Source organism: Burkholderia anthina, assembly GCF_001547525.1.
Classification (GTDB): domain Bacteria; phylum Pseudomonadota; class Gammaproteobacteria; order Burkholderiales; family Burkholderiaceae; genus Burkholderia; species Burkholderia semiarida.
On the sequence record NZ_CM003768.1, the window covers coordinates 733,277 to 788,354 of the forward strand.

Consider the following 55,078-nt stretch of genomic DNA (forward strand, 5'->3'; position numbering starts at 1 on the left):
TTGGCGACGCTGCCGATCGCATCGACAGGACTGCTGCGCAGATCGACGTGGCCCGTACCGTCGAAGTCGACCGCATATTCGCGGATGCTGCTCGGCAGGAACTGAGGAATCCCGATCGCGCCGGTGTACGAGCCGAGCACGGTGGTCGGGTCGAGCTGGTTGTCGCGGGTCCACACCAGGAAGTCTTCGAGGTTCTTGCGGAACGTGGCCTGGCGGCTGTCGCGATTCGGCGTGTCCGGGTAGTCGAACGTCAGTGTGGTCAGCGCGTCGAGCACGCGGAAATTGCCCATGTAGCGGCCATAGATGGTCTCGACGCCGATGATGCCGACGATCACCTCGGGCGGCACGCCGAACTGCTCGGACGCGCGCTGCAGCGTCGCCTGGTTCGCCTTCCAGAACTTCACGCCCGCGTTGATGCGGATCGGTTCGATGAAGCGCGAGCGATAGACGCGCCAGTTCTTGACCGAAGGCGTGGGCGCCGGCCGCACGAGCTTGACGGCCGTCGCCGAGTAGCTGATGCGCGAGAACAGCGCATGCAGGCTCGCCGAATCGAAGCCGTTGCGGCTCACCATCTCGTCGATGAACGCGTCGACCTTCGCGTTGTTCGCGTACCGCTGCGGAACAATTTCCTCTTCGAAAGTCTGGCCTTGCGGCGTGGTCTGCTGCGGCTGGGCCTGGGCGACGAGCGTGCCGGCGGGCTTCGCCGGCTGCGTCTGCGCGACGGCAGGCGCGGTGCCGAGGGCCGTGGCGATGGCAGCGGCGACGAGCGGAGCGCGAACGCGGAACAGCGCGGAGAGAAGGGCGGCAGGCTTGCTGGAATTCATGTCGAAGCGGGCGGACAGGGCGATGGTGTTCGGCGCAGTATACCCGACGCATCCGGCGCGCCGGGCCGAAGCAGGCCCCCGTTGTGGTAAGTTAGCGGCGAATTCGCGGCAGACGATGGACATCATTGAGGGAGACCTGCGGCGCACCCTGCGCCGCGGATGACAGCTTATGGCAACCGCTTTCTATACGCACCCCGACTGCATGCTGCACGAGATGGGGGAGTGGCATCCGGAATGCCCGGCCCGCCTGTCGGCGATCCAGGATCAACTGATTGCGAGCCGCATCGACGACCTGATCGTGCACGAAACCGCGCCGTTCGCGAGCGAGGTCGCGCTGGGCCGCGTGCATACGCAGGCGCACATCGACTACATCCGCAGCATGACGCCGGTCGACGGTTACGTCGAGATCGATCCCGATACGCTGATGAATCCCGACACATGGCGCGCGGCGCTGCGCGCGGCCGGCGCCGCGATCGCGGCGACCGACGCGGTGATCGAAGGCCGCTATGCGAATGCGTTCTGCGGCGTCCGCCCGCCCGGCCATCATGCGGAGCCTGCCCGAGCGATGGGCTTCTGCTTCTTCAACAACGTCGCGATCGCCGCGCGGCATGCACTGGACGTACACGGCATCGAACGGGTCGCGATCATCGATTTCGACGTGCACCACGGCAACGGCACCGAGGCGGCGTTCGCGAACGACGAGCGCGTGCTGATGTGCAGCTTCTTCCAGCATCCGCTGTATCCGTTCTCGGGCGTCGATCATCAGGCGCCGAACATGGTGAACCTGCCGATGCCCGCGCGCAGCAACGGGATGGCGATCCGCGAAGCCGTCGACATGTTCTGGCTGCCGCGCCTCGACGCGTTCAAGCCGCAAATGCTGTTCGTGTCGGCCGGCTTCGACGCGCATCGCGAGGACGACATCGGCAATCTCGGTCTCGTCGAGGCCGACTTCGAATGGCTGACCGCGCAGATCGTCGAGGTGGCGCGCCGGCATGCGCAGGGCCGCATCGTCAGCTGCCTCGAAGGCGGCTACAACCTGTCCGCGCTCGGGCGCAGCGTCGTCGCGCACCTGCGCGTGCTGGCCGGGATCTGAATCCCGGCCGACCGGCCAACCGGCCGGCCGCGCTCAGCGCGCCGGCACGCGCGCGTGAATCCACGCGATCAACGCGTCGATCACGCGATCGCGTTCGAGGTCGTTCATCGTTTCGTGGAAGCCGCCTTCGTACAGCGTCAGCGTACGGTCGGGCGAGCCGACGCGCGCGCCGAACGCGCGGCTGCCGTCGGGTTCGGTCAGCTTGTCGTCGGTGCCGTGATAGACGAGCACCGGCACGCGGAGCGTGCCGCGGCCGTTTTCGATGCGCGCCATCGCGTCGAGAATCTCCGCACCGGTGCGTGCGGGCACGGCGCCGTGATGCACGAGCGGGTCGGCGCGATTGGCCGCGACGATGGCCGGGTCGCGCGACAGCAGCGCCGCATCGATCCTGATCGCGGGGAAAGTGGGCCACACGCGGCTGATGACGCGGCTGACCGCGAGCATCCAGCGCGGCACGTCGCGCCCGGGGGCAAGCGCCGGACTCGACAGCACGAGGCCCGTCAGCGCGTGGCCGCGTACCGGCGCACGTTCGATCGCGTAGAGCGCCGCGATCGCGCCGCCCATGCTGTGTCCCATCAGGAACAGCGGCGCGTCGCCGCGCGCGGCTTCGGCCACCAGCGCGTCCGCATCGTCGAGGTAGTCGTCGAAACGTTCGACCCAGGCTCGCTTGCCGGGCGACTGGCCATGCCCGCGCAGATCGATCGCCAGCACGTCGATGCCGGCCGCGTTCAGCCGGCCGGCGAGCGCGGCATGGCGGCCCGCGTGTTCGGCGAGGCCGTGCACCAGCGCGATCGTCGCGCGCGGCGGCGCGGCGCCGTCGCCGGCCGGCCAGCGGTACGACGCCAGTTCGAGCCCGTCGGCGGTACGCAGCCGGCCCATCCGCGGCACGGGCGCCGATCCGGCGGTGGCGGGTGCGGCGGCCGGCCTGGTGGTCGTGCTCATCTGGCGTGTCCCCTGTTCGTTGGTCGGTGTTCCGGATCATAGTCGCGGGATTCTCGCGAGCGCCCAGCGGCGCCCCTCTAATTTCATTTGGTTATGAAAAGATCGAAATCGATTATTAAGGGGAATGAGGGGTTTGCGGTAAAATCGCGGGTTATTCCAGATGCATCGGCGGCCGACTGGCGGGCCAACTCGCCGGCCGGCCGCCGTTTTGTTTACATGATCGAATTGCGCAATCTTTCGCAGCGTTTCCCCGGCCCGGGCGGCTGGGTCGAAGCGTTGCACAACGTCAACCTGACGATCCCGCAGGGCGAGGTGTTCGGCATCATCGGCCGAAGCGGCGCCGGCAAGAGCACGCTCGTGCGCACCATCAACCTGCTCACGCGGCCGACCGAAGGCAATGTCGTCGTCGGCGGGCGCGATCTCACGCTGCTGTCGGCCGGCGCGCTGCGCGAAGCGCGCCGCGAAATCGGCATGATCTTCCAGCACTTCAACCTGCTGTCGTCGCGCACGGTGTTCGACAACGTCGCGCTGCCGCTCGAGCTGGCCGGCGCGAGCCGTGCCGACATCGAAGCCGCGGTGCTGCCGCTGCTCGACCTGGTCGGGCTGTCCGCGCAGAAGGATCGCTATCCGGCGCAGATCAGCGGCGGGCAGAAGCAGCGCGTCGGCATCGCCCGCGCGCTGGCGAGCCAGCCGAAGGTGCTGCTGTCGGACGAGGCGACGTCGGCGCTCGACCCCGAAACCACGCGTTCGATCCTCGACCTGCTGAAGCGCATCAACCGCGAGCTCGGCCTGACGATCGTGCTGATCACGCACCAGATGGAAGTGATCAAGCAGGTCTGCGATCGCGTGGCGGTGCTCGATGCGGGGCGCGTGGTCGAGGAAGGCCGCGTGATCGACGTGTTCCTGCAGCCGCATCACGAAGTGACGCGCGCGCTGATCGGCGACGTGATCGCGCAGGAGTTGCCGCCCGCGCTGAAGGCACGCGTGGCCGAGCGGCTGAAGACGGGCAGCGGGCATCTGCTGCGGCTCGCGTTCACGGGCTCGGGCGTCGACCAGCCGATCCTGTCGGAGACGATCCGCCGGTACGAACTCGATTTCAACATCCTGCATGGCCAGATCGACGAGATCCAGGGGCAGGCATTCGGTTCGCTCGCGGTGCTCGCGGGCGGCGAGCCGGGCAAGGTCGGGCAGGCGCTCGCGTTCCTGCGCGAGCAAGGTGTGGTGGTAGAGGAGCTTTCGTATGTTGAGTGAGATGTTCGATATGTTCGTGCAGTCGTTCTGGGAGACGCTGATCATGGTCGGCATTTCCGGGGCGGTCGGTGCGCTCGTCGGCCTGCCGCTCGGCGTGCTGCTCTACCTGACCGACCGCCAGGGCGTGCTGCAGAATCTCGCGGTGAACCGCGTGCTCGGCGGCATCGTGAACGCGGTCCGCTCGACGCCGTTCATCATCCTGCTGGTCGCGGTGATTCCGTTCACGCGGCTCGTTACCGGTTCGTCGATCGGCACGGCCGCGGCGGTCGTGCCTTTGACGCTCGCGGCCGCGCCGTTCATCGCGCGTCTCGTCGAAACCGCGCTGCGTGAAGTCGATCGCGGGCTGATCGAGGCCGCGCAATCGATGGGCGCGACCACGTCGCAGATCGTATTCAAGGTGCTGTTGCCCGAATCGCTGCCGGGCGTCGTCGCGGGCCTGACGATCACGTTCGTGTCGCTGGTCGGCTATTCGGCGATGGCGGGCGCGATCGGCGGCGGCGGGCTCGGCGATCTCGGGATCCGTTACGGTTACCAGCGCTATCTGCCGGAAGTGATGTGGACGGTCGTCGCGATCCTCATCGTGTTCGTGCAGATCGTGCAATCGCTCGGCGACTGGCTGGTGCGCCGGCTGAGCCACAAATAAGACCAGACCGATTCGATAGGGGAGAGACGATGCAACGACGCTTCATGCTGAAATTCGCGGCGGCGCTGGGCGCGGCCGCACTGTTCGCGGGCGCGCAAGCCCGGGCCGAAACCATCAAGGTCGGCGTGACGGGTGGCCCGCACGCGCAGATCATGGAAGTGGTGAAGAAGGTCGCGGCGAAGGAGGGGCTCGAGATCCGCATCGTCGAATTTTCCGACTACGTGCAGCCGAACGCCGCGCTCGCGTCGGGCGACCTCGACGCGAACAGCTACCAGCACGATCCGTATCTGCAGGCGCAGGTGAAGGATCGCGGCTACAAGCTGATCAAGGTCGCGGATACCGTCACGTTTCCGATGGGCATCTACTCGAAGCGCGTGAAGTCGCTGGCCGAGCTGAAGCCGGGCGCGCGCGTCGCGGTGCCGAACGATCCGACCAACGGCGGCCGCGCGCTGCTGTTGCTGCAGAAGCAGGGGCTGCTGAAGCTGCGCGCGGATGCGGGGTTGAAGGCGACGCCGCTCGATATCGTCGACAATCCGCGCAAGCTGAAGATCGTCGAGCTCGATGCGGCGCAGATTCCGCGCTCGCTCGGCGACGTCGACGCGGCGGCGATCAATACCAACTACGCGATGGAAGCGGGGTTGAAACCGAAGCAGGACGCGATCGCGATCGAGGGCCCGAGCGGCCCGTACGCGAACATCCTCGCGATTCGCGAGGCGGACCGGAACAAGCCGTGGGTCGCCAGGCTGATTGCGGCCTATCACTCGGCCGACGTGAAACAGTTCATCGAAGGCAAGTTCGGCGGCGCGGTCATTGCCGCCTGGTAACGGCCGCAGCACGGGACGCCCGGCGCGATTAGAGTCGATGATCGAAAACCCGGGCTTTGCGTCCGGGTTTTTTCTCTTTTAAAATAGAACGACCGTTCGCTATCATTGGCGCGTCGCCAAGAAGCGGTATCCTCGACAACCATCATGGTTGGGTCCGCCTGGCCGCGCAGTCATGAGGCCTCGCTTAAAATGGCCTCTGGTCGTATTCGTAACTTTGGAGCGTGTGCATGAAAATCCTGGTGCCAGTGAAAAGAGTGGTCGATTACAACGTGAAGGTCCGCGTGAAGTCGGACAACACGGGTGTCGACATCGCGAACGTGAAGATGTCGATGAACCCGTTCGACGAGATCGCCGTGGAAGAAGCCGTGCGCCTGAAGGAAGCGGGCGTCGCGACCGAAGTGATCGCGGTGTCGGTGGGTGTGACTCAAGCGCAGGAAACGCTGCGCACGGCGCTGGCGATCGGCGCGGATCGCGCGATCCTCGTCGAGTCGAACGACAGCGTCGAGCCGCTGGCCGTCGCGAAGATCCTGAAGGCACTGGTCGACAAGGAACAGCCGCAACTGGTGATCCTCGGCAAGCAGGCGATCGACGACGATTCGAACCAGACGGGCCAGATGCTGGCCGCGCTCGCAGGTCTGCCGCAGGCGACGTTCGCGTCGAAGGTGACGATCGCCGACGGCAAGGCAACCGTTGCGCGCGAAGTCGACGGCGGCGCGGAAACGCTGTCGCTGACGCTGCCGGCGGTCGTGACGACCGACCTGCGCCTGAACGAGCCGCGCTACGTGACGCTGCCGAACATCATGAAGGCGAAGAAGAAGCCGCTGGAAACCTTGAAGCCGGAAGACCTGGGCGTGGACGTCGCGCCGCGTCTGAAGACGCTGAAGGTGGCCGAGCCGCCGAAGCGCGCGGCCGGCGTGAAGGTGCCGGACGTGAAGACGCTGGTCGAGAAGCTGAAGACCGAAGCCAAGGTGCTGTAAGAGGGAGCGCAAGGAAATGACGATTCTGGTGATTGCAGAACACGACAACGCGTCGATCAAGGCCGCGACGTTGAACACGGTGGCGGCGGCAGCGAAGATCGGTGGCGACATCCACGTGCTGGTCGCGGGCCACAACGCGCAAGCGGCGGCCGACGCGGCAGCGAAGATCGCGGGCGTGTCGAAGGTGCTGCTGGCCGACGCGCCGCAACTGGCCGAAGGCCTGGCGGAAAACGTCGAGGCGACCGCGCTGAACATCGCGAAGGACTACTCGCACATCCTCGCGCCGGCGACGGCCTACGGCAAGAACGTCGCGCCGCGCATCGCCGCGAAGCTGGACGTCGCGCAGATCTCGGACATCACGGCGGTCGATTCGGCCGATACGTTCGAGCGTCCGATCTACGCGGGCAACGCGATCGCGACCGTGCAGTCGAGCGATCCGATCAAGGTCATCACGGTGCGTGCGACGGGTTTCGATCCAGTGGCGGCGGAAGGCGGCAGCGCAGCGGTCGAGAAGATCGAAGCGGCGGCCGACGCCGGCAAGTCGCAGTTCGTGAGCCGTGAAGTGACGAAGCTGGACCGTCCGGAGCTGACGTCGGCGAGCATCATCGTGTCGGGCGGCCGCGGTCTGGGCAGCGGCGAAAACTACACGAAGGTGCTGGAGCCGCTGGCCGACAAGCTGTCGGCAGCGCTCGGCGCATCGCGCGCGGCAGTCGATGCCGGCTACGTGCCGAACGACTACCAGGTCGGCCAGACCGGCAAGATCGTCGCGCCGCAGTTGTACATCGCGGTCGGCATCTCGGGCGCGATCCAGCATCTGGCCGGCATGAAGGATTCGAAGGTGATCGTCGCGATCAACAAGGATCCCGAAGCACCGATCTTCAGCGTGGCCGACTACGGCCTCGTCGGCGATCTGTTCTCGCTCGTGCCGGAGCTCGTGAACGAGCTCGGCTGACGCGGCGTGACGCTTCAGCGGTAAGCACACGAGAAAAGGGGCGCGATAAGCGCCCCTTTTTCGCTGTGTCGTCGCTGAAGCGGCGCGAGCGTCGGTCGCCTGGAAGATCCGCGATCGTACTGTGCCGTGCCGAACATATCGTCGCGTACACCCGACGGGCAGCGTCGGTTCGCTCGCCGTCCGACGAGAGCATGCGCACGTTGACTGAAGCGTCGCGCCGAGTCGGCACTCGCACTCGCAGTCACGGAAACGAGAAAAGCGCCCAAGGGCGCCTGTCTCGTCGATGCAACGGGCCCGCCTCGCCGCGGGCCGTTCCGATTTACGCGTAGGCCGGGCGCGCTTGGCCGGGCGCGTCCTTCAGGTAACGATGCACCGACAGGTCGTCGGCCTGGATCGCGGGCATCTTGCCCGAGATCAGGTCCGCGAGCAGTTGGCCCGAGCCGCACGACATCGTCCAGCCGAGCGTGCCATGGCCGGTGTTCAGGAACAGGTTCGACACCGGCGTGCGGCCGACGATCGGCGTGCCGTCCGGCGTCATCGGGCGCAGGCCCGTCCAGAACGTGGCCTTCGACGTGTCGCCGCCGCCCGGGAACAGGTCGTTCACGCACATCTCGAGCGTTTCGCGGCGCGCCGCGCGCAGCGTCTTGTCGAAGCCGACGATTTCCGCCATCCCGCCGACGCGGATGCGCTGGTCGAAGCGCGTGATCGCGATCTTGTAGGTTTCGTCGAGCACGGTCGACACCGGCGCGGCGGCTTCGTCGACGATCGGCGCGGTGATCGAATAGCCCTTGAGCGGATAGACGGGAATCTTCATCAGGTTCGAGATGAAGCGCGTCGAGTACGAGCCCAGCGCGACGACGTACGCGTCGGCACGCACCGTCTCGCTGCCGCATTGCACGCCGGCGATCTTGCCGCCCGCGATCGCGAGCGCATCGATCGGCGTGTTGTAGCGGAACTTCACGCCGAGCGATTCGGCGAGCGCGGCGAGGCGCGTCGTGAACAACTGGCAATCGCCGGTTTCGTCGCCCGGCAGGCGCAGGCCGCCCGTCAGCTTGTGCGAGACGGCGGCGAGCGCCGGCTCGGCTTTTTTCAGCTCGGCCGGCGACAGCAGTTCGAACGGCACGTTCGCTTCCTGCAGCACGGCGATGTCCTTCGCCGCGCCGTCGAGTTGCTGCTGCGTGCGGAACAGTTGCAGCGTGCCGCCCGTGCGGCCTTCGTACTGGATGCCGGTATCGGCGCGCAGCGCCTGCAGGCAATCGCGGCTGTATTCGGCGAGACGGACCATGCGGCTCTTGTTCACCGCATAGCGCTCGGCCGTGCAGTTGCGCAGCATCTGGACCATCCACTGGAGCTGGAAGCGCGTGCCGTCGAGGCGGATCGCGAGCGGCGCGTGCTTTTCGAACATCCACTTGACGGCCTTCAGCGGCACGCCGGGCGCGGCCCACGGCGCCGCATAGCCGGGCGAGATCTGGCCTGCATTCGCGAAGCTCGTCTCCAGCGCCGGGCCGGCTTCCCGGTCGATCACCGTGACTTCGTGGCCTGCGCGCGCGAGGTAATACGCGCTTGCCACGCCCACCACACCGCTGCCCAGAATGACGACTCGCATAGCTGCTCCAGATGGAAGGAATCAGGTCGAGGCCGGGCGCACCCGCGGCTCCGTGTTACCTCTAGCTGATCTAGTTTTTTGCGCTATGGTATTGTCGAATGTGCAGTTTTTGTTATTGTATTTTTCTGGTTTTCAGCATAAACAAATGAGAACGCAACGTCAGCCCGTACGCTCGCTCGACAAGCTCGACCGGCGCATCCTGAAACTGCTCCAGGACGACGGCCGGATGGCGATGAAAGACCTCGCGGAACAGGTCGGACTGACCGTCACGCCGTGCATCGAGCGCGTGCGGCGCATGGAGCGCGACGGCGTGATCACCGGCTATCACGCGCGGGTCGACCCGGGGCAATTGGGCGCCGCGCTGCTGGTGTTCGTCGAGATCACGCTCGGCCACAAGGGCGGCAACATGTTCGAGCAATTCCGCCGGGAAGTGATGAAGATCGACGAGGTGCTCGAATGCCATCTCGTCTCCGGCGATTTCGACTACCTGATCAAGGCGCGCATCGGCGAGATGGCCGACTACCGCAAGCTGCTCGGCGACATCCTGCTGCAGTTGCCGGGCGCCGTGCAGTCGAAGAGCTATGTCGTGATGGAGGAAATCAAGGAAACGCTGACGATCGCCGTCGGCGAGTGACGTGCCGCCGGCCGGCCGTCTGGCCCTTTATCCCGCCCTTGGCATGCTGCGCCCAATACTGTACAAATATACAGTATTGGGCGCAGGCGAATGGGTGGGCACATGGACGATCGGTCCGACAACGAATTTCCGGTAGCGCCGCCCGTGCCCCGCAAGGGGCGCGGTGCGGTCGGCAACCTGCAGGGGCGGTATGAAATCGCGCAGCGCGAAGCGGTCGACGACGGCTGGACGCACGAGTCCGACGATGCCGACTTCCCCGCGCCGCTGCGCACGCAGGTCTTCGAGGAGCGGGCGAAGAGCATCCTCACGCACAACCAGTCGCCCGACATTCCGTTCAGCGTGTCGCTCAATCCGTATCGCGGCTGCGAGCACGGTTGCATCTACTGCTTCGCGCGGCCGACGCACAGCTATCTCGGGCTGTCGCCGGGGCTCGATTTCGAAAGCCGCATCTACGCGAAGGTGAACGCGGCCGAACTGCTCGAGCGCGAGATTTCGCGCAAGCGCTACGTGCCGGAGCCGATCGCGCTCGGCGTCAACACCGATGCGTACCAGCCGGTCGAACGCGACCTGCGCATCACGCGCAGCGTGATCCAGGTGATGCACGATCGCGGGCTGCCGTTCGCGGCGATCACGAAATCGTCGCTGATCGAGCGCGATCTCGACCTGCTCGCGCCGATGGCCGAACGCGGGCAGGTGATGGCGGCGGTCACGATCACGACGCTCGATGCCGAGCTCGCGCGCACGCTCGAGCCGCGCGCGGCCACCCCGGCGCGGCGATTGCGCACGATCCGGGCGCTACGCGATGCGGGCGTGCCGGTCGGCGTGAGCATTGCACCGGTGATTCCGTTCGTCACCGAGCCCGACATGGAGCGCGTGCTCGAAGCCTGCGCGGAAGCCGGTGCGACGCATGCGAGCTACATCATCCTGAGATTGCCGTGGGAGGTCGCGCCGCTGTTCAAGCAGTGGCTGGCCGCGCATTTTCCCGATCGTGCGGAGCGCGTGATGAACCGCGTGCGCGACATGCGCGGCGGCAAGGATTACGATTCGGACTTCTCGAAACGGATGAAGGGCGAGGGGATCTGGGCCGACCTGTTGCGGCAACGCTTCCGTCAGGCCGTCAAGCGGCTCGGGCTGAACGAGCGCACGAACGGCATTCTGGATCTGTCGCGATTCCGCGGCGCGCCGGTCGCTGGGGTGTCGGCGCCGCCTGTCGCGGTTCGAGCAGCCGGCGCGAAGTCGCGCGACGACATGCAGTTGAGCCTGTTCTGACCGACGAGCAACGTAGTCGCCGGTGTCCCGTATCGATCGTGCTGGCCGGGCTTACTGCGAAATCTGCTTGGCCGCTTGGACCTGCGATTCGAAGTACGTCTGGAACGACAGCGCGAGTGCGGTCATCAGCAGGAACGCGCCGATCAGCAGCGAGAAAATCACGACGAAGATCACGGTCCAGCCCGACTGGCTGTGCTTGCCGGTGTCCGCATTGAATTGCGCATCCCATTTTTCATCGGGGCGCAGCCCGTAGACGAGGGCGGCGAGGAACGCCGCCAGCAGCGAGATTGCGCCGGGCACCGCGAGCCACCAGCCGAGGCCGGCGCTGCGCTGGGTTGCCGCGAGCAGCAGGAAGCCCGGGATGCCGACGATCGTCGCGAGCAGGTGGGCCCAGCCGTACACGTCGCGAACGCCGTACAGATAGAAGCGGTGCGCACCGAGCGATCCGAGCAGGAACGCGAGGGCGGCGGTGAGCGTCTTGGAGCGGAAGCGGCGGGGTGATGCGGTGCTGCTGGACATGGATGGCGGCGTATTGTCGTTGGCTTGGGCGGCCGGCAAGCCGGCGCGGGCGCACGGCCCGGCACGCATTCTACGATGCCCGGTCGGGCCCGGTCACCCCTCGGCTGCGTCAAGGTGCCGCATAAGTCACGCGATAGATCGCGCCCGCGTAATCGTCGCTGACGAGCAGCGAACCGTCCGGCAGCGGCAGTACGTCGGCCGGGCGTCCCCATACCGTGCCGTCGGGCCGCAGCCAGCCGGCGATGAACGGCGTCTGACGTGCGTGGCTGCCGTCCGCGGGGGCGACCACGCGCATCACGCGGTAGCCGACCTTCGTGCTGCGGTTCCACGAGCCGTGTTCGGCGATGAAGACATTATTGCGATACGACGCCGGAAACATCGATCCGGTGTAGAAGCGCATGCCGAGCGCCGCCACGTGTGCGCCGAGTTTCAGGACGGGTGGTACATAACGGCGGCAGACGTCGGCGCTGCCGAATTCGGGGTCGGGCGTATCGCCGCCGTGGCAGTATGGAAAGCCGAAGTCGAGGCCGGCGCGCGGCGCACGGTTCAGTTCGTCGTCGGGTACGTCGTCGCCCATCATGTCGCGCCCGTTGTCGGTGAACCACAGCTCCCCCGAATCGGGGTGCCATGCAAAGCCGACCGTATTGCGTATGCCGCGGGCGAACACTTCGCGCCCACTGCCGTCGGCGTTCATTCGCGCAATGATCGCGTAGCGGCTGCGATCGGCGAGGCAGGCATTGCACGGCGCGCCGGTCGGTACGTAGAGCTTGCCATCGGGGCCGAACGCGATGAATTTCCAGCCGTGATGGTGGTCGGTCGGCAGCGCGTCGGTCACGACGACGGGGGCGGGCGGTCTGGCGAGCCGGTCGTCGATACGGTCGACGCGCAGGATGCGCGACACGGCGGATATATAGAGAGCGCCGTCGCGATAGGCGACGCCGACTGGCATATCGAGTCCGGACGCGATCACGTAGCGCGCGGTGATCCGGCCCTCGTGCATCACGAATGCATGGACTCGGCCTTCCCGCGTGCCGACATACAGAATGCCGCGTGGCGACCACGCCATTTCGCGCGCGGCCGGCACCGCGTCCGTCAGCACTTCCACGTGGAAGCCGGGCGGCACGACGAGTTCGTTCACCGGCAACGGCGCGGCAAACGCCGGTAGGGAGACGAGGCAGGCAAGGCCGGCAAGCAGCGCCGCGAATCGGTGCTGCGCGCGGCGCGCGGGGGCGGCGCGAAAGGGCGGCATGACGGTCGGGAGCGTCGTGGATACGCCGATTGTATGCCTGCTGGACGGGCCGTCCGCGGATTTTTACGCGTAAGTGTTTGTTGTACCTCTGCTTTCCGGCTATAATCGCGTGTTTCAGTAGTTTCGAACCCGGTTTTCCCGAAGGACATCATATGGTTATCATCCGTCTGGCTCGTGGCGGCTCGAAGAAGCGCCCGTTCTACAACATCGTTGCTACCGATTCGCGCAACCGTCGTGACGGCCGCTTCATCGAGCGCGTCGGCTTCTACAACCCGGTCGCCACGAAGGGCGAATCGCTGCGTATCGCTCAGGATCGCCTGACGTACTGGCAAGGCGTTGGCGCGCAACTGTCGCCGACCGTCCAGCGTCTCGTGAAGGAAGCGCAAAAGGCGCAACCGGCTGCCTGACATGGCACGGTGTGCCGGTCGTGCCGGCTGTGAGGTGCATTGATGGCGGGTCACGATTCCGGTAATGCAAGGCGCGGGCGTGCGTCATTTGGCGCATTCGTCCGCAAGCCGGTCGAGCGCGACACGGTCGCGAACGCCGGTCAGGCTGCCGAACAAGGCAGTCCCGAAGCGACGCAAGCCTGGCCTGACGATGCCGTCGAGGTCGGGGCGGTGGTCGACGCCTACGGCCTGAAAGGCTGGATCAAGGTGGCGACGCATGCCGATGCCGGTCGCGGTGGCGACGCGCTGCTCAACGCGCGTCGCTGGTGGCTGGAACGCGGTGCGGAGCGGCTTTCCGCCCGCATCATGCAGTCGAAGACGCACAGCGACACTGTCGTTGCGCAACCCGCGGGCGTCAGCGACCGCGATGCCGCGCTGTCCATGCGCGGCTTTCGCGTGTTCGTGCGCCGGGAAGATTTCCCGGCACTGGCCGCGGACGAATTCTATTGGGTCGACCTGATCGGTCTCGACGTCGTCAACGAGCAATCGGTGGCGCTAGGGAAGGTGAGCGGGATGATCGACAACGGCGTGCATTCGATCATGCGTGTCGAGTATCCGGCGACCGGCAAAGACGGTCAGCCGACCACCGACGAGCGGTTGATTCCGTTCGTCGGCGTCTACGTCAAAACGGTGGATCAGGCGGCGCGTCGCATCGTCGTCGACTGGGAAGCCGATTACTGAAATGAACCAGGTTACCGAGCGCGCGGTGCAGTTCGACGTCGTCACGCTCTTTCCCGAGATGTTCCGCGCGCTGACCGACTGGGGAATCACCAGCCGGGCCGTGAAGCAGGGGCGCTTCGGGTTGCGCACCTGGAACCCGCGTGATTTCACGACGGACAACTACCGCACGGTCGACGATCGTCCGTACGGCGGCGGTCCGGGCATGGTGATGCTGGCCAGGCCGCTCGAAGCCGCGATCGACGCCGCGAAAGCGGCGCAGGCGGAGCAGGGCATCGCGAGCACGCGCGTCGTGATGATGTCGCCGCAAGGCGCGCCGCTCACGCATGATCGCGCGGTGCGGATGGCGCAGGAACCCGGCGTCGTCGTGCTGTGCGGCCGCTACGAAGCGATCGACCAGCGCTTGCTGGATCGTTGCGTCGACGAGGAAATCAGCCTCGGCGATTTCGTGCTGTCGGGCGGCGAACTGCCGGCGATGGCGCTGATGGATGCAGTCGTGCGGCTGCTGCCCGGCGTGCTGAACGATTCGCTGTCGGCCGTGCAGGACAGCTTCGCCGACGGCCTGCTCGATTGTCCGCACTACACGCGGCCCGAGGAATACGAGGGTGTGCGCGTGCCGGACGTGCTGCTCGGCGGGCATCATGCCGAGATCGAGAAGTGGCGGCGTCAGGAAGCATTGAGGAATACGTTGCGGAAGCGCCCGGACCTGATCGCCCGGGCGCGCCGCGAGAAGTTGTTGAGCCGGGCCGACGAGGCGTGGCTTGCGAACCTCGCACGCGAAGCGAAGGACGCCTCCTGAGGCGGCTGCGCGGGCGGGAATTGGCGGTGCCGTACATGCGTGTGCGGCGCCTGATGTGAATCCATCCTCTATCGGGGCCGAGCCTGGAAGCAGGCGGGTACGAACGCCGACACGATGGCATAAGGAGTCAGTAATGAATCTGATCGCAAAACTTGAGCAGGAAGAGATCGAGCGCGCGCTCGCCGGCAAGACGATCCCCGATTTCGCCCCGGGCGACACGGTGATCGTGAACGTGAACGTGGTTGAAGGTAACCGCAAGCGCGTTCAGGCTTACGAAGGCGTCGTCATCGCGAAGCGCAACCGTGGCCTGAACTCGAACTTCATCGTTCGCAAGATCTCGTCGGGTGAAGGCGTCGAGCGTACGTTCCAGACGTACTCGCCGCTGCTGGCAAGCATCGTCGTGAAGCGTCGCGGTGATGTGCGTCGTGCGAAGCTGTACTACCTGCGCGAGCGTTCGGGCAAGTCGGCTCGTATCAAGGAAAAGCTGGTGTCGAAGGATCGCGCCGCAGCAGCTTCCCAAGAGTAAGAGCTGTAAGGAAAAAGCACCCAACCGGGTGCTTTTTTCATTCTGGCGCGACAATATGCTCGATACGACACGAACCCGAGAGCTCCATTGAATCGCGGCCCCATCATCGATCCCGAAGTATTGCCGGTCGAAGGCACCGGCGCCGGCCTGCCTGTCATCGATTCCCGGCTGATGACGCCGTCCGGCCTGCGCGAACGTTTCGCACGCACGCTCGAATGGAGCGTCGAGCCCGGCGAGGCGAGGCTGCAGGAAGGCGTCGATCCGCGCAGCGCGGCCGTTCTCATGCCGCTCGTCGCACGCGAGACGGGCCTCACCGTACTGCTGACGCAGCGCGCCGATCACCTGAACGACCATGCCGGACAGATCAGCTTTCCGGGCGGCCGTCGCGAGCCGTTCGATCGAGACGCGACCGCCACCGCGTTGCGCGAGGCGAAAGAGGAGATCGGGCTGGCCGCCGAACGCGTCGAGATTCTCGGCGTGCTGCCCGACTACCTGACCGGCACGGGCTTCTGCGTGACACCGGTCGTCAGCCTCGTGCATCCGCCGTTCACCGTGCAGGCCGACACGTTCGAAGTCGCCGAGATTTTCGAAGTGCCGCTCGCGTTCTTGATGAATCCCGCGAACCATCAGATCCGCGTGTTTCGGTGGGAAGGCGGCGAGCGTCGTTTTTTTGCCATGCCTTACCCGAACGGCGAAGCGGGCGGGCAATACTTCATCTGGGGCGCAACTGCCGCCATGTTTCGCAATCTGTATCGCTTCTTGGCCGCCGGCTAGGCGGGCGCGCCGGCCGGCGCGCGCGAGCGGCTGCCCGGCGACCGCGCCGGCAGCCATGCGCGGCTGACGCTGTGCTATCGTTATGCAAAAAATGACATAACTCCGAAGACGGCGCCACGCATGACTTTCTTTTCGGTTCTCCTCGCCCTCATCATCGAACAGGTCCGCGCGTTGTCGCCGAGCAATCCGGTGTTCGCGCTGTTCCAGTTTCATGCGGAAACCGTCGCGCATGGCCTCGACGCCGGCAAGCAGAAGCACGGGCTCCTCGCATGGCTCGCGGTCGTGCTGCCGTGGGTGCTGATCGTCGCGCTGGTCTATTTCCTGTTGTACAAGGTGAGCTTCGTGCTCGCGTTCATATGGAACGTCGTCGTCGTGTATTTCACGCTCGGCTTCCGTCAGTTCAGCCACTACTTCACCGATATCCATCTCGCGCTCAACAACGACGACGTGCCGCGCGCGCGCGAAATCCTGCATGAGTGGACGGGTATCGACACGGTCGACATGCCGGTCGGCGAAATCGTCCGCCATACGCTGATCCATGCGGTCGTCGCGTCGCATCGGCACGTCTTCGGCGTGTTCTTCTGGTACGTGCTGCCGATCGGTCCGGCCGGCGCCGTGTTGTACCGGATTTCCGAATACCTCGCGCGCAGCTGGTCGACGCCGGGCGACGATCGCACGGCCGCGTTCTCGACGTTCGCGCAGCGCGCGTTCTTCGTGATCGACTGGATTCCGTCCCGACTGACGGCGCTCGGCTTCGCGATCGTCGGCAATTTCGAGGATGCGATCTATGCATGGCGCAACCATACGCGCCAGTGGCCCGACCCGAACGACGGCGTGCTGCTGGCGGCCGGCAGCGGGGCGCTCGGTGCGCGTCTCGCCGGGCCGCTCGCGGAACCGTCGAGCCTCGATGCGCTGGCGGTCGGCGACAGCGGTCCGTTGACGGTTGGTGACGATTGCACGCCGCGCACGCTGCAGTCGGCAGTCGGCCTCGTGTGGCGCGCGGTGATCCTGTGGATGATCCTGCTGCTGATGCTGACGCTCGCCGTCTGGGTGTCGTGACGGCGCAGCGCAGTACCCGATGAAAGACAAAGGCCGGCTGGATGCCGGCCTTTTCGCTGTGGGTCGGCGCAGTGCGTTCAGTCGTCGAGCGGGTCGCGCACGGCGCCGCATTGCCAGCACGCGGTGAATTGCGCTTCGAGCGCTTCGCCGCACTGCCGGCAGCGCCACGGTGCCGCGCCGGCCGACGGGCCGTGCGACGCGGCATCGAGGAGCCGGCGGGCGAGTGCATCGTCGCGTTCGTCGTCGAGCCACAGCTCGGGCGTGCACGCGTCGGCGGGCAGGCCGCCGAGCGCGCCGGTCGCGTAGCAGTTGTGCAGCTCGCAACCGATGCCGGCCACCTGGAGCACGTTGGCCCAATGCTGCGCGGTCGCGAGGTCGGGTGCCTTGAAACGCATCGCGGCTCCTGTCGATGAAGGCCGGCATGGCGCCGGCCGGCCGTCGTGCACGTCGCGCGATCAGCGGACGATCTGGCTCGCCTCGTGCACGAGTTGCGCGTACAGCGCGTGCCGCGACGGCGCGATACGGCCGTCGGCGACGGCTTCGAGGATCGCGCAGCCGGGCTCGTGCAGATGATGGCAATTATAGAAACGGCAGTCCGCGAGCAACGGCCGGAATTCCGGAAACGCGCGCTCGAGACGGCCTTCGGTCAGGTGGTAGAGGCCGAATTCCTGGAAGCCCGGCGAATCGATCAGCGCACCGCCGCCTTCCAGCGGGTACTGGCGCGTGAACGTCGTCGTGTGACGGCCACTGTTGAGCGCGGCCGAAATCTCGCGGGTCGCGGCTTCGGCGTCGGGCACGAGCAGGTTCACGAGCGTCGACTTGCCCATCCCGGACTGGCCGAGCAGGATCGTCGAATGCCCGGCGAGGTGCGGCATCAGCTGTGCACGTGCGTCGTCCGGCGCGCCCTTCACCGACAGCTCGAGCACGTCGTAGCCGAGCGCGCGGTACGGCGCGAGGCGCTCGCGCGCGACCGGCAGCGCGGCCTCGACGTCGATCTTGTTCAGCACGACGAGCGGCTTCAGTTCGTTCGCTTCGGCCGCGATCAGCGCGCGGCCGAGGAGATCCTCGCTGAAATAGGGCTCGGTCGCGAGCACGATCAGCAACTGGTCGAGGTTCGCCGCGAACAGCTTCGACTTGAACTGGTCGGAGCGGTACAGCAGGTTGCGCCGTTCGCCGATCTCGACGATCACGCCCTGGTCGGCCGACGCGAGTTCGTACGCGACGCGGTCGCCGACCGCGATGTCGCTCTTCTTGCCGCGCGGGAAGCATTGCAGCATCGGGCCGCCGTCGTCGGGGGCGACGATGTAGTGGCGGCCGTGCGCCGCGATCACGCGGCCTTCGGCCCGTTGCGCGCCCGACGCGCGCGCGGCCGGCTTGCGGGAGGTCGGCCGGCTCATGCGTGCTGCAGCAGGCGGTCGATCCGCTGCGACGCGGGCGGATGCGAGTAATAGAAAGCCGTGTAGACGGGGTCGGGCGTGAGCGTCGACGCGTTGTCCTCGTAGAGTTTCACGAGCGCGCTGACGAGATCCTGCGCGTCGGTCTGGCTGGCCGCGAACGCGTCGGCCTCGAATTCGTGCTTGCGCGACGTGAGGCTGCTGAACGGCGTCGCGAAGAACAGGAACACGGGAATCGCGAGGAAGAACAGGACGAGCGCGGCGCCCGCGTTGCTGGTGTCGAGCGACGGCGTGACGCCGAGCCCCGTATAGAACCACGTGCGTTGCGCGAGCCAGCCGAGCAGCGCGAGCAGCACGAGGCTCAGCACGAACGACACGAGCATCCGCTTCATCACGTGGCGGCGCTTGAAGTGGCCGAGTTCGTGCGCAAGCACGGCTTCGATCTCCTGGCCGGACAGGCGCGCGAGCAGCGTGTCGAAGAACACGATCCGCTTCGATGCGCCGAAACCCGTGAAGTACGCGTTGCCGTGCGCGGAGCGGCGGCTGCCGTCCATCACGAACAGGCCCTTCGCCGCGAAGCCGCAGCGCTTCATCAGCGACTCGATGCGCGCGCGCAGCGCATCGTCCTTCAGCGGCTCGAACTTGTTGAAGAGCGGCGCGATGAAGGTCGGGTAGATCAGCAGCACGAGCATCTGGAACGCGACCCACACGATCCAGGTCCACAGCCACCACAGGTGGCCGGCCTGATTCATCAGCCACAGCACGACGAACAGCAGCGGCAGGCCGAGCACGGCGCCGAGCAACGTGTTTTTCAGCATGTCGGTGAAGAACAGCCGCTTCGTCATCCGGTTGAAGCCGAAACGCTGCTCGATGCCGAACTGGCGGTAGTACTCGAACGGGACGTCGATCACGCCCGTGATCACGAGCACCGCGGCGACGAGGGCGACCTGCTGCCCGTAGCCGCGGCCGAGCCAGCCGGTCAGCAGCGTGTCGAGCGCGCCCACGCCGCCGAGCAGCGTGAGGCCGACCAGCACGGCCGCGCTGACGACGATCTCGAACATCGTCAGCCGGGTGCGCTCGACCGTGTAGTCGGCCGCGCGCTGGTGGGCGGTCAGCGGGATGGTGGCGCTGAACTGCGCGGGCACGCCGTTGCGGTGCGCGGCGACGAAGCGGATCTGCCGCGACGCGAGCCACAGCTTGGTGACGACCATCGCGAGCACGGCGATCGCGAACAGCAGGGTGAACGAAAAGGGTGACATCGAAGGCGCCAAAGGGTTCTATGCGAGAATTATATGTTCTTGCGGACCGGCCCCGCTCACGCGATGCCGGCCGCCCGGGCGGCGCCGCATCGGCGCGCCCGGTCCGCCATTTTCCAGGATGAATCATGACCGATACCGCCGCTTCCGCCAGCCAGCCCGCGCTCGTGCGCAACGAGTTGAACCTCGTCTGGCTCGACATGGAAATGACGGGCCTCGACCCGGATAACGACCGCATCATCGAGATCGCGGTCGTCGTGACCAATTCCACGCTCGACATCGCGGTCGAGGGCCCGGTGTTCGCGATCCACCAGAGCGACGAGACGCTCGCGAAGATGGACGACTGGAACAAGTCGACGCACGGCCGTTCGGGGCTGATCGACCGCGTGCGCGCATCGACCGTGACCGAGGCGGAAGCCGCCGCGCAACTGCAGGCGTTCCTCGCGCAGTACGTGTCGCCGGGCAAGTCGCCGATGTGCGGCAACTCGATTTGCCAGGACCGCCGCTTCATGGCGCGCTGGATGCCCGAATTCGAGCGGTTCTTCCACTACCGCAATCTCGACGTCAGTACGCTCAAGGAGCTGTGCCGCCGCTGGCAGCCGGCCATCTACAAGGGTTTTCAGAAGCGGGCGATGCACACGGCGCTTGCCGATATCCACGAGTCGATCGACGAGCTGAAGTACTACCGCGAGCATTTCCTGATTCCGGCCGCCTCGGCGCCGGCAGGCGATTCCGTGCCGGCCGCCTGAGCGGGCCGGCACGCGTGCGGCGCGCGGCAAACGCTCAGCGCCGCGCGCTTTTCGGCCGGAACGCCGCGACCACCGCGGCGTCGGTCTCGATATACGGGCCGCCAATCAGGTCGATGCAGTAGGGCACCGCGGCGAAGATGCCGGGCACGGTCGACTTGCCGTCGGCGTCGCGCAGCCCTTCCAGCGTTTCCCGGATCGACTTCGGCTGGCCGGGCAGGTTGATGATCAGCGCCGCATGGTCGGCCGTTTCGCGGATCACGGCGACCTGCCGCGACAGGATCGCGGTCGGCACGAAATTCAGGCTGATCTGCCGCATCTGTTCGCCGAATCCCGGCATTTCCTTCGTCGCCACGGCCAGCGTGGCTTCCGGCGTCACGTCGCGGCGCGCGGGGCCCGTGCCGCCCGTCGTCAGCACGAGGTCGCAGCCGGCGACGTCGACCAGTTCGGCGAGCGTGGCCGAGATCGTCGGCGCGTCGTCCTGGATCAGGCGCGTCTCGGCGCGCCACGGCGAAACCAGCGCGCCGGCGAGCCATTCCTGCAGCGCCGGAATGCCCTTGTCTTCGTAAATCCCCGTGCTTGCGCGGTCGCTGATCGACACGAGGCCGACCACGAGCTCGTCCGGATGGTTACGCTTCGTCGTCATGGTCGTCTCCGGCGTCGTCGGCCGCTTCGTCGTCGGTGTCGGATGCGCCGCCCGCGGCCTTGATCCACTGGAACAGCTCGCGGAAATAGCGCGGCGGCTTGCCTTGCTGCGCTTCCTTGCGCGCGTTGCGGATCAGCGTGCGGCCTTCCTGGATGTCGGCGTCGGGGTGCTGGCGCAGGAATTCGGTCAGCGCGTCGTCGCTCGCGAGCAGTTGCTCGCGCGTGCGCTCGATCCAGTGCAGGCGGGCGGTGGCGGCCTTGTTCACGCCGCGTTGCGCGTCGAGCGCGGTGCGCAGCGCGGCCGTTTCGTCGTCGGTCAGCGAGCGCATCACGCGGCCGACGTACTGGAGCTGGCGGCGCTTGCCTTCGTGATCGGTGATCCGGCGCGCCTCGCGCACGGCGTCCGCGAGGTCCTCGGGCATCGGCATGCGCTTGAGCGCATCCTTCGGCAGGTCGACGAGCGCCTGGCCGAGTTCCTGCAGCGCGTGCATTTCGCGCTTCAACTGGGATTTGCTGGGGCGATCGTAGCCATGGTCGTCGTCCTCGACGGCAGGTTCGATCGGCTGGATTCGGGTTTTGCGTGTCATGGGCCGCATTGTATCGCGGCGCGGACACCCCAAGCTTGTCTGTGCGCGGCCCCGGACCTTGCTATGATCGCGGGATACGCAACATTTTGACCATGCGGGCGCCCGCCCGCCACCGGATACCAAGACGATGGCAGCCAATCTCGACGTACAAGCGCGCTATTTCCCGCACACGCAGGACCAGCTCAAGGAAATCGCATCGGACATCCTTCGCCATGCGAAGGCGCTCGGCGCGACGGACGCCGCGACCGAAATCTCCGAGGGCGACGGCCTGTCGGTGTCGGTGCGCCGCGGCGAAGTCGAAACGATCGAGCACAACCGCGACAAGATGGTCGGCGTCACCGTGTTCATCGGCAAGAAGCGCGGCAACGCGAGCACGTCGGACTTCTCGCCGGCCGCGATCAAGGATACCGTCGCCGCCGCCTACAACATCGCGCGCTTCACGGCCGAGGACGAAGCGGCCGGCCTTGCCGAAGCCGAGCTGCTCGAAACCGACCCGCGCGACCTCGATCTGTACCACCCGTGGGCGCTGAGCGCCGACGAGGCCGTCGAGCTCGCGCGCCGCGCGGAAGACGCCGCGTTCGCGGTCAGCCCGCAGATTCGCAATTCGGAAGGCGCGAGCGTGTCGGCGCAGCACTCGCAGTTCGTGCTCGCGACGTCGCGCGGCTTCCTCGCCGGCTACCCGTACTCGCGCCACTACATTGCGTGCGCACCGATCGCGGGCAGCGGCCGTCACATGCAGCGCGACGACTGGTATTCGTCGAAGCGCAGCGCGATCGATCTCGCCGCGCCCGAAGCGGTGGGCCGCTACGCGGCCGAGCGCGCGCTCGCGCGGATGGGCGCGCGCCGTCTCGACACGCGCAAGGTGCCGGTGCTGTTCGAGGCGCCGCTCGCGGCCGGCCTGCTCGGCGCATTCGTGCAGGCGGTGAGCGGCGGCGCGCTGTACCGCAAGACGTCGTTCCTCGTCGACAGTCTCGGCAAGCCGGTGTTCGCGCCGCACATCCAGGTCGTCGAGGATCCGCACGTGCCGCGCGCGATGGGCAGCGCGCCGTTCGACGAGGAAGGCGTGCGCACGCGTGCGCGCAGCGTCGTGAAGGACGGCGTCGTGGAAGGCTACTTCCTGTCGACCTATTCGGCGCGCAAGCTCGGCACGCAAACGACCGGCAACGCGGGCGGCTCGCACAACCTCGCGCTGCGCAGCTCGAACACGCAGGCGGGCGACGACTTCGACGCGATGCTGAAGAAGCTCGGTACGGGCCTGCTGCTGACCGAGCTGATGGGGCAGGGCGTGAACTACGTGACCGGCGACTATTCGCGCGGCGCGGCGGGTTTCTGGGTGGAGAACGGCGTGATCCAGTATCCGGTCGAGGAAATCACCGTCGCCAGCACGCTGCAGGAGATGTTCCGCCATATCGTCGCGATCGGCGCGGATTCGATCGTGCGCGGCACGAAGGAAACCGGCTCGGTGCTGATCGAGCAGATGACGATCGCCGGGCAGTAAGCCGCACGCGGCGCAGGCCGACAGTCAACGAAAAACCCGACCGGCGTGAGCCGGTCGGGTTTTTTCATCGTGCGGAAGAAGGCGTCAGCCGCGCTTGCGTGTGTAGACGACGAACGCATAGCCGAACGAGTTCGGCGCGGCAGCCTGATGCGCGTCGCGCGAGACTTCCTGCCAGTGCGCGGCGTCGGGCGCCGGGAACGACGCGTCGCCGTCGAAGTCGGCGTCGATCTCGGTGATGACCAGCTTGTCGGCGAGCGCGAGACCTTCCGCATAGAGTTGCGCGCCGCCGATCAGGAATGCCTCGGGCGCGCCGTCGCGCGCGGCGAGCGCCAGCGCGTCGGCGAGCGACGTGACCGTGTCGCAGCCTTCGAAACGGCGCGTGGCGTCGCGCGTGACGACGATGTTGCGGCGGCCGGGCAGCGGCCGGCCGATCGACTCGTGGGTCTTGCGGCCCATCACGATCGGCGCGCCCATCGTCGTGCGCTTGAAGAACGCGAGATCCTCGGGAAGTTTCCAGGGCAACTGGTTGTCGCGGCCGATGATGCCGTTGCGGGCACGCGCGACGATCAGGGTCAACGTCGTCATGAAGGTCGGGGAAGAGGGGACATGCAATGGGCCGATTTTACCGGAACGGCGGCGCGCGCCGGATTCCGCCTGCCCACGTGGGCATCGGCGTGTGTTGCGCGGTGCGCCGCGACGCGGGATGCCCGCATCACGGCGGCCGTCCGAATAAAAAGAGTGCCCGCCGGGGGACGGAGCACCAAAACATTTTGCGTCGCGAGATCGGCGATACCGGTTCCGGTCGATGGCATTCCGTCCGACCGGATCGTCGGTTCAATACGCAATCCTGATTGAATCGACACGGAAAATGATCAGGGATGCGTATTGCTTCGCGCGTTGCCTCCCATCGCATGCTGCATGTTGCCCGGTTGCGGTGCCGGCATCGGCAACTGGGGCGGCGGTGGAATCTCGTCCCACAGCGTCACGGAGGCCTGGCGCGCCGGCAGCGGTTGCGGCGCCGACACGGTCACGATACCGAACCCGTTGCCGTGCTGCCTGACCGGCACATTTTCGACAAGCAGCATCGCGCGATCCGGCCGCATGCCTTCGTCCGCGCATGCGGGGGCAGGCGGGCCGGCGGCCGAAAGCAGGAGCGTCGTCGGCACGAAAGAAAGTAAAAGGATTTTTCGCATGGTGACTGTCTCCGGTCGTTTCCGTATTCAGCGAAATACATGCCACGATACCGGGAGCATTGCCGCCATTGCGATTCGCGCTCGAGCGTTGCGAATTGTGGCCGAAAACGCCTGAAAATGTTTCAGGCCTGAAACGAGGGGGCTCGGGAATATTGCTGATTCAACCAACCCGCTTCAAGGATGAAAATCGGCGCGTGTGTTGATGACGAAACCCTTCCTGCGCATGCGCTATGTGCAGATGATTGATCTGCATCGACCTCCTGAGCGATTGGGCCGGATCGCCATCGGCGCTGAAACGGGCTTGTCGTATTCTGCGCCTGTAACAAGCTGTTTGATCAAAATAACTGGACGCAAGATAAGCGCCATCATGCGAGGCATTGTCGTTGCCGCGCATCGGCATGGCGAATCGAGCCACCTTGGGCTGACCCGATTCGATCCTTTTGCACGCGACCTGACGTGTGCGGCAATCGTTAGACGGTTGATGAACGGGGTGAGGATATGGGAGCCGATCAGCGGCACGTGATCTACTATTCGCGCGAACCGAACGATGCGTTGCGCGGCCATTTCGACGAATGCGGCTGGCGCGTCGATCTTGCCGAGACCGTGCGCGACGTGCGGCGCGTCGTGCAGCAGGGCGTGGCAACCGCCGGCCTGCTCGATTTCTCGCCGGGCTTCAAGCCGTCGGATCTGCGCGAACTCGAATCCTGCCTGAGCATCCAGCACATCGGCTGGATCGCGGCGACGCGGCGCGGCCAGTTGCAGGACGCGATGCTACGCCATCTCATCCGCGACTATTGCTTCGACTACGTGACGATGCCGTACGAAACGGCGCGCATCGTCGAGACCGTCGGCCATGCGCACGGCATGGTCGCACTGACCGATGCCGTCGCGCCGCCCGTCGGCGCCGGGCGTACCGAAGGCGAGATGGTCGGCACCTGCGATGCGATGCTCGGGCTCTTCAGGACGATCCGCCGTGTCGCGGCGACGGACGCACCGGTGTTCATCTCCGGCGAGTCGGGCACGGGCAAGGAGCTGACGGCGGTCGCGATTCACGAGCGGTCGTCGCGCGCGCAGGCGCCGTTCATCGCGATCAATTGCGGGGCGATACCGTCGACGCTGCTGCAGGCCGAACTGTTCGGCTATGAGCGCGGCGCATTCACCGGGGCGAACCAGCGCAAGATCGGTCGCGTCGAGGCCGCCAACGGCGGCACGCTGTTTCTCGACGAGATCGGCGATCTGCCGCTCGAAAGCCAGGCGAGCCTGTTGCGTTTCCTGCAGGAGGGCAAGATCGAGCGGCTCGGCGCGCACGTGTCGGTGCCGGTCGACGTACGCGTGATCTGCGCGACGCACGTGGACATGGAAGCGGCGCTGCGCGAAGGGCGCTTCCGCGAGGACCTGTTTCATCGGCTGTGCGTGCTGAAGATCGAGGAGCCGCCGCTGCGCGCGCGCGGCAAGGACATCGAGGTGCTCGCGCGCCACATGCTCGAGCGCTTCAAGGGCGATGCGCATCGCCGCCTGCGCGGTTTTTCCCCTGACGCGGTCGCGTCGCTGTACGGCTATTCGTGGCCCGGCAACGTGCGCGAGCTGATCAATCGCGTGCGCCGCGCGATCGTGATGTCGGAAGGCCGGATGATCACCGCGACCGACCTCGAACTGAACGACTATGCGACGCTCGCGCCGGTGTCGCTGCTGGAGGCGCGCGAGGCGGCCGAACGGCAGGCGATCGAGCAGGCGCTGCTGCGCCATCGCGGCCGTTTCGCGGATGCCGCGCGGGAGCTCGGCGTGTCGCGCGTCACGCTCTACCGGCTGATGTGCGCGCACGGCATGCGCGAGCGCGGCGACACGCTGGCAGGGTTTTCGGCACCGTTGCCGGAGCTTCCGCGCCACGCTTGCTAAAATTGGCGGGTGCGGCCGCCCCTCGCGGCCGAAGGAACCCGCATGAAACAGTATCTCGATCTCGTTCGTACCATTCTCGATACCGGCACCTGGCAGGAGAACCGCACGGGAATCCGCACCATCAGCATGCCGGGCGCGATGCTGCGTTTCGACCTGCAGCAAGGCTTCCCGGCCGTGACGACCAAGAAGCTCGCGTTCAAGTCCGCGATCGGCGAGCTGGTCGGCTTCCTGCGCGCATCGCGCAGCGCGGCCGATTTCCGCGCGCTCGGCTGCAAGGTGTGGGATGCGAACGCGAACGAGAACGCGCAGTGGCTCGCGAACCCGTATCGCCAGGGCGTGGACGATCTCGGCGACGTCTACGGCGTGCAATGGCGCCAGTGGCCGGGCTACAAGGTGCTCGACGCGAGCGCCGACGCGCAGATCGCCGATGCGACGCGCCGCGGCTTCCGGATCGTCACGCGTTTCGATGAAGACGGCGCGCCGAAGGTGCTGCTGTACAAGGCGATCGACCAGTTGCGCCAGTGCCTGGACACGATCATGGAGAACCCGTCCGATCGCCGTATCCTGTTTCACGCGTGGAATCCGGCCGTGCTCGACCAGATCGCGCTGCCCGCATGCCATCTGCTGTACCAGTTCCTGCCGAACGCGACGAAGCGCGAAATCTCGCTGTGCCTGTACATCCGCAGCAACGACGTCGGCCTCGGCACGCCGTTCAACCTGACCGAAGGCGCCGCGCTGCTGTCGCTCGTCGGCCGGCTGACGGGCTACACGCCGCGCTGGTTCACGTATTTCATCGGCGACGCCCACATCTACGAGAACCAGCTCGACATGCTGCAACGGCAGCTCACGCGCGACCCGTACGAAAGCCCGCGGCTCGAGATTGCCGAGCGTGTGCCCGAGTACGCGAAGACGGGCGTCTATGCGCCGGAATGGCTGGAGCAGATCGAGCCGTCCGATTTCTCGCTCGTCGGCTATCGCCACCATGAGCCGCTGACCGCGCCGATGGCGGTCTGATCGCGCGGCGGGGCCGCGCGGTTTCATCGATCCGCACGCCGCAAAAAGGCTCGACCGGTATCAGCCGGTCGAGCCTTTTGTTTCATGTCCGCGGCACTTACTGGCGATGCCGCTCTTCGTGGCCGCCCTGCGGCGGCGGGCTGCCCGGGCGCGGCGCCTCGACGTGCGGCGCCGGCTGCGGCCGTGGTTCCATCCGGGGGGCGGGCACCGACGGGCGCGGTTCCATGCGGGGCGCCGGTTGCGGCCGCGGCTCCATGCGCGGCGCCTGCGGCTGCGGACGCGGCATGTCGTGCACCGCGGGCGCCGGCGGACGGTACTCGTTCACGCGCGGCGGCGCGACTTCGCGACGGGGCGCCGGTTGGGCGAAGTCCGGGCGCGGTTGCGGCGCGGGGGCGGCCCGCTCCGGTTGCGGCTGCGCATGCCGGGCCGGCGTCGGGAAATCGGGGCGCGGATGCGGTTGCGGAATCTGCGCGGTATGGTCGGACTGCGGTTGCGGCAGCGCGCGAGGCGCTTCGTTGCGCCCGCCGGATTGCCCACCCTGCGGAGCCGGCACGCCGTCCGGATGCGGGATTGCCGCGCTGCGCACGGGCGGCAGCGCATTCTGTCCCGCCGCGTGTAGCGCGGCAGCTGGAGCAGGGCGCTGATGCGCCATCGGCGTGTGCGGCTGCATCCACACGGGCGACGGCGCGTTCGCTGCGTGCGCATCGCCCGTCCGCGCCGGAACGTCGTTCGCGCCCGGCGGATGCGGGACGCCATTGCCGGGCGCGAACGCCTGATGCGGCATCGGATTGCCGGGCGCCTGCGGCGTGCCGCCGTTGGCGAAACGCGGTGCGTTGGGCGTTTCGCCGTTCGCCGGCCGCGCGACATTCGGCATGCCCGGCGCCGGTGCGCCCGGCTGTCCGGCCCGCACGTCGGCCGGCAGGCCTTCGCGCGGCGCGCGGGCCGGCTGCACGACCGGGCCGTGCGGATTCACGAGCTGCACGTTGTGCATCGCCCATGCGCTGCCGCCCGGCTTGCCCGGCACGCGGACCGGGCGAGCCGTATAGTCGGCCGGTACGTTCGTCTTCACGACGGGCGCACCGGCCCCCGGTACGCGCCCGCCCTGCTGCGCGAGGTGAGCGGCGGCCTGGTCGCGATACGCGGCCGGCACGGCCGGATTGCGCGTCGCCACGAACGGGTGCTGCGCGATCGCCGCCGGCGGGCGGTAGCCGGCATTGCGCAGCCCGCCAGTGAAGCTCTGGCGCACCGGCGCGATGCCGGGCGTGCCCGGCATCACGTGCGCGTTGCGCCATTGCCGCGGATCGACGGGCTGCGCGAAGTGCGCGACCGGCTGGCCGTGCACGAACGCGGCGGCCGGCACGGCCGTGATCGCGTGCGGCGCGCGCAAGTTCACGTACGTCTTGTTGATGTTGGTGATATTGGTGATGTTCGTCACGTTCACGGTCTTGTTCACGTTGACGTTGTTCACCACGATGTTGCGGTTGACGCGGTCGTAGTAGTGCGGGCTCCAGCCGCCCCAGCCCGGATGCCACGCCTCGCCCGGGCCGAGCGCGAACCATGCGCAGCCGGCCGCGGCCACGCCGCCGACCGTGAGCGCGACGCTCCAGTCGGAACCGCCGCCGCCGCCACCGCTGCCCACGAACGCGACGAGCGCCGGTGCGTAGACGGGCGGCTGGCTGACGACCATCGGGCCGGGCACCCATGCCCAACTGTCGTCGACGTACGCCCAGCGGCCGTAGTGATAGGGCGCGAAGCCCCACGGCGCGTCGTCGACCCAGGTCCAGCCCCACGGCGCCTGCCAGATCCAGTGACCGTCGTGATACGGCGCCCAGTCGGCCGGCGTGTTGTTCGGCACCCATACCGCGCCGTAATTCGGGGTTTCGCGCCACGTGCCGTTCGCGTCGAGATCCTGGTAGCCCGGAATGTCGCGGGACACGTACCGGGCCGACACCGAGCGCGCTTCGGCCGCGTCGCGGCTGGCGGCCCACTGGTCGAGCGCGTCGGGGGCCGGTGCGGCCGATTGCTGCGCGACCTGCAGGTCGGTGCCCGTGAACACGACCTGCTGGCCGGGCGACAGCGGATACTGTCCGTTGCTGCCGTAGACGGTCGCGTTGCCGCTGCGCACCGTCACCGTCGTGCTCGCGCCGTTCGGCGCGACATCGACGCGGTAGTCGCCCGGGCCCGTGATGCCGAGCGCGAGATTCGGCGTGTCGATTTCGTACGATCCGCCGGCCGGCAGACCGCGCACGTGCGTCGACACGGTGCCGAGCCCCACTTTCAGCTGCGTCGTCGTGTCGTCGAGGTTCAGCACCGACAGGCTCGTCGATTCGCCGAGCCGCACCGCGGTCGAGCCGACGTGCAGTTCCGAACGCGCGCCGGCATCGTTCCAGAGCTGGTCGCCGGTCGTCAGCGGCCGGTTGGCCGCCGCATACGACCACGTATCGGTGCCGGCCGGTTCGGTCGTCACGGCGCCCGACAGGTAATTGAGCCGCGCGACGCGGCCCGGCGGATCGCCGCCCGGTTGCCGCGCCGCGGTCATATTCGGCGGCGCGTCGACCGATTGCGCGACGGCGGGCGGCAGCGCCGCAAGCGCGACGAACGCGAGCAGCGTGCAGCGGGCGGTGCGCTTGAGCGTGAACAGGGTGGCCATGGTGAGCGTCATTGTCGTGATCGCGGCGCGTCGATTCGTGCCGTCGAGTTCACAATATCCGCTTGGCCTGTTTCAAGGCACGGTGTTTTGTAAGTCGAGTGGCACGCGATGTAACAAAACCTCTCCATCGCGCGCCGTTGTCGTGCAGTTGCAATGCCGGCGTCAAGCGGACGTAAGCCACGCGTCGAAAACCTGCTGCCCGCGCACCGTGACGCGCAGCACGCGCGGCCGGGCAGCACGCTCGATCCAGCCATGTGAACAGAAGCTATCGAGCAGCGCCGCGCCGAGTGCGCCGCCGAGGTGCGAGCGCCGCTCGCTCCAGTCGAGACAGCCGCACGCGAAGCGGCGCCGGCGCATGCGCTGCTGCGCGACGTCGATGCCCCATCGCGCGAGCGCCTGCGTGCCGAGCTCGGTGGTCTCGATCGCGTTGCCGTTTGCGAGCAGCCAGCCGCGCGCGGTGAGGCCGTCGAAGATGCGCACCGCGAGCTCGCCGGCCATGTGGTCGTAGCAGGTGCGTGCATAGCGCAGTTCGGCCGGGACCGCGCGCGACGGCGGCGGAACCGGGCGATGCGGCGCGGCCGCGCGGGCGACGTTGGCCATCGCTTCGAGCGAGGCCGCGATATCGGCCGATGCAATGCGGTAGTAACGATGCCGGCCGCGCACGTCGAGGGCCAGCAGGCCGCCTTCGGTCAGGCGCGCGAGGTGGGCGCTGGCCGCGGACGGCGACAGCCCCGCGATCATCGTCAGTTCGCCGGCCGGGCGCGCGCTGCCGTCCATCAGCACCCACAGCATCGCGGCGCGGCCGGGATCGGCGAGCAGCGCGCCGATGCGGCTGAGGCCTGGAAAATGGTGGTCGTCTTGATCGGTCATCGTCGTGTCTCGTCGAGCGGGATGAGGGGCAGTGTAGTCGGTGCCCGCATTCGATGTTTCGCTTTCGGATGAAATGTCGAACGCAGCGGCGGCGCCGCTGCGCGGACCGGCTGCGGGCGGTTGCAGGGCACGCGTAGAATGGCCGGACGCGGCGGCAGCGGGCCGCCGCATGTGACGCGATGCGACGATGAAGACGATTTTCTGTGTGTTGGCGGCCGCGCTCCTCTGCGCGGCCTGTGCGCCCGGTGGCGCGGGCGCGACCGGAGCGCGCGGCGGCAGTATCGAGATGTACGGGACGATCGACCAGGGCATCACCGTGCGCCGGTGACCGGTGCCGTTCGGCTCGGGCCAGCGCAAGCCCGTTATTGGCGTGAACAGCTCTCGTCGGCATGGCCGCCGCAGCCCCGCCACACGGGGCTCGCCGCGACGCATTGCCGCAGTGCAACGTATAATGGCCCGATTACAGCGCCCCTGCCGCCTGGAGCCAGAACAATGCCCCAACCGTCCCCCGTGCCGGCCGCCCTCGACCGCACCGAAACCGTATTCCGCTTCCTTGCCGAGCCTTCGTCCGTGAACTTCGGCGGCAAGGTGCATGGCGGCGCGCTGATGAAGTGGATCGACGAAGTCGCGTATGCGTGCGCGGCGGTCTGGTCGAGCCGCTATTGCGTGACGGTCAGCGTCGGCAACATCCGCTTCCAGCGTCCGATCCTGGTCGGCAATCTGGTCGAGCTGAAGGCGCGCGTCGTCGCGACGGGCCGTACCAGCATGCACATCCATGTGTCGGTGCACGCCGGCGATCCGAAGGGCGGCGTGTTGCGTCAGACGACCGATTGCCTCGTCGTGTTCGTCGCGGTCGACGAGAACGGCAACCCGGTGCCGGTACCGCCGTTCGTGCCGGAAACCGACGAGCAGCGGGTACTGGCGAAATATGCGGCCGACGTGCGGGCCGCGCTCGACAAGATCGTCGAGATGAAGCCGGAAGAAGTCGCGAAGGGCACCGTCTGAGTGCCGCGGGCGCCGCGCTCGTCGCGCCGCGCCCGTCGTTCCGCCGTCCCGCCGTTACCGCGTCCCGATCATCTGCTCGGGGCGTACCCACGCATCGAATTCCGCTTCCGTCAGGTAGCCGAGCGCGAGCGCGGCCGCCTTCAGCGTCGTGCCTTCCTTGTGCGCCTTCTTCGCGATCTGCGCGGACTTGTCGTAGCCGATGTGCGGATTGAGCGCCGTCACGAGCATCAGCGATTCGTTCAGCAGCAGGTCGATCCGCGAACGGTTCGGTTCGATGCCGACCGCGCAGTGATCGTTGAAGCTCTGCGCGCCGTCGGCGAGCAGCCGCACCGACTGCAGCACGTTGTGCGCGATCATCGGCCGGAACACGTTCAGCTCGAAATTGCCGCTCGCGCCGCCGACGTTGACCGCGACGTCGTTGCCGAACACCTGGCAGCACAGCATCGTCACGGCTTCCGACTGCGTCGGATTCACCTTGCCCGGCATGATCGAGCTGCCCGGCTCGTTTTCCGGAATCGACAGCTCGCCCAGCCCGCAGCGCGGCCCGCTCGCGAGCCAGCGCACGTCGTTCGCGATCTTCATCAGGCTCGCCGCGACCGTCTTCAGCGCGCCGTGCGCGAACACCAGCGCGTCGGCGGCCGCCATCACCTCGAACTTGCTCGGCGCGGTCACGAACGGCAGCTTCGTCAGACGGCCGATCTCGTCGGCCACGCGCACCGCGAACGCCGGATGCGCGTTCAGCCCCGTGCCGACCGCGGTGCCGCCGAGCGCGAGCTCGTACAGGTGCGGCAGCGCCGATTCGACGTGACGGATGCCCTGGTCGAGCTGCGCGACATAGCCGGAGAACTCCTGGCCGAGCGTGAGCGGCGTCGCGTCCTGCAGGTGCGTGCGGCCGATCTTCACGATGTCGGCGAATGCCTTCGACTTCGCGTCGAGCGTCGCGCGCAGCGTGCGCAGCGCCGGCAGCAGGTGGTTGACGATCGCATACGCGGCCGCGATGTGCATCGCGGTCGGGAACACGTCGTTCGACGACTGGCCGCGGTTCACGTCGTCGTTCGGATGAACCTTGCGCGCCTCGCCGCGCTCGCCGCCCATCAGCTCGCTCGCGCGGTTCGCGATCACCTCGTTGAGGTTCATGTTGGTCTGCGTGCCGGAGCCCGTCTGCCACACCGCGAGCGGGAATTCGCGCGGATGCTTGCCGGCGATGATCTCGTCGGCGGCCGCGATGATCGCGTGTGCCTTGTCGTCGGCGAGCACGCCGAGCGACTGGTTGACGGCCGCCGCGGCGCGCTTGACGATCGCGAGCGCGTGGATCAGCTCGGGCGACTGCTTCTCCGTCGAGATCCGGAAATTCTGCAGCGAGCGCTCGGTCTGCGCGCCCCAGAGCCGATCGGCCGGCACGGCGATCTCGCCGAACGTGTCGCGTTCCATCCGAACTGCTTCGTTCATGATGCACTCCTCCTGGAAAGGGGAAAGGCCGCGCGTCGTCGCGCGGCGTCAGACGTAATCAGACGTATCGTGAGGCAGTCGCGCCGCTTGCGCGGCGTCTCGAGGTGCTCAGCCGACAAGGATAGCGCCGGCCGCGATTTCGTGTCGTGTCGCGCCCAGGGCGCGTTGCGAGCGCAAACAGGCGCTAGCGCGCCGCCGCGATGAGCGAGGTGGTCTTGCGGTGAAAGCGCCAGGCCATCAGCGCGGCAACGCTCGCGAGGCCGGCCGCGAGCCCCCACCACAGGCCGCGCGCGCCCAGGCCGGCGTGGAACGCGAACCAGTAGCCGGTCGGGAAGCCGATGCCCCAGTAGCCGAAGGTCGCGGCGAGCATCGGGATGCGCGTGTCCTTCAGGCCGCGCAGCGCACCCGACGCGACGGTCTGCATCCCGTCGACGATCTGGAACACCGCGGCGATGCCGAGCAGCGACGCGGCGAGCGATACCGTCGCCGCGTTGGCCGGATCGTCGAGGTGCAGGTACAGGCCGACGATCGTATGCGGCGCGACGATCATCACGAGGCCCGACAGCGACATGAAGCCGACGCCGAGCGCGAGCGCGACGAAGCCCGCGTGCCGCGCGGCGACGGGCGAGCCCGCGCCGACCCAGTAGCCGACGCGCACGTTCGCCGCCTGGCCGATCGCGAGCGGCACCATGAACGACACCGACGCGACGTTCAGCGCGATCTGGTGCGCGGCGAGCGACGTCGCGCCCAGCACGCCGACCGTGAGGCCGGTGGCGAGAAAGAGCGTCGATTCGACGCCATACGTGATCGCGACCGGCCAGCCGATGCCGATCAGCTCGCCCATCACGGGCAGCTTCGGGCGCGCGGCGGTCACGAAATGGCGAAAGCGCTGCCGGCCGTGCAGCAGCCAGATCAGCGCGAGCGCGGTGAGCCAGATCGTGATCGTCGTCGCGACGGCCGAGCCGAGAAAGCCCAGGCGCGGCAGCCCGAATGCGCCGTGGATCAGCCCGTAGTTCAGCACGCCGTTGACGCCGACGCCGCCGATCGACACCCACAGCAGCCGCCGCGCGGCGCCGATCGCCGGCAGGAACGCACGCATCAGCCCGACGCCGATCAGGCTGCCGAGCGCCGCGAAGCGCAGGATGCCCGTGTATTCGCCGACGTGATGCGCGAGCAGCGGCGGCTCGTGGAACATCAGCAGGATCGGTTCGGCCAGCGACAGCGCGACGATGGCCGGAATCGCGAGCAGCACGGACAGCGCGAAGCCGGTCCAGTAGATGTGCGGCACGCGGTCCTCGGCCTGCGCGCCGCGCGCATGCGCGACGCTCACGCTGACCGACGACAGCACGCCTTGCAGGATCGTCACGATCACGAAGAAGAAGTTCGCGCCGAGCCCGCCCGCCGCGAGCGAATCGGGGCCTAGCGAACCGAGCAGCACCGTGTCGGTGACGCTCATCGCCATCTGGGAAAGTTGCGCGATCGCGAGCGGCGCGGCGAGGCGCGCGGTATCGGCGGCATGACTGGACAAGGACGGCGGCGCGGCGGCCGTCCGCGTGAGACCGGAATGCGACATGGAATGGGCGCTCGCGCGGGTGCGGGCCCGCGCTCTGTGTATTTATTTTGAGAGACGGCTAGCTTACGGCTTTATGCGTACCGTGTCGAACGCGTGCGCCGATGGCCATGTCACGGGCAGGGGAACCCCCGCGGTCGCTACGCTTCGCGTACCGCGATGCGCGTGTCGCCGAGCAGCACGACCTGGCCCGCGCGGATCTTGCAGGTCTTGCGAAGCTCGACCGCGCCGTCGACCTTCACGGCGCCGGACGCGACGATCAGCTTCGCGGTGCCGCCGCTGTCCGCGAGGCCGGTGATCTTGAGCAGGTTGTGCAACTCGACGTATTCGCCGGTCAGCGTGAAATCCAGATTGGGCATGACGAGGAAGGTGCGCAACGCGCGGAAGGAAACGCTCCGCATCATACGGCACCGCGCGTCGGCACGCGAGCGCGGGGTGGTCGCCGGCGGATGTAAAGGACTGTGAGCGATTCGTCAGCAAATGAAACGGTGGGTAACAGTCTGAGAGATTCGCGAACCGGCCGCGCGGACCGCCGGTCTTCTGTCGTACCTGCCGCGTGTTGCGGTGGGGCATGCAACGGACCGCATCGCCGTGGTCCGGGCACACAACTTCTTGAGGAGAATTGCCATGTCCAAGATTCGTACGATGCTGATCGGTGCCGCGCTGACGGCGTTCGCCACTTCGGCCGCATTCGCCCAGACGGGCACGACCACGCAAGGCGCGGCCGGTGCCGGCGTGCAGGCGCAGACGCCGGCGGCAGGTGCCGGTGCGGGCGTGCAGGGCGGTGCCGGCGCGAACGCGTCGGGCAATGCGACGACCGGTGCGACCGATGCGGTCGGCGCGGCAGCCGATGGCGCGAAGGACACGACGTCGTCGGCCGTCCATTCGACCAAGAAGCACGCGAAGCATGCGGCGAAGTCGGCCAAGAGCCATGCGGGTTCGGCCAAGGCGAAGGCGAAGGCCGACGACGCGACCGAGGGCGGCGCATCGGTCGGCACGCAGGGCGGTGCATCGGCCCAGGGCGCCACGCAGTAAGCGGTGCGCGGCGCCGTCGCGATGTTCGCCTTCGGACGGTGCGTCGCGACGGGCGATCGTCCGGCGGCCCGGTTCGCTTCGCGCGAGCCGGGCCGTTTTCGTGGGGTAACTAAGACGGTCGGCGGGACGCGCTTACGGCCGGCGCTGGCCTTGCCCCTGCCCCTGGGCCGGCCGCACCGCGGCAGGCGTGAACACGCTGCGCAGCCACGCGGCGAGCCGCGCGAAGACGTCGTACGGTTCCTCGACGAAGATCTCCGGCTTGAGCAGCCGCAGGTATTCCATGATCTGCTGCGCTTCCTGCTTCTGGAACGAGCCGTGCGCGAGCCCGAGCCGCAGCAGCCCGCGCAGTTCGCCGAGCTTGTCGCGCGCGGTGCTGCCGACGCTCATCTCGCACGCGAGCTTGGCCTCGTAGATCCGCTGCCGCAGCGATTCCGCGAGCCGCCACGCAGGCGTCTGCATCAGTTCCTCGAGCGTCTGGATGTCCTGCGCCGCGCCCTTGATCTGCGACGCGAGCGGGTCGATCAGCGACGCGTCGCCCTGCGCTTCGGCGACGATCGCCTTCGCCCAGTCGCGGCACGCCTTCGCGAGTTCGTCGGGCGTCCATTCGGAGCGCGACGCGAAGCCGAAGCCGAATTCGCCGGCCTGCCGCATCAGGATCGCGACGACGTCCGGGAATTCCTTGTCGAGCGTGCGCTTGGCCCACGCGTACTGGCCGCCCTGCAGCATTCGCTGCACGGCGTGCTCGGTCAGCGGCACCATGTTGTCGAGCAGCTTCGCGCGCAGGAAATCCTCGAACGACGGCGTCGCGAATTGCGGGTCGAGTTTCAGCGACACGCGCACGAACGCGTCGTAGTCCTTGCGCAGGGACTCGAGCGTGTCGTCCTTGAGGGAAAGGGTGATCTGGCCCATGAATCGTCTCGATGGCGGCCCGCGCAAGCCGGCGCCGGCACGGCGCACCGGAGCGGGCGCAGCGTCGACTGACCGGTGCGCGCCGGGGCCGGTGGCGGGTCTTCCTCTCCTATATCGGCGCGCCGGGCGGAAACTTGAGCTCGCGCGGTGGAGCATGCGCTCAGGCCGGCGGCCAGTGCGGGAGGACGACCCCTTGCCACAGGAAGAACACGCCGAGCCCGACGGCGATCGTCACGAGCGGGCGGCGGGTCGCGGCCGACACGAGTACGGCCGCGAGCGCGCCGACGAGCTGCGGATTCCGCCACGTCAGTTCGGCCGTGCCGCCATGCGGCGAGACGGTCATCGGCACGATGATCGCGGTCAGCACGGTGACCGGCACGAAGCCGAGCGCGGTGCGCACGAGCGGCGGGAACGTCAGCCGCTCGCCGAACAGGAACAGCGTCGAGCGGATCGCGTACGTGATGACGGCCATGCCAAGGATCAACAGCGCGTAGCTCACGATGCGGCCTCCGGGCGAGAGCCGGCGCGCGTGCGATCGTGCCGCAGCGTGAGCACGACGCCGATCGCGACGCCGGCGGCGACCGCGCCGAGCAGCCCGAGCTTGTACGGCCAGCCCTGCCAGAAGTACGCGAGCGTGCCGGCCGTGGCGGCCGCCGCGAAATAGCGCAGCGTGCCGAGCTGCGGGACGACGATCGCGATGAACGTCGCCGCCATCGCGAAATCGAGGCCGAGCGACTGCAGGCCCGGGAACGCCGTGCCGAAGCCGATGCCCGCGAGCGTCCAGACCTGCCAGTTCAGGTACATCGCGAGCCCGGAGCCGAAGAAGTAGTGGGGGCCGATCGTGCCGGGCGGGTGGTGCCGGTAGTGCCCGTAGGCGACCGCGAACACTTCGTCGGTCATCAGCGCGCCGAGCGTCGCGCGCCAGCGCAGCGGCAGGTGCGCGACATAGGGCGCGAGCGTCGCGCTGTACAGCAGGTGGCGCAGGTTCACGATCAGCGTCGTGGCGAGCACCACGACGAAGCTCGCGCTGCCGGCGATCAGGCCGAGTGCGATGAACTGCGCGGAGCCCGCGAACACGGCGAGCGACATCAGTGCGCCGTGCCATGCGGCGAGCGGGCCGCCGCCGACGAGCGTGCCGAAAATCACGCCGAACGGGGCGGCGCCGATCATCATCGGAATCGTGTCGCGCGCGCCGTCGAGCCATTCGTTGAGCGGGCGGCGCGGGGGCGATGCGGGTGTCTTGTTCAAGAAGCGCTCCTCCATGAGCGGGAGGATAGCGGGCCGCTGGCGGGCCGGCTTGTATGTTCTTGCGCTCGCCGAAGCGGGGCCCGTGCCCGAGTGAGGGCCGGAGCGAATTGCAGCATGGTGGCCGGCTGCGGGAAGCCGCGCGTCAGCTTGCCTGCCAGCGCCCGGGCGGCACGCCGAACATCCGTTTGAAATGCCGCGTGAAGTGGCTCTGGTCGACGAAGCCGCTGGCCGCCGCGACATCGGCGACCGGCACGCCCGCGCGCAGCGGCGCCAGCGCACGCTGCAGCCGCAACTGGTTGCGCCACGCATGCGGCGGCATGCCGGTCGTGCGCGTGAACAGGCGCGCCGCGTGAAACGGTGACAGGCCGGCCGCCTGCGCGACGTCGTCGAGCGTCACCGTGCTCGTCAGATCGGCGGCGAGCCGCTCGCGCATCGCGTCGACGCGCGGTTCGTCGGCCGCGAGCGGCGCCGGTCGCGGCCGCGCGTCGGCGTGGCGCGCGATCAGCGTCGACAGCGCGTCGAGCATTGCCGTTTCGGCGGCGAGCGGATCGTACGGGCGCGGCACGCCGGCCGCCGGATCGTCTACCGGCTGCCCGGGCGCACGCGCATGCGACGACAGCGCGCGCTCGCTGCCGGCTTCCAGCATCCGGTGCGCCCGCGTGAGCCGCGCCGCGAGATCGGCGTCACGAATCACGCCGGGGGCGAACCACGGTGCATCCTGCGGGCGGCCCGCGATCGCACTCGCGAGTTCGCGGATGAATTCGACCGGCATGTAGCTGACGCGATAGCACCAGCCTTCGTCGGCGGCACGCGAGCCCGTATGCACTTCGCCGGGATTGATCACGGGCACGGTGCCTGTCTCGGCGACATAACCGGTGCCGCGATAGGTGAAGCGTTCCGCGCCTTCGAGAATCACCGGGATCGTGTACGCGTCGTGCCAGTGGGGCGCGAACGCGTGATCGCGGTAGGTGGCCGTGAGCAGATCCGCGTCCGGCACGAGCGGCGTGCGCCAGTAGCGTGCGGAATCGGGAAGGCGGGTGGCGGGCATGATCGGGCGCGGGAGCGGTCGAACCGACAGTGTATCGCTCGCGCGCCCGGCGGGTGCGGGCTTACTTGAGCGGAATCGTCGTGCCGGCCGGCATCGGCACCGCGGTGACGGCGTTCTTCGGGCTGCCGCTGACGATACGGTCGCTGTAGGTCAGGTAGACGATCGTGTTGCGTTTCTTGTCGACCACGCGCACGACGTGCAGCGTCTTGAAGATGAACGACATGCGTTCGCTGAACACGTCGGCCTGCTGCTTGAGCGGCTCCTTGAAGTTGATCGGGCCGACCTGCCGGCACGCGATCGACGCTTCGCTCGGATCCTCGGCGACGCCGAGCGTACCCTTGATCCCGCCGGTGCGGGCGCGCGACACGTAGCAGGTCACGCCGTTCACGACCGGATCGTCATAGGCCTCGACGACCACGCGGTCGGAACCCGTGACGCGGAAATGGGTGTTCACGCTGCCGACTTCCTCCGCGTGCGCGAGCGGTGCGGCGGCGAAGGCGGAGAGCAGGAGGGCGACGGGGGCGAAACGGAGGAGGCGATGCTTCATCGACGGAACCGGAGGATGCGAATGCGGGACAGAGACTCTAGCATGCGCGTGGCCGGGCCACGAAAAGCAGAAAGACGGAATGGTGGCCGGAAAAACAAAAGGCCCGTCGAATGACGGGCCTTTCGCTATTTGGCTCCCCGACCTGGGCTCGAACCAGGGACCTACGGATTAACAGTCCGGCGCTCTACCGACTGAGCTATCGGGGAATAAATCGGTACATCTGCGTGTCGTGCTTTCCAGCAAAAAACCCGTCCACTTTCAACGGGCCTTTGCGTTTTTGGCTCCCCGACCTGGGCTCGAACCAGGGACCTACGGATTAACAGTCCGGCGCTCTACCGACTGAGCTATCGGGGAACAAACAACAACAGCAGAGAAACGAGATTGTATGGAGTGTTCGCTAACCTGTCAATACTTTGGAGACGCGACACATAAAAATTTTTTTGCGGCCCGCCGCGCGATCAGCGCTCGAGCAGGTGCAGCTTGTCCTGCACGTCCTTCCACTCGTCCGCGTCGGCGGGCGCCGGCTTGGTCTTCGTGATCGACGGCCAGTTCTTCGCCAGCTCGGCGTTCAGCTCGGTGAACTGCTGCTGGTCGCCCGGAACGTCTTCTTCGGCATAGATCGCATTGGTCGGGCATTCGGCGACGCACACGGCGCAGTCGATGCACTCGTCCGGATCGATGGCGAGAAAGTTGGGACCTTCACGGAAGCAATCCACCGGGCACACATCCACGCAATCCGTGTATTTGCACTTGATGCAGCCTTCGGTCACAACGTGAGTCATTAAAACGCTCCTGCTTGGCGGTATATGGGGTGGCGTTTGCGCCAAAAGCGGCATTGTAACTGAAGCGCAAAACCCGCATGTCGTGGTCGGCTATCCGGCTTATATCGTTTCGTGATTAGTTTATGGGGTGCGCAACGCGGATACCCGCACACGCACCGGCGGCGCGAAGCGCGAGCCGGCGGGGCGGTTTCGCGATGGTCCGGCACGCATTCGGGTAACATGACCGACAGACCGGGCGGCGCGCGGTGCGCCGGGGCCGGTCACGATATTGGCGCTGCCGTCATCATGATCATCACTTCGCTGCTCGACACGGATCTCTACAAGTTCACGATGATGCAGGTCGTCCTGCATCACTTCCCCGCCGCAAACGTCGAATACCGTTTCCGGTGCCGCACGCCCGGCGTCGATCTCGTCCCGTACATCGACGAGATTCGCGACGAGGTGCGCGGCCTGTGCTCGCTGCGCTTTTCCGACGTCGAACTCGACTACCTGCGGCGCATGCGCTTCATCAAGAGCGACTTCGTCGATTTCCTCGCGCTGTTCCACCTGAACGAGAAGTACATCTCGATCACGCCGTCGCCGAAGGGCAACGGCGAGATCGACATCGTGATCGAGGGGCCGTGGCTGCATACGATCCTGTTCGAGATTCCGGTGCTCGCGATCGTCAACGAAGTCTATTTCCGCAACACGCAGCGCGAGCCCGACTATCGCGAAGGCCGCGAGCGGCTGCGCGAGAAGATCAAGCTGCTCGGCGCGAAGCCCGAATTCGCCGACTGCAAGATCGCCGACTACGGCACGCGCCGGCGCTTCTCGAAGGTCTGGCACGAGGAAGTCGCGCTCACGCTGCGCGACGGGCTCGGCCCTCAGTTCGCGGGCACGAGCAACGTGCTGTATGCGATGAAGCACGGCATCACGCCGCTCGGCACGATGGCGCACGAATACCTGCAGGCGTGCCAGGCGCTGGGCCCGCGGCTGCGCGATTCGCAGATCTACGGCTTCGAGATGTGGGCGAAGGAATATCGCGGCGATCTCGGCATCGCGCTGTCGGACGTCTACGGCATGGACGCGTTCCTGAACGACTTCGACATGTACTTCTGCAAGCTGTTCGACGGCGCGCGCCACGATTCGGGCGATCCGTTCGACTGGGGCGAGCGGATGCTGCGCCATTACGAGGCGAACCGATGCGACCCGCGCACCAAGGTGCTCGTGTTCTCGGACGCGCTCGACATTCCGAAGGTCATGCAGCTGTACGAACGGTTCCGCGGCCGCTGCAAGCTCGCGTTCGGCGTCGGCACCAACCTCACCAACGATCTCGGCTACGTGCCGCTGCAGATCGTCATCAAGATGGTTCGCTGCAACGGCCAGCCGGTCGCGAAGCTGTCCGATTCGCCTGGCAAGAGCATGTGCGACGACAAGGCGTATCTCGCGTACCTGCGGCAGGTCTTCGGCATCGCGCAGCCGGTCGACGAAGACGCGTCGAAGTAGGCTTTGGCCGTTCGGCCGAAGGTGCGTCGCGGCAGGGGCGGCCGGTATAATCCGACGTATTGCACGCCAACGTCACGAGGACCGTTCATGGACACTTCCGCTGCCCGTCGCCAGATCCTCGCGCGCATTCGTGCGGCGCAGGGGCGCGCGGCCGAACCCGATGCAGCGGAGCGCGACGGCGTCGCCGACTATCTCGCCCGTCATCCGCAGGGCCCGCGCCCGCCGGCGCCGGCCGATCTCGTCGCCGCTTTCGTCGACGAGGCGGCACGCCTGTCGACCACGGTCGACGAAGTCGCGACGCTGGCCGACGTGCCTGCCGCCGCCGCCCGTTATCTTGCCGCTCATGGTCTGCCGACGCAGGCCGTCGCATGGCGCACGCTGGCCGATTTCGACTGGGCGGGCGCCGGCCTGTCGGTCGAGTGCCGCAAGCCGCGCGACGGCGATCTCGTCGGCTTGACCGGCTGTTTTTGCGCGACCGCCGAAACGGGGTCGCTGGTATTGCTGTCCGGCCCCGACACTTATGCATCGGCCGGCCTGCTGCCGGAAACCCACATCGCGATCGTGCCGGCGTCGCGCATCGTCGCCGGTCATGAAGACGCGTTCGCGCTGATTCGCGCGGAGCGCGGCGAGCTGCCGCGTGCGGTCAATTTCGTGTCGGGTCCGTCGCGCACGGGCGACATCGAGCAAACGATCATTCTGGGCGCGCACGGCCCGTACCGCGTGCACGCGATCGTCGTACGGGGCGCATGACGCACCCGCCGCATCCACCGCTACTCGAACAAGGAAGTTCTGCATGAAACGACATGCCGCCTGGGCGGGCATGGCGTCGGGAATCGCGCTTGGCGCCGCGCCCGCGCTCGCATCGGCCGCCACGCTCGACGGAGCCACGCTGTCCGCGCTCTGGGGCATCCCGTTCGCCGGGATCCTGCTGTCCATCGCGCTGTTCCCGCTCGTCGCCCCCGTGTTCTGGCATCACCACTTCGGCAAGATCGCAGCCGGCTGGGCGATCGTGTTCCTCGCGCCGTTCGCGGTCGCGTTCGGCGCCGGCGCCGCGTTCGGCACGCTCGTGCATGCGCTGCTGGAGGAATACATTCCGTTCATCGTGCTGCTCACCGCGCTCTACACGGTCGCGGGCGGCATTTGCGTGAACGGCAACCTGCATGGCTCGCCGAAGCTGAACACGGCGATCCTCGCGCTCGGCACGCTGCTCGCGAGCGTGATGGGCACGACGGGCGCCGCGATGCTGCTGATCCGGCCGCTGCTGCGCGCCAACGACAACCGCAAGCACGTCGTGCACGTGGTGATCTTCTTCATCTTCCTCGTCGCGAACGCGGGCGGCTCGCTGTCGCCGCTCGGCGATCCGCCGCTGTTCCTCGGCTTCCTGAACGGCGTGAGCTTTTTCTGGACGACCACGCATCTCGCGCTGCCGATGCTGTTCATCTGCGTGGTGCTGCTGACGCTGTTCTTCGCGCTCGATACGTACTTCTACCGGAAGGGCGGCGAGGAGCGGCCGGCCGTGCTCGATCCGACGCCCGACGGCGCGGCGCTGTCGATCGACGGCAAGATCAACTTCGTGCTGCTGGCGGCCGTGATCGCACTCGTGCTGATGAGCGGCGTATGGAAGCCGGGCATCGCGTTCGACGTGTGGGGTACGCACGTCGCGCTGCAGAATCTCGTGCGCGACGTCGCGCTCGTGGCGGTGACGCTCGCGTCGCTCGCGCTGACGCCGCGTTCCGCACGTGAAGGCAACGCGTTCAACTGGGCGCCGATCGAGGAGGTCGCGAAGCTGTTCGCGGGCATCTTCGTGACGATCGCGCCGGTGATCGTGATCCTGCGCGCGGGCGCGGACGGCGCGTTCGCGCAGATCGTCCATCTCGTCACGGGGGCCGACGGCAAGCCGATCGACGCGATGTACTTCTGGGCGACAGGCATCCTGTCGTCGTTCCTCGACAACGCGCCGACCTATCTCGTGTTCTTCAACCTCGCGGGCGGCGACGCGCAGACGCTGATGACGGCCGGCGCGTCGACGCTCGCCGCGATTTCCGCCGGTGCGGTGTTCATGGGCGCGAACAGTTACATCGGCAACGCGCCGAACTTCATGGTGAAGGCGATCGCCGAATCGCGCGGCGTGAAGATGCCGAGCTTCTTCGCGTACCTCGGCTGGGCGCTCGTTATCCTGGTGCCCGTGTTCCTGCTGACGTCGCTGATTTTCTTCCCGGCGTAACCTGACGACTTTCAACCAAGCGCGGGCAGTCCCGGCGGCGCGATGCGCGCTGCGATCGACCCGCGGCATGCGGAGATGGCGATGCAGAAGATCCTGGTCGCGCGTCCGATCTTTCCGGACGTGATCGAACGGCTCAAGCAGTATTTCGACGTTGACTGGAACGATGGCGACGCGCTCGCGCCCGACGCGCTCGCCGCGCGCCTGGCCGACAAGGACGGCGCGCTGACGGCCGGCGACCCGGTCGGCGCGGCGACGCTCGCGGCGGCGCCGCGCCTGCGCGTCGTGGCGAACATGGCGGTCGGCTACAACAACTTCGACATGGCCGCGTTCAACGCGGCGAACGTGCTCGGCACCAACACGCCTGACGTGCTGAACGAATCGACCGCCGATTTCGGCTGGGCGCTGATGATGGCCGCCGCGCGCCGGATCGCCGAATCCGAGCACTGGCTGCGCGCCGGTCACTGGCAGAAGTGGGCGTACGACGGTTTCCTCGGCGCCGACATTTACGGCTCGACGCTCGGCGTCATCGGCATGGGCCGCATCGGCCAGGCGCTCGCGCGCCGTGCGCGCGGCTTCGGGATGCAGGTGATCTATCACAACCGGTCGCGGGTCGCGGCCGAGATCGAGGCCGAGCTGAATGCCGAATACGTGTCGAAGGAGGCGCTGCTCGCGCGCGCCGACCATGTCGTGCTCGTGCTGCCGTACACGAAGGAGAACCATCACACGATCGGCGCGGCCGAGCTCGCGAAGATGAAACCGACGGCGACGCTGACCAACATCGCACGCGGCGGGATCGTCGACGATGCGGCGCTGGCCGCCGCGCTGCGCGACGGGACGATCGCCGCGGCGGGCCTCGACGTGTACGAAGGCGAGCCGACCGTGCATCCGGCGCTGCTCGAGGTGCCGAACGTCGTGCTGACGCCGCATATCGCGAGCGCGACCGAAAAGACCCGCCGCGCGATGGCCAATCTCGCCGCCGACAACCTGATCGCCGCGCTGGGCGAGGGGCCGCGTGCGGGGCAGCCGCCGAATCCGATCAACCCTGACGTGATCGGGAAGCCGCGCGCATGACGATGACGTTGTTGCTTGCGGCGGTCGTCGTGCTGGCCGTCGCGCTCGCGGTGGCGATCGTCGCGCTCGTGCGCGGCGGCCGCCACGACGATGCGGCCGTGCTCGGCGATCAGATCGAGGATGCCGCGCATGCGCAGGCGCGTGCCGTCGAGCGGCTCGAACGCGAATTGCGCGGCGAGATCGTCGAAAGCGCGCGCGGCTCGCGTACCGAGCTGGCCGGCAGCTTCGCCCAGTTGCAGCAGACGCTCGCCGCGCAACTGACGAGCGTGGCGACCGTGCAGAACAACCAGATCGAGGGCTTCGCGCAGCAGCTCGGCAAGCTCGTCGCCGGCAATGCGCAGCAGTTCGACGCGATGCGCGAGAGCCTGCAGCGGCAGGCGCAGCAGGCGCGCGAGGAACAGACGGGCGCGCTGCGGCTGTTCGGCGACACGCTGCACCGGCAGCTCACGCAACTGACCGAGGCGAACGATCGCCGCATCGGCGAGGTGCGTGCGACGCTCGAACAGCGGCTGAAGGAAATCGAGACGAACAACGCGGCGAAGCTCGAGGAGATGCGCCGCACCGTCGACGAGAAGCTGCACGCGACGCTCGAGCAGCGGCTGGGCGAATCGTTCAAGCTCGTGTCGGACCGGCTCGAACAGGTCCATCGCGGGCTCGGCGAGATGCAGACGCTCGCGGCCGGCGTCGGCGACCTGAAAAAGGTGCTGACCAACGTAAAGACGCGCGGCACCTGGGGCGAAGTGCAGCTCGAGGCGCTGCTCGAACAGATGCTCACGCCCGACCAGTACGCGAAGAACGTCGCGACGGTGCCGAAGAGCACCGAGCGCGTCGAATTCGCGATCCGGCTGCCGGGGCGCGAAGCCGGCACGCGCGACGCGCCGCCGGTGTGGCTGCCGATCGACGCGAAATTCCCGCGCGAAGACTACGAGCGGCTGATCGACGCGCAGGAGCGTGCCGATGCGGTGGCCGTCGAGGAAGCGGCGCGTGCGCTCGAGGCGCGGGTGCGGATGGAGGCGCGCACGATCGCCGAGAAGTACGTCGCGCCGCCGCACACGACCGATTTCGCGCTGCTGTTCCTGCCGACCGAGGGGCTCTATGCGGAGATCCTGCGCCGCCCGGGGCTGACCGACCTGCTGCAGCGCGACTATCGCGTGACGGTCGCCGGGCCGACCACGCTGACCGCATTGCTGAACAGCCTGCAGATGGGGTTCCGCACGCTCGCGATCGAGCAGCGCTCGAGCGAGGTATGGCAGGTGCTCGGCGCGGTCAAGACCGAGTTCGGCAAGTTCGGAGACGTGCTCGCGCGCACGAAGGCGCAGCTCGAAACGGTCACGCGCTCGATCGAGTCCGCCGAGCAGCGCACGCGCGTGATGAGCCGCAAGCTGAAGCAGGTCGAGGCGCTGCCGGGAGAGACGGCGGCCGGGCTGCTCGGCGCGGAAGGGGCCGACGGCGCGGATGCGGACGACGCGTGACGCACGTCGTCGATAGCCGTCGGATGGAGAAAACGGGCGCCGCGGCGCCCGTTTTCCTTTGCGGCGATCGCCGGCGCGGCCGGTGCGCGCTCAATGCGCGGCGAGCGTGTCGAGCGCGTCGCCCGTCACGCGAACGATGCGCCACTCCGGCAGCACGGTCGCGCCCATCTTCTCGTAGAAATCGATCGCCGGCTGGTTCCAGTCGAGGACCGACCATTCGAAGCGCCCGCAGCGGCGCTCGACGGCGAGCGCCGCGAGATGACGCAGCATCGCGGTGCCCAGGCCCGTGCCGCGCTGCGACGGCTGCACGTACAGATCCTCGAGATAGAGCCCGCGGCGGCCGAGGAACGTCGAATAGTTGTGGAAGAACAGCGCGTACGCGACGATCGCGCCGTCGCGCTCGGCAACCAGCGCTTCGGCGGCCGGGCGCTCGCCGAACAGCGCGTCGGCCAGATCGGCTTCGGTCGCGACGAACAGCGCCGCGAGCTGCTCGAATTCGGCCAGCTCGCGCATCAGCGCGAGGATCGCGCCGACGTCGCGCGGGTCGGCCGCGCGGATCAGCGGCGTGCCGCTCACGCTTCCTCCGGCGGATCGGACAGCACGATTTCGATGCCGCCGAAGCGCGACGCGACCCAGTTGTACGCGTGGCACGCGATCCACAGCAGCACGAAGCCGAGGATCGCGTTCAGCAGCAGCGCGCTCAGGATCGTGCTCAGTTCGACCATCCCGTAGCGGATGTACGCGACGAGAATGCCGAGCAGCACGATCGGTACGCTGAACGTCAGGTAGACGAGAATCAGCGCCTTCGCGGTCTGCCCCGCGGCGATCGACGAGATTTGTTTCTTCATGTGTGAATTGCCCCCGTAGAAATATACCGATAGTGGAATTCAGATCAGGCCGTCGAGCGGCAGGATGTCGACCGGGGCGCCCGCGTCGACTGCCGCGGTATCGTGGCCCAGGACGATGAAACAGTTGGCGGCGGCAAGACCGCTCAGCGACGCGGAGCTTTGCGATCCGGCCGGTGCGACGTGCCATTGGCCGTCGGCGGCGCGCGTCGCGATGCCGCGCAGGTATTCGGTGCGGCCGGGACGCGTCTTCAGCGGCTGCGTGCTGCGTGCCGTGTACATGGCCGGCGGTGGCGTCCGTGCGCCGGCCAGCGTCAGCAGCGCGGGGCGCACGATTGCGTGGAACGTCACGGCGGATGCGACAGGATTGCCGGGCAACCCGAAGAACAGCGCGTGTCCGGCGCCGTCGGCCGCGCGTGCGAGCGTGCCGCATGCGAGCGGCCGGCCGGGCCGCAGCGCGAGGCTCGCGAACGTCACGTCGCCGAGCCGCGCCATCACGTCGCGCGTGAAGTCGGCTTCGCCGACCGACACGCCGCCCGACGTGATGACCGCATCGGCCTGCGCGGCGACGGCGTCGCGCAACGCGGCTTCGAGCGCGGCCGCGTCGTCCCGGACGATCCCGAGGTCGATCGCGTCCACGTGCAGCCGTTCGAGCATCGCGATCAGCATCCCGCGATTGCTGTCGTACAGCGCGCCGCGGCCGAGCGGTTCGCCGGGCTCGCGCAACTCGTCGCCGGTCGAGAACACGGCGACGCGCACGCGCCGGCGCACCGTGACGTCGGCGATGCCGAACGACGCGAGCAGGCCGAGATCGGACGGCCGCAGGATGCGGCCCGCGGCGAGCGCACAGGCGCCGCGTGCGAGATCCTCGCCGGCCTGGCGGCGGTTCGCGCCGCGTGCGACGTCGTGCGCGGCGAAGCGGATCGTGTCGCCATCGACACGCACGCGTTCCTGCGGAATCACCGTGTCGCATCCGGCCGGCATCGGCGCGCCCGTCATGATGCGCACGCATGCGCCGGCCGCCACGGCGCCGTCGAACGGATGACCGGCGAACGCGCTGCCGGCGACCGCCATCGCGACCTCGCCCTGCGGCGCCGCGAGCGCCGCGCTGCCGCCGTCGAACGCATAGCCGTCCATGGCCGAGTTGTCGTACGCGGGAATGTCGAACGGCGCGCGCACGTCGGCCGCGAGCACGCGGTCGAGCGCATCGCGCAGTGCCACCGTGTCGCATGCGTCGACGGGCGTCGCGAAGCGGCACGCGAGCGCCTGCGCGTTGGCGAGCGACAGCGGGGCGTCGGGGTCGGGTGCGGTTCGGGAGGCGGGCGAGGATTGCGTGATCATCAGTCGGACTGCGCCGCGAGGCGTATCGGGTTCGTGGCCGGTGGCGCGAGGAGGGTGCCTGGGCGCGGGTGTCGCGTGTGGCGGGCGCCGGGCGGGAACGGCACGGGGCCGTCAGCGGCGGGCCAGCGCGGCGAGTTCCTGCCAGGAGTTGGCATTGTAAAACGCACGCTCGTCGCGAAACTCGACTTCGACCGTCTTGTGGCGTGCGTACCACGCACGCACCTTGCGGTCGCCGGCCGCGAGCCGGGTGGCCAGATCGTCGGCCAGCGACGTGCGCAGCAACGCGAACGTCGGCTGCGGCGAGCGCATGCGCTGCGCGTCGACGGTGACCGCCATCGCGATGTCGGCCTGCTGAGCGTCGAGCGCCGCATGCAGCCGTGCGACGAGGTCGGCGGGCAGATAGGGCGTGTCGCACGGCGAGCACGCGACCAGCGGCGCGCGCGCCGCGCGCATGCCGGCGAGCAGGCCTGCGAGCGGCCCGGGGAAGTCGGGGGTTTCATCCGCGACGATGCGCGCGTCGAACGGCGCACCGAGTTCGGCATAGCGATCGGCATGACGATTCGCGCTGATCAGCGTCTCGTCGACCTGCGGCGACAGCCGGCGCAACACGTGCAGGGCGAGCGGCGTACCGTCGAGTAGTTGCAGGCCCTTGTCGACGCCGCCCATGCGCGTGGCGCGTCCGCCCGCAAGCAGCAGGCCGGCGATCGACGCGGAGGCGGGAGCGGGCATCGTGCGAAGGCGCAAAGGGGCGGCGTGCGTCAGCCGCCGATATACGACATTTCGACGCGCTTGCCCGCGCCGTCGGGCGCGGCGGCGGCCGATGCGCTGCCGCGCAGTTGCGAATAGCGGTCGGTGCGCGCCTGCCAGATGCGGGCGATCGCGGTCGCGATCTCGGCATCGCTCGCGCCGCCGCGCACGAGCGCGCGCAGATCGTGGCCGGCCGACGCGAACAGGCAGAGGTACAGCTTGCCTTCGGTCGACAGCCGCGCGCGCGTGCAGTCGCCGCAGAAGGCCTGCGTGACGCTCGAGATCACGCCGATCTCGCCGCGGCCGTCCGCATAGCCCCAGCGCTGCGCGGTTTCGGCCGCCGTGTGCGGCTCGAGCGGCACGAGCGGGAAATGTTCGGCGATGCGCGCGACGACGTCCGCCGACGGCAGCACCTCGGTCATGTTCCAGCCGTTCGACGTCCCGACGTCCATGTATTCGATGAAACGCAGGATCACGCCGGTGCCGCGGAAACGCTCGGCCATCGGCAGGATCTCGCTGTCGTTGGTGCCGCGCTTCACGACCATGTTGACCTTGACCGGCGCGAGGCCGGCGGCCTGCGCGGCGAAGATGCCGTCGAGCACGTCGGCGCTCGCGAACTCGGCATCATTCATGCGCTTGAACAGCGTATCGTCGAGCGCATCGAGGCTGACCGTGACGCGCGTGAGCCCGGCGTCCTTCAGTGCGCGCGCCTTGCGGGCGAGCAGCGAGCCGTTGGTCGTCAGCGTCAGGTCGAGCGGGCGGCCGGCGTGCGTCGTCAGGCGCGCGAGGCGCTCGATCAGGAATTCGAGGTTCTTGCGCAGCAACGGCTCGCCGCCCGTGATGCGGATCTTCTCGACGCCGTGCGCGACGAAGAGCCGCGCCACGCGCTCGATTTCCTCGTGCGTGAGCAGCGCGCTGTGCGGCAGGAACGGGTAATCCTTGTCGAAGACCGCGCGCGGCATGCAGTACACGCAGCGGAAATTGCAACGGTCCGTCACCGAAATGCGCAGATCGCGCAGCGGCCTGGCGAACGTGTCGGCCAGCGTGCCGTCGGGGGCATGCGCGACGCCGGAGACGTCCGGCATCCCGCTGACGTCGGCGAGAGGAATGATGCGTCGGGACATGTTGAAAGAAGTACGAGCCAGACCGCTATTTTAGCTGCAACCGGCTGACGGGGCCGGTGAGCGGAAACCCGCAGCGCGGACGTAAAAAAGCCCGCCGGAAGGCGGGCTTTTCCTGGTCGGGCGATGCGCCGTTCAACGGTGCGTCGTTTCGACCTGCTGCATCGGGGCCGTATCGACCGGCGGCAGCACCTTGCGTTCGCGCGGCACGCGGGCCGGACGCGGGAGCCGCGACGCGGCTTCCTGCGCGGCCGCGAACTTGTCGGCGTCCGTGTTCACCCAGACGAGACCGGCCTGCTCCAGCACGACATCCAGGCTTGCCGACGCGGGCGCGGCTGCCGGTTGTGCGGGGGCGGGAGCCGGTGCCGGTGCCGGTGCCGGTGCCGGTGCCGGTGCCGGTGCCGGTGCGGCGACGGCCTCGGCCGGCGCGGGCGCGGGCGCGGGCGCAGGCGCGGTTTCGACCGGCGCCTCGACCGCCACCGGTGCGGCTTCGATCGCCACGGCGGCCGGTGCGGCTGGCTCGACGGCCGCGGCTTGCGGCGCCTCGACAGCGGCCGCAGCGGCAGCCGGCACTTCGAACGCATCGGTCGGCGACACCGCGACCGGCGTCGGACCCGCTTCCGCGGCTACCGGTGCTGCGACCGGTGCCGGTTCTGCTGCCTCGACGGCGACGACGGGCTCGACCGGTGCGACCGGCGCTGCTTCGGCGTGTGCCGGAGCCGGCTGCGCTTCGACAGCGGCCGGTGCGGCCTGCTGCTCGGCGACGGCTTCGACGGCGACCGCGCTGGCCACGGCCGCGACGACAGCCGGTGCGGCCGTGTAAGCCGGTTCGGCTGCGACCGGGGCGGCCGGCGTCACGGCTTGCGCCGCGACTTCGCCATCTGCGCCTTGCTCGGCCTGATCGACGACCGCGCCGTCTTCCTCGCGCTCGCGACGACCGCCGCGGCGGCCGCGACGGCGACGGCGGCGTTCTTCGCCGTCACGCGCACCGGCTTCCGCATCGGCTGCCAGGTCCGCGCCGGGCAGGGCTTCTGCCGCGGCCTTGTCGGTTTCCGGTTCCGGATGGTTTTCGCCACGGGTGACGGTTTCGAGCGTGGCCGCATGCTGGGTCGGCTTGCGGCGTTCGCCGCGCTCGCGACGCTCGCCGCGTTCCTGGCGCTCGCCACGACCGCCTGCTTCGACGCCTTCCGGCTGTTCGGCACGCTCGCGCGGCTCGCGGTTCTCACGCGGTTCGCGCGGCTCACGGCCTTCACGCGGCTCGCGACCTTCGCGCGGGCCACGGCCCTCGCGACCTTCGCGGTTTTCACGACCTTCGCGACCCTCTCGACCTTCACGCAGCTCACGGCCCTCGCGCGGCTCGCGGCCTTCACGCGGTTCGCGCACTTCCTTGCCTTCGCGTTCCTGGCGTTGCGGCTGGCCACGGCCGGCAGCCGCCTGGTCGCGGCCGCCTTGCGCCTGCTGGGCGCCGCCGCGACGGTTGCGATTGCGATCGCCGCCGCGCTGCTCGGTTTTTTCCGCGCGCTCGCGAGCCGGACGGGCTGCCTGCTCCTTCGCCGGTGCCGGCGTGGCAACCGGTGCGGGCGCCGGTGCCGGCGACACGCCGAACAGGCCCTTCAGCCAGCCGATGAAGCCGCCGCTCGTCGCCGCGACAGGCGCGGGCGCGGGCGCCGGAACCGGCTCGACCGCGCGCTGCGGCGCCGGGCTCGGTGCCGGACGCTCGGGCGTGATGCCCTTGACCGCGGCTTCCTGCTTCGGCTTCACTTCGGCCGCGCGCTTGCTGTAGCCGGTTTCCGACTCGAGCTCGCGCGCCGCTTCCTCGGCCATCTTCCAGGATGCGCGCGGATCGTCGAGGCGCGCGTCGTCGTGACGCAGGCGCTCGAGCTTGTAGTGCGGCGTATCGAGGTGTTTGTTCGGGATCAGCACGATGCCGACCTTGAAGCGCGACTCGATCTTGTTGATTTCCTGACGCTTTTCGTTCAGCAGGAAGGCGGTCACCTCGACCGGCACCTGGCAATGGATCGCCGCGGTGTTTTCCTTCATCGCTTCTTCCTGAATGATCCGCAGGACTTGCAGCGCGGACGATTCGGTATCGCGAATGTGGCCGGTGCCGTTGCAGCGGGGGCACGTCACGTGGCTGCCTTCCGACAGCGCCGGACGCAGGCGCTGGCGCGACAGCTCCATCAGGCCGAAGCGGGAGATCTTGCCCATCTGCACGCGCGCACGGTCGTGCTTGAGCGCGTCCTTCAGGCGTTGCTCGACTTCGCGCTGGCTCTTCGCCGACTCCATGTCGATGAAATCGATCACGATCAGACCGCCGAGGTCGCGCAGGCGCAACTGGCGGGCGACTTCGTCGGCCGCCTCGAGGTTCGTGCGGGTGGCCGTTTCCTCGATGTCCGCGCCCTTGGTCGCGCGGGCCGAGTTCACGTCGATCGCGACGAGCGCTTCGGTGTGGTCGATCACGATCGCGCCGCCGGACGGCAGCGGCACCGTGCGCGAGTACGCGGTTTCGATCTGGTGCTCGATCTGGAATCGCGAGAACAGCGGCACGTCGTCGTGGTAGCGCTTCACCTTCGCGACGTTGTCCGGCATCACGATGTCCATGAACGCACGGGCCTGATCGTGGATTTCGTTCGTGTCGATCAGGATTTCGCCGATATCGGGCTGGAAATAGTCCCGGATCGCGCGGATCACGAGGCTCGATTCCAGATAGATCAGCATCGGCTGGCCGGCGTTGCCGCTTTGCGAGGCGGCCTCGATCGCGCGCCACAGTTGCAGCAGGTAGTTCAGGTCCCACTGCAGTTCCTCGGCGCTGCGGCCGATGCCCGCGGTACGGGCGATCATGCTCATGCCGTCCGGAATCTGCAGTTGCGCCATCGTTTCGCGCAGTTCCTGGCGCTCGTCGCCTTCGATCCGGCGCGACACGCCGCCGCCGCGCGGATTGTTCGGCATCAGCACGAGGTAACGGCCGGCGAGCGAGATGAAGGTGGTGAGGGCGGCGCCCTTGTTGCCACGCTCTTCCTTCTCGACCTGGACGATCAGTTCCTGGCCTTCGCGCAGCGCGTCCTGAATGCGCGCGGAGCGCATGTCGACGCCGTCCTTGAAGTACTGGCGCGCGACTTCCTTGAACGGCAGGAAGCCGTGGCGGTCTTCGCCGTAGTTGACGAAGCACGCTTCGAGCGACGGCTCGATACGGGTAATGACCCCTTTGTAGATATTGCCTTTGCGCTGTTCGCGCCCGGCGGTTTCGATGTCGATGTCGATGAGCTTTTGCCCATCGACGATGGCGACGCGCAGCTCCTCCTGCTGCGTCGCATTGAACAGCATGCGTTTCATGAACGGCTCCAGGCGGCTCCGCTGCCGACGCCTCGCGGTTGTCAGGCGCGAGGGCGGGAACGACGGCAGGCCGCACCTTGTTGTGTTGTCACGAGCACGCTGGAGCGGGAATGCTGGCGGGGAGAATTGCCTGAAGAGGCGCTTGGGCCCGAAAGACGGGGCCGGCGGCCATAGGGCACCTGCGAATACGGCTTCAAAGCACGGCGTTCACACACCGCACGCTGCAAAAGCGCGCTAAGCCTGATCCGGGCATCGCCACGGGCGCGCGCAATGCGTCGCGCGCGCCGACGGGCGGCAGATGCTGCGGCTTGGGCCGCAGCGGGGAGTATCGAATCCAGCCCGACTTTCCCGCTTGGGGTGTACTTCCCTGGTTTGACGTCGCCAAGCCCCGCACGCTTCGCGGGGCCAAATCGGGCGCAACGCCGTAATTTTCGCAACCGGCAGCCTGCGGACGCACTTCGCGCCGTCAGGCTGCCGATCGAATTCTTTTCAACCAACTTTCCGTTACCGCAGCGCCTTGCCGACCGAATCCGCCTGTGGGCGAGATCCTTGCCGACGGGCGGCGCCGTGCGTGCAACTTGCTGCATCTCTTTGATCAGGGGCGAGCAGCGGACCCCCGGCGCAAGTAAAATAGCGGTTTGCGCTTGCGCCTTGCCCGATTCAGCCGGGGCCGGCCGGTCAGGCCACCCACAACGTCAGGCTGGGCAAAATTATATTCAGTATGAATGAGTTAGGCAAAATATCCCAGAATTCGGTCGCAAGCGGCCAGGTATCGATGATCGAGATCGACGAAAACTCGGCCGGTCAGCGCATCGACAACTTCCTGTTGCGCGTCTGTAAAGGCGTGCCGAAAAGCCATATTTACCGGATCCTCCGCAGCGGCGAAGTGCGCGTCAACAAGGGCCGGATCGACGCGCAGTACCGCCTCGAGCTGGGCGACCTCGTCCGCGTGCCGCCGGTGCGCGTGGCGGCGGCCGACCTCGCGCGCGCCGACACGCCCGTCGTGCCGCCCGCGAATTTCGACGTGCTGTA

57 protein-coding genes and 2 tRNA genes (2 of these 59 cut by a window edge) are annotated in these 55,078 nt (G+C 67.9%); 28 read left to right on the forward strand and 31 right to left on the reverse strand.

Annotated elements, in window-relative coordinates; all coding sequences use genetic code 11:
* Positions 1-950 carry the 5' portion of a lytic murein transglycosylase B gene (gene mltB / locus WS64_RS03450; protein ID WP_081103769.1) on the reverse strand. It extends 394 nt beyond the left edge of the window, so the window shows 950 of its 1,344 coding nt (coding positions 1-950); the start codon lies at positions 948-950; its stop codon lies off the left edge, out of view.
* Between the two features lie 43 nt (positions 951-993).
* Here mltB and WS64_RS03455 point away from each other — a divergent pair, with 43 nt between their 5' ends.
* Positions 994-1,917, forward strand: coding sequence for a histone deacetylase family protein (locus tag WS64_RS03455; protein ID WP_059574058.1), 924 nt, complete (start codon positions 994-996; stop codon positions 1,915-1,917).
* A 33-nt stretch (positions 1,918-1,950) separates the two neighbouring features.
* Here WS64_RS03455 and WS64_RS03460 read toward each other — a convergent pair whose 3' ends face one another.
* Complete coding sequence (locus WS64_RS03460; RefSeq protein WP_060965725.1) at positions 1,951-2,859, reverse strand: alpha/beta hydrolase; 909 nt, start codon at positions 2,857-2,859, stop codon at positions 1,951-1,953.
* Positions 2,860-3,075: 216 nt separating this feature from the next.
* Here WS64_RS03460 and WS64_RS03465 point away from each other — a divergent pair, with 216 nt between their 5' ends.
* The 5 genes from WS64_RS03465 (at position 3,076) to WS64_RS03485 (ending at position 7,506) form a co-directional block, all read left to right on the forward strand.
* Positions 3,076-4,110, forward strand: a complete 1,035-nt coding sequence (locus WS64_RS03465) for a methionine ABC transporter ATP-binding protein (protein WP_059574056.1) — start codon at positions 3,076-3,078, stop codon at positions 4,108-4,110.
* Positions 4,100-4,753, forward strand: coding sequence for a methionine ABC transporter permease (locus WS64_RS03470; RefSeq protein WP_059574055.1), 654 nt, complete (start codon positions 4,100-4,102; stop codon positions 4,751-4,753). Before WS64_RS03465 ends, WS64_RS03470 begins: the two co-directional genes overlap by 11 nt.
* Positions 4,754-4,782: 29 nt before the next feature.
* Complete coding sequence (locus WS64_RS03475) at positions 4,783-5,577, forward strand: MetQ/NlpA family ABC transporter substrate-binding protein (protein ID WP_060965726.1); 795 nt, start codon at positions 4,783-4,785, stop codon at positions 5,575-5,577.
* Between the two features lie 227 nt (positions 5,578-5,804).
* Entirely contained in the window at positions 5,805-6,554 is a 750-nt protein-coding gene (locus WS64_RS03480; RefSeq protein WP_060965727.1) for an electron transfer flavoprotein subunit beta/FixA family protein, read from the forward strand.
* A 16-nt stretch (positions 6,555-6,570) separates the two neighbouring features.
* Positions 6,571-7,506, forward strand: coding sequence for an electron transfer flavoprotein subunit alpha/FixB family protein (locus tag WS64_RS03485; RefSeq protein WP_059638223.1), 936 nt, complete (start codon positions 6,571-6,573; stop codon positions 7,504-7,506).
* Between the two features lie 319 nt (positions 7,507-7,825).
* On the opposite strand, the gene WS64_RS03490 is transcribed toward WS64_RS03485, so the two are convergent.
* Positions 7,826-9,112 carry a D-amino acid dehydrogenase gene (locus tag WS64_RS03490; protein WP_059574052.1) on the reverse strand — a complete coding sequence of 429 codons (1,287 nt, stop codon included), beginning with the start codon at positions 9,110-9,112 and terminating at the stop codon, positions 7,826-7,828.
* 145 nt (positions 9,113-9,257) lie between these two features.
* On the opposite strand from WS64_RS03490, the gene WS64_RS03495 reads away from it, so the two are divergent.
* Both WS64_RS03495 and WS64_RS03500 read left to right on the forward strand, forming a co-directional pair.
* Positions 9,258-9,746, forward strand: a complete 489-nt coding sequence (locus WS64_RS03495) for an Lrp/AsnC ligand binding domain-containing protein (protein ID WP_012492860.1) — start codon at positions 9,258-9,260, stop codon at positions 9,744-9,746.
* A 90-nt stretch (positions 9,747-9,836) separates the two neighbouring features.
* Positions 9,837-11,015 (forward strand): PA0069 family radical SAM protein, encoded by a 1,179-nt coding sequence (locus tag WS64_RS03500; protein ID WP_060965728.1) that lies wholly within the window; start codon positions 9,837-9,839, stop codon positions 11,013-11,015.
* Positions 11,016-11,066: 51 nt separating this feature from the next.
* On the opposite strand, the gene WS64_RS03505 is transcribed toward WS64_RS03500, so the two are convergent.
* Complete coding sequence (locus WS64_RS03505) at positions 11,067-11,534, reverse strand: NINE protein (protein WP_059638331.1); 468 nt, start codon at positions 11,532-11,534, stop codon at positions 11,067-11,069.
* 109 nt (positions 11,535-11,643) lie between these two features.
* Positions 11,644-12,783: a PQQ-dependent sugar dehydrogenase gene (locus WS64_RS03510; protein WP_060965729.1), complete on the reverse strand. Its 1,140-nt coding sequence runs from the start codon at positions 12,781-12,783 to the stop codon at positions 11,644-11,646.
* A 152-nt stretch (positions 12,784-12,935) separates the two neighbouring features.
* Here WS64_RS03510 and rpsP point away from each other — a divergent pair, with 152 nt between their 5' ends.
* From rpsP to WS64_RS03540, 6 genes are all read left to right on the forward strand, one after another.
* Positions 12,936-13,190, forward strand: a complete 255-nt coding sequence (gene rpsP / locus WS64_RS03515; RefSeq protein WP_006476550.1) for a 30S ribosomal protein S16 — start codon at positions 12,936-12,938, stop codon at positions 13,188-13,190.
* A gap of 42 nt (positions 13,191-13,232) precedes the next feature.
* The gene (gene rimM / locus WS64_RS03520; protein ID WP_060313183.1) at positions 13,233-13,910 is read left to right on the forward strand and encodes a ribosome maturation factor RimM; all 678 of its coding nucleotides are present in this window, start codon (positions 13,233-13,235) and stop codon (positions 13,908-13,910) included.
* A gap of 1 nt (position 13,911) precedes the next feature.
* On the forward strand, positions 13,912-14,706 hold the full coding sequence (gene trmD / locus WS64_RS03525) for a tRNA (guanosine(37)-N1)-methyltransferase TrmD (RefSeq protein WP_059638231.1): 795 nt from the start codon (positions 13,912-13,914) through the stop codon (positions 14,704-14,706).
* A 133-nt stretch (positions 14,707-14,839) separates the two neighbouring features.
* Positions 14,840-15,232 carry a 50S ribosomal protein L19 gene (gene rplS / locus WS64_RS03530; RefSeq protein WP_059574047.1) on the forward strand — a complete coding sequence of 131 codons (393 nt, stop codon included), beginning with the start codon at positions 14,840-14,842 and terminating at the stop codon, positions 15,230-15,232.
* An 87-nt stretch (positions 15,233-15,319) separates the two neighbouring features.
* Complete coding sequence (locus WS64_RS03535; protein WP_060965730.1) at positions 15,320-16,006, forward strand: CoA pyrophosphatase; 687 nt, start codon at positions 15,320-15,322, stop codon at positions 16,004-16,006.
* Between the two features lie 120 nt (positions 16,007-16,126).
* Positions 16,127-17,065 (forward strand): CobD/CbiB family protein, encoded by a 939-nt coding sequence (locus tag WS64_RS03540; RefSeq protein ID WP_059574045.1) that lies wholly within the window; start codon positions 16,127-16,129, stop codon positions 17,063-17,065.
* Between the two features lie 77 nt (positions 17,066-17,142).
* Here WS64_RS03540 and WS64_RS03545 read toward each other — a convergent pair whose 3' ends face one another.
* Genes WS64_RS03545 through WS64_RS03555 form a run of 3 tightly spaced genes read right to left on the reverse strand, consistent with a single transcriptional unit; the run spans position 17,143 to position 19,718 of the window.
* Positions 17,143-17,460: a putative signal transducing protein gene (locus WS64_RS03545; protein ID WP_011351362.1), complete on the reverse strand. Its 318-nt coding sequence runs from the start codon at positions 17,458-17,460 to the stop codon at positions 17,143-17,145.
* A gap of 60 nt (positions 17,461-17,520) precedes the next feature.
* The gene (gene rsgA, locus WS64_RS03550) at positions 17,521-18,462 is read right to left on the reverse strand and encodes a ribosome small subunit-dependent GTPase A (protein ID WP_060965731.1); all 942 of its coding nucleotides are present in this window, start codon (positions 18,460-18,462) and stop codon (positions 17,521-17,523) included.
* The gene (locus WS64_RS03555) at positions 18,459-19,718 is read right to left on the reverse strand and encodes a M48 family metallopeptidase (protein ID WP_059574043.1); all 1,260 of its coding nucleotides are present in this window, start codon (positions 19,716-19,718) and stop codon (positions 18,459-18,461) included. The genes rsgA and WS64_RS03555 overlap by 4 nt, the downstream gene beginning before the upstream one ends.
* A 125-nt stretch (positions 19,719-19,843) precedes the next feature.
* Here WS64_RS03555 and orn point away from each other — a divergent pair, with 125 nt between their 5' ends.
* Positions 19,844-20,464 (forward strand): oligoribonuclease, encoded by a 621-nt coding sequence (gene orn / locus WS64_RS03560; RefSeq protein WP_040143720.1) that lies wholly within the window; start codon positions 19,844-19,846, stop codon positions 20,462-20,464.
* Positions 20,465-20,498: 34 nt separating this feature from the next.
* On the opposite strand, the gene mog is transcribed toward orn, so the two are convergent.
* Together mog and yjgA are read right to left on the reverse strand one after the other, a co-directional pair.
* Positions 20,499-21,107 (reverse strand): molybdopterin adenylyltransferase, encoded by a 609-nt coding sequence (mog, locus tag WS64_RS03565; RefSeq protein ID WP_081059055.1) that lies wholly within the window; start codon positions 21,105-21,107, stop codon positions 20,499-20,501.
* Positions 21,091-21,693 (reverse strand): ribosome biogenesis factor YjgA, encoded by a 603-nt coding sequence (gene yjgA / locus WS64_RS03570; RefSeq protein WP_279616257.1) that lies wholly within the window; start codon positions 21,691-21,693, stop codon positions 21,091-21,093. Before yjgA ends, mog begins: the two co-directional genes overlap by 17 nt.
* A 127-nt stretch (positions 21,694-21,820) precedes the next feature.
* Between yjgA and pmbA the strand changes: the two genes are divergently transcribed.
* Positions 21,821-23,191 carry a metalloprotease PmbA gene (gene pmbA, locus WS64_RS03575; RefSeq protein ID WP_059574040.1) on the forward strand — a complete coding sequence of 457 codons (1,371 nt, stop codon included), beginning with the start codon at positions 21,821-21,823 and terminating at the stop codon, positions 23,189-23,191.
* Positions 23,192-23,275: 84 nt separating this feature from the next.
* Here pmbA and WS64_RS03580 read toward each other — a convergent pair whose 3' ends face one another.
* Positions 23,276-23,776: a dihydrofolate reductase gene (locus WS64_RS03580; RefSeq protein WP_060965733.1), complete on the reverse strand. Its 501-nt coding sequence runs from the start codon at positions 23,774-23,776 to the stop codon at positions 23,276-23,278.
* 287 nt (positions 23,777-24,063) lie between these two features.
* Positions 24,064-24,276 (reverse strand): hypothetical protein, encoded by a 213-nt coding sequence (locus WS64_RS03585; protein WP_226093723.1) that lies wholly within the window; start codon positions 24,274-24,276, stop codon positions 24,064-24,066.
* A gap of 310 nt (positions 24,277-24,586) precedes the next feature.
* Between WS64_RS03585 and WS64_RS34150 the strand changes: the two genes are divergently transcribed.
* Genes WS64_RS34150 through WS64_RS03595 form a run of 3 tightly spaced genes read left to right on the forward strand, consistent with a single transcriptional unit; the run spans position 24,587 to position 27,294 of the window.
* Positions 24,587-24,907, forward strand: a complete 321-nt coding sequence (locus tag WS64_RS34150) for a hypothetical protein (protein WP_155634601.1) — start codon at positions 24,587-24,589, stop codon at positions 24,905-24,907.
* Entirely contained in the window at positions 24,883-26,280 is a 1,398-nt protein-coding gene (locus WS64_RS03590; RefSeq protein ID WP_059638241.1) for a sigma-54 dependent transcriptional regulator, read from the forward strand. Before WS64_RS34150 ends, WS64_RS03590 begins: the two co-directional genes overlap by 25 nt.
* Positions 26,281-26,322: 42 nt before the next feature.
* Complete coding sequence (locus tag WS64_RS03595) at positions 26,323-27,294, forward strand: thymidylate synthase (protein WP_059638243.1); 972 nt, start codon at positions 26,323-26,325, stop codon at positions 27,292-27,294.
* Positions 27,295-27,391: 97 nt separating this feature from the next.
* Here WS64_RS03595 and WS64_RS03600 read toward each other — a convergent pair whose 3' ends face one another.
* Together WS64_RS03600 and WS64_RS03605 are read right to left on the reverse strand one after the other, a co-directional pair.
* Positions 27,392-29,956, reverse strand: coding sequence for a DUF6600 domain-containing protein (locus WS64_RS03600; RefSeq protein ID WP_244166564.1), 2,565 nt, complete (start codon positions 29,954-29,956; stop codon positions 27,392-27,394).
* Positions 29,957-30,106: 150 nt separating this feature from the next.
* Complete coding sequence (locus WS64_RS03605; RefSeq protein ID WP_060965734.1) at positions 30,107-30,814, reverse strand: ArsR/SmtB family transcription factor; 708 nt, start codon at positions 30,812-30,814, stop codon at positions 30,107-30,109.
* A gap of 187 nt (positions 30,815-31,001) precedes the next feature.
* On the opposite strand from WS64_RS03605, the gene WS64_RS34835 reads away from it, so the two are divergent.
* Together WS64_RS34835 and WS64_RS03610 are read left to right on the forward strand one after the other, a co-directional pair.
* Positions 31,002-31,142 carry a hypothetical protein gene (locus tag WS64_RS34835; RefSeq protein WP_167351605.1) on the forward strand — a complete coding sequence of 47 codons (141 nt, stop codon included), beginning with the start codon at positions 31,002-31,004 and terminating at the stop codon, positions 31,140-31,142.
* A gap of 164 nt (positions 31,143-31,306) precedes the next feature.
* Positions 31,307-31,819, forward strand: a complete 513-nt coding sequence (locus WS64_RS03610) for an acyl-CoA thioesterase (protein ID WP_023475851.1) — start codon at positions 31,307-31,309, stop codon at positions 31,817-31,819.
* A 54-nt stretch (positions 31,820-31,873) separates the two neighbouring features.
* Here the strand turns inward: WS64_RS03610 and fumC are convergent, their stop codons facing one another.
* The 3 genes from fumC to WS64_RS03625 form a co-directional block, all read right to left on the reverse strand.
* Positions 31,874-33,268 (reverse strand): class II fumarate hydratase, encoded by a 1,395-nt coding sequence (gene fumC, locus WS64_RS03615; protein ID WP_059574034.1) that lies wholly within the window; start codon positions 33,266-33,268, stop codon positions 31,874-31,876.
* A gap of 184 nt (positions 33,269-33,452) precedes the next feature.
* Entirely contained in the window at positions 33,453-34,841 is a 1,389-nt protein-coding gene (norM, locus tag WS64_RS03620; protein WP_059574033.1) for a multidrug efflux MATE transporter NorM, read from the reverse strand.
* A gap of 137 nt (positions 34,842-34,978) precedes the next feature.
* Positions 34,979-35,197, reverse strand: a complete 219-nt coding sequence (locus tag WS64_RS03625) for an RNA-binding S4 domain-containing protein (protein WP_006486208.1) — start codon at positions 35,195-35,197, stop codon at positions 34,979-34,981.
* Positions 35,198-35,465: 268 nt separating this feature from the next.
* On the opposite strand from WS64_RS03625, the gene WS64_RS03630 reads away from it, so the two are divergent.
* A complete protein-coding gene (locus WS64_RS03630) occupies positions 35,466-35,873 on the forward strand; it encodes a hypothetical protein (RefSeq protein ID WP_060965735.1) in 408 nt (135 codons plus the stop codon).
* A gap of 132 nt (positions 35,874-36,005) precedes the next feature.
* On the opposite strand, the gene WS64_RS03635 is transcribed toward WS64_RS03630, so the two are convergent.
* From WS64_RS03635 to fdxA, 8 genes are all read right to left on the reverse strand, one after another.
* Positions 36,006-36,782 carry a DUF4088 family protein gene (locus WS64_RS03635; protein WP_059574031.1) on the reverse strand — a complete coding sequence of 259 codons (777 nt, stop codon included), beginning with the start codon at positions 36,780-36,782 and terminating at the stop codon, positions 36,006-36,008.
* 160 nt (positions 36,783-36,942) lie between these two features.
* On the reverse strand, positions 36,943-37,281 hold the full coding sequence (locus tag WS64_RS03640; RefSeq protein WP_059574030.1) for an AzlD domain-containing protein: 339 nt from the start codon (positions 37,279-37,281) through the stop codon (positions 36,943-36,945).
* Positions 37,278-38,045: an AzlC family ABC transporter permease gene (locus tag WS64_RS03645; protein ID WP_060965736.1), complete on the reverse strand. Its 768-nt coding sequence runs from the start codon at positions 38,043-38,045 to the stop codon at positions 37,278-37,280. The genes WS64_RS03640 and WS64_RS03645 overlap by 4 nt, the downstream gene beginning before the upstream one ends.
* 127 nt (positions 38,046-38,172) lie before the next feature.
* On the reverse strand, positions 38,173-39,078 hold the full coding sequence (locus WS64_RS03650) for an AraC family transcriptional regulator (RefSeq protein WP_060965737.1): 906 nt from the start codon (positions 39,076-39,078) through the stop codon (positions 38,173-38,175).
* A 61-nt stretch (positions 39,079-39,139) separates the two neighbouring features.
* Positions 39,140-39,625: a CreA family protein gene (locus WS64_RS03655; RefSeq protein ID WP_060965738.1), complete on the reverse strand. Its 486-nt coding sequence runs from the start codon at positions 39,623-39,625 to the stop codon at positions 39,140-39,142.
* Between the two features lie 130 nt (positions 39,626-39,755).
* Positions 39,756-39,831 (reverse strand) — tRNA-Asn (locus WS64_RS03660).
* Positions 39,832-39,903: 72 nt separating this feature from the next.
* A tRNA-Asn gene (locus tag WS64_RS03665) sits at positions 39,904-39,979 on the reverse strand.
* A 104-nt stretch (positions 39,980-40,083) separates the two neighbouring features.
* The gene (gene fdxA, locus WS64_RS03670) at positions 40,084-40,407 is read right to left on the reverse strand and encodes a ferredoxin FdxA (protein WP_011544919.1); all 324 of its coding nucleotides are present in this window, start codon (positions 40,405-40,407) and stop codon (positions 40,084-40,086) included.
* Between the two features lie 285 nt (positions 40,408-40,692).
* Here fdxA and pncB point away from each other — a divergent pair, with 285 nt between their 5' ends.
* The 5 genes from pncB to rmuC all read left to right on the forward strand — a co-directional run bounded on the left by pncB (position 40,693) and on the right by rmuC (position 46,659).
* Positions 40,693-41,892 carry a nicotinate phosphoribosyltransferase gene (pncB, locus tag WS64_RS03675; protein WP_059638253.1) on the forward strand — a complete coding sequence of 400 codons (1,200 nt, stop codon included), beginning with the start codon at positions 40,693-40,695 and terminating at the stop codon, positions 41,890-41,892.
* Positions 41,893-41,979: 87 nt separating this feature from the next.
* Positions 41,980-42,642 (forward strand): LutC/YkgG family protein, encoded by a 663-nt coding sequence (locus tag WS64_RS03680; RefSeq protein WP_059574025.1) that lies wholly within the window; start codon positions 41,980-41,982, stop codon positions 42,640-42,642.
* A 43-nt stretch (positions 42,643-42,685) separates the two neighbouring features.
* Positions 42,686-44,116 carry a sodium:proton antiporter gene (locus tag WS64_RS03685; RefSeq protein ID WP_060965739.1) on the forward strand — a complete coding sequence of 477 codons (1,431 nt, stop codon included), beginning with the start codon at positions 42,686-42,688 and terminating at the stop codon, positions 44,114-44,116.
* Positions 44,117-44,197: 81 nt separating this feature from the next.
* Positions 44,198-45,187, forward strand: a complete 990-nt coding sequence (locus WS64_RS03690) for a 2-hydroxyacid dehydrogenase (protein WP_060966882.1) — start codon at positions 44,198-44,200, stop codon at positions 45,185-45,187.
* Complete coding sequence (gene rmuC, locus WS64_RS03695) at positions 45,184-46,659, forward strand: DNA recombination protein RmuC (protein ID WP_060965740.1); 1,476 nt, start codon at positions 45,184-45,186, stop codon at positions 46,657-46,659. Before WS64_RS03690 ends, rmuC begins: the two co-directional genes overlap by 4 nt.
* A gap of 90 nt (positions 46,660-46,749) precedes the next feature.
* Here rmuC and WS64_RS03700 read toward each other — a convergent pair whose 3' ends face one another.
* The 6 genes from WS64_RS03700 to WS64_RS03725 form a co-directional block, all read right to left on the reverse strand.
* Entirely contained in the window at positions 46,750-47,235 is a 486-nt protein-coding gene (locus WS64_RS03700) for a GNAT family N-acetyltransferase (RefSeq protein WP_060965741.1), read from the reverse strand.
* Positions 47,232-47,507 (reverse strand): hypothetical protein, encoded by a 276-nt coding sequence (locus WS64_RS03705; protein WP_006476519.1) that lies wholly within the window; start codon positions 47,505-47,507, stop codon positions 47,232-47,234. The genes WS64_RS03700 and WS64_RS03705 overlap by 4 nt, the downstream gene beginning before the upstream one ends.
* Before the next feature lie 39 nt (positions 47,508-47,546).
* Entirely contained in the window at positions 47,547-48,845 is a 1,299-nt protein-coding gene (gene moeA / locus WS64_RS03710) for a molybdopterin molybdotransferase MoeA (protein ID WP_060965742.1), read from the reverse strand.
* Positions 48,846-48,956: 111 nt separating this feature from the next.
* Entirely contained in the window at positions 48,957-49,574 is a 618-nt protein-coding gene (gene mobA, locus WS64_RS03715) for a molybdenum cofactor guanylyltransferase MobA (RefSeq protein WP_060313214.1), read from the reverse strand.
* 29 nt (positions 49,575-49,603) lie between these two features.
* The gene (gene moaA / locus WS64_RS03720) at positions 49,604-50,716 is read right to left on the reverse strand and encodes a GTP 3',8-cyclase MoaA (RefSeq protein ID WP_059638265.1); all 1,113 of its coding nucleotides are present in this window, start codon (positions 50,714-50,716) and stop codon (positions 49,604-49,606) included.
* Between the two features lie 132 nt (positions 50,717-50,848).
* Positions 50,849-54,046, reverse strand: a complete 3,198-nt coding sequence (locus WS64_RS03725; RefSeq protein WP_060965743.1) for an Rne/Rng family ribonuclease — start codon at positions 54,044-54,046, stop codon at positions 50,849-50,851.
* A gap of 721 nt (positions 54,047-54,767) precedes the next feature.
* Here WS64_RS03725 and WS64_RS03730 point away from each other — a divergent pair.
* On the forward strand, positions 54,768-55,078 hold the start of the coding sequence (locus tag WS64_RS03730; protein WP_060965744.1) for an RluA family pseudouridine synthase. Its footprint extends 694 nt past the window's final position; 311 of the gene's 1,005 nt are visible here — the first part of the coding sequence; it begins with the start codon at positions 54,768-54,770; the stop codon falls past the right edge of the window.

Coding starts and splice junctions, on each gene's coding strand:
- WS64_RS03495 (WP_012492860.1), top strand. CDS start 9,258: ATGAGAACGCAACGTCAGCCCGTACGCTCGCTCGACAAGCTCGACCGG.
- rimM (WP_060313183.1), top strand. CDS start 13,233: ATGGCGGGTCACGATTCCGGTAATGCAAGGCGCGGGCGTGCGTCATTT.
- WS64_RS34150 (WP_155634601.1), top strand. CDS start 24,587: ATGACGAAACCCTTCCTGCGCATGCGCTATGTGCAGATGATTGATCTG.
- WS64_RS03465 (WP_059574056.1), top strand. CDS start 3,076: ATGATCGAATTGCGCAATCTTTCGCAGCGTTTCCCCGGCCCGGGCGGC.
- rplS (WP_059574047.1), top strand. CDS start 14,840: ATGAATCTGATCGCAAAACTTGAGCAGGAAGAGATCGAGCGCGCGCTC.
- WS64_RS03580 (WP_060965733.1), bottom strand. CDS start 23,776: ATGACGACGTTGACCCTGATCGTCGCGCGTGCCCGCAACGGCATCATC.
- fdxA (WP_011544919.1), bottom strand. CDS start 40,407: ATGACTCACGTTGTGACCGAAGGCTGCATCAAGTGCAAATACACGGAT.
- WS64_RS03590 (WP_059638241.1), top strand. CDS start 24,883: ATGGGAGCCGATCAGCGGCACGTGATCTACTATTCGCGCGAACCGAAC.
- WS64_RS03690 (WP_060966882.1), top strand. CDS start 44,198: ATGCAGAAGATCCTGGTCGCGCGTCCGATCTTTCCGGACGTGATCGAA.
- yjgA (WP_279616257.1), bottom strand. CDS start 21,693: ATGACACGCAAAACCCGAATCCAGCCGATCGAACCTGCCGTCGAGGAC.
- pmbA (WP_059574040.1), top strand. CDS start 21,821: ATGGCAGCCAATCTCGACGTACAAGCGCGCTATTTCCCGCACACGCAG.
- WS64_RS03555 (WP_059574043.1), bottom strand. CDS start 19,718: ATGTCACCCTTTTCGTTCACCCTGCTGTTCGCGATCGCCGTGCTCGCG.
- WS64_RS03540 (WP_059574045.1), top strand. CDS start 16,127: ATGACTTTCTTTTCGGTTCTCCTCGCCCTCATCATCGAACAGGTCCGC.
- WS64_RS03605 (WP_060965734.1), bottom strand. CDS start 30,814: ATGACCGATCAAGACGACCACCATTTTCCAGGCCTCAGCCGCATCGGC.
- WS64_RS03650 (WP_060965737.1), bottom strand. CDS start 39,078: ATGCCCGCCACCCGCCTTCCCGATTCCGCACGCTACTGGCGCACGCCG.
- WS64_RS03630 (WP_060965735.1), top strand. CDS start 35,466: ATGTCCAAGATTCGTACGATGCTGATCGGTGCCGCGCTGACGGCGTTC.
- WS64_RS03460 (WP_060965725.1), bottom strand. CDS start 2,859: ATGAGCACGACCACCAGGCCGGCCGCCGCACCCGCCACCGCCGGATCG.
- WS64_RS03485 (WP_059638223.1), top strand. CDS start 6,571: ATGACGATTCTGGTGATTGCAGAACACGACAACGCGTCGATCAAGGCC.
- WS64_RS03600 (WP_244166564.1), bottom strand. CDS start 29,956: ATGACGCTCACCATGGCCACCCTGTTCACGCTCAAGCGCACCGCCCGC.
- WS64_RS03475 (WP_060965726.1), top strand. CDS start 4,783: ATGCAACGACGCTTCATGCTGAAATTCGCGGCGGCGCTGGGCGCGGCC.
- norM (WP_059574033.1), bottom strand. CDS start 34,841: ATGTCGCATTCCGGTCTCACGCGGACGGCCGCCGCGCCGCCGTCCTTG.
- WS64_RS03680 (WP_059574025.1), top strand. CDS start 41,980: ATGGACACTTCCGCTGCCCGTCGCCAGATCCTCGCGCGCATTCGTGCG.
- moaA (WP_059638265.1), bottom strand. CDS start 50,716: ATGTCCCGACGCATCATTCCTCTCGCCGACGTCAGCGGGATGCCGGAC.
- rpsP (WP_006476550.1), top strand. CDS start 12,936: ATGGTTATCATCCGTCTGGCTCGTGGCGGCTCGAAGAAGCGCCCGTTC.
- WS64_RS03625 (WP_006486208.1), bottom strand. CDS start 35,197: ATGCCCAATCTGGATTTCACGCTGACCGGCGAATACGTCGAGTTGCAC.
- trmD (WP_059638231.1), top strand. CDS start 13,912: ATGAACCAGGTTACCGAGCGCGCGGTGCAGTTCGACGTCGTCACGCTC.
- orn (WP_040143720.1), top strand. CDS start 19,844: ATGACCGATACCGCCGCTTCCGCCAGCCAGCCCGCGCTCGTGCGCAAC.
- WS64_RS03470 (WP_059574055.1), top strand. CDS start 4,100: ATGTTGAGTGAGATGTTCGATATGTTCGTGCAGTCGTTCTGGGAGACG.
- mobA (WP_060313214.1), bottom strand. CDS start 49,574: ATGCCCGCTCCCGCCTCCGCGTCGATCGCCGGCCTGCTGCTTGCGGGC.
- WS64_RS03545 (WP_011351362.1), bottom strand. CDS start 17,460: ATGCGTTTCAAGGCACCCGACCTCGCGACCGCGCAGCATTGGGCCAAC.
- WS64_RS03725 (WP_060965743.1), bottom strand. CDS start 54,046: ATGAAACGCATGCTGTTCAATGCGACGCAGCAGGAGGAGCTGCGCGTC.
- WS64_RS03645 (WP_060965736.1), bottom strand. CDS start 38,045: ATGGAGGAGCGCTTCTTGAACAAGACACCCGCATCGCCCCCGCGCCGC.
- pncB (WP_059638253.1), top strand. CDS start 40,693: ATGATCATCACTTCGCTGCTCGACACGGATCTCTACAAGTTCACGATG.
- WS64_RS03595 (WP_059638243.1), top strand. CDS start 26,323: ATGAAACAGTATCTCGATCTCGTTCGTACCATTCTCGATACCGGCACC.
- rmuC (WP_060965740.1), top strand. CDS start 45,184: ATGACGATGACGTTGTTGCTTGCGGCGGTCGTCGTGCTGGCCGTCGCG.
- WS64_RS03610 (WP_023475851.1), top strand. CDS start 31,307: ATGCCCCAACCGTCCCCCGTGCCGGCCGCCCTCGACCGCACCGAAACC.
- WS64_RS03490 (WP_059574052.1), bottom strand. CDS start 9,112: ATGCGAGTCGTCATTCTGGGCAGCGGTGTGGTGGGCGTGGCAAGCGCG.
- WS64_RS03500 (WP_060965728.1), top strand. CDS start 9,837: ATGGGTGGGCACATGGACGATCGGTCCGACAACGAATTTCCGGTAGCG.
- WS64_RS03455 (WP_059574058.1), top strand. CDS start 994: ATGGCAACCGCTTTCTATACGCACCCCGACTGCATGCTGCACGAGATG.
- WS64_RS34835 (WP_167351605.1), top strand. CDS start 31,002: ATGAAGACGATTTTCTGTGTGTTGGCGGCCGCGCTCCTCTGCGCGGCC.
- moeA (WP_060965742.1), bottom strand. CDS start 48,845: ATGATCACGCAATCCTCGCCCGCCTCCCGAACCGCACCCGACCCCGAC.
- WS64_RS03655 (WP_060965738.1), bottom strand. CDS start 39,625: ATGAAGCATCGCCTCCTCCGTTTCGCCCCCGTCGCCCTCCTGCTCTCC.
- WS64_RS03585 (WP_226093723.1), bottom strand. CDS start 24,276: ATGCTGCTTGTCGAAAATGTGCCGGTCAGGCAGCACGGCAACGGGTTC.
- WS64_RS03510 (WP_060965729.1), bottom strand. CDS start 12,783: ATGCCGCCCTTTCGCGCCGCCCCCGCGCGCCGCGCGCAGCACCGATTC.
- mog (WP_081059055.1), bottom strand. CDS start 21,107: ATGACGACGAAGCGTAACCATCCGGACGAGCTCGTGGTCGGCCTCGTG.
- WS64_RS03480 (WP_060965727.1), top strand. CDS start 5,805: ATGAAAATCCTGGTGCCAGTGAAAAGAGTGGTCGATTACAACGTGAAG.
- rsgA (WP_060965731.1), bottom strand. CDS start 18,462: ATGAGCCGGCCGACCTCCCGCAAGCCGGCCGCGCGCGCGTCGGGCGCG.
- WS64_RS03505 (WP_059638331.1), bottom strand. CDS start 11,534: ATGTCCAGCAGCACCGCATCACCCCGCCGCTTCCGCTCCAAGACGCTC.
- fumC (WP_059574034.1), bottom strand. CDS start 33,268: ATGAACGAAGCAGTTCGGATGGAACGCGACACGTTCGGCGAGATCGCC.
- WS64_RS03705 (WP_006476519.1), bottom strand. CDS start 47,507: ATGAAGAAACAAATCTCGTCGATCGCCGCGGGGCAGACCGCGAAGGCG.
- WS64_RS03685 (WP_060965739.1), top strand. CDS start 42,686: ATGAAACGACATGCCGCCTGGGCGGGCATGGCGTCGGGAATCGCGCTT.
- WS64_RS03635 (WP_059574031.1), bottom strand. CDS start 36,782: ATGGGCCAGATCACCCTTTCCCTCAAGGACGACACGCTCGAGTCCCTG.